This is a genomic window from Streptomyces sp. NPDC047000 (genome assembly GCF_040644295.1).
Taxonomy (GTDB): Bacteria; Actinomycetota; Actinomycetes; order Streptomycetales; family Streptomycetaceae; genus Streptomyces.
Genome location: NZ_JBEYWE010000009.1, coordinates 115,344 through 171,948 on the forward strand (window position 1 = coordinate 115,344; position 56,605 = coordinate 171,948).

Annotated in this window: 51 protein-coding genes (1 of these 51 running past the window's edge); 9 read left to right on the forward strand and 42 right to left on the reverse strand. The window is 72.6% G+C overall.

What is annotated here, in order from left to right:
* Window positions 1-38: 38 nt before the first annotated feature.
* The 6 genes from ABZ862_RS16935 to rpsB form a co-directional block, all read right to left on the reverse strand.
* Window positions 39-488 (reverse strand): SRPBCC family protein, encoded by a 450-nt coding sequence (locus ABZ862_RS16935; RefSeq protein ID WP_360958430.1) that lies wholly within the window; start codon window positions 486-488, stop codon window positions 39-41.
* A gap of 113 nt (window positions 489-601) precedes the next feature.
* Window positions 602-1,726 carry a phosphatidate cytidylyltransferase gene (locus tag ABZ862_RS16940; protein WP_360958434.1) on the reverse strand — a complete coding sequence of 375 codons (1,125 nt, stop codon included), beginning with the start codon at window positions 1,724-1,726 and terminating at the stop codon, window positions 602-604.
* On the reverse strand, window positions 1,726-2,283 hold the full coding sequence (gene frr / locus ABZ862_RS16945; RefSeq protein ID WP_360958437.1) for a ribosome recycling factor: 558 nt from the start codon (window positions 2,281-2,283) through the stop codon (window positions 1,726-1,728). Before frr ends, ABZ862_RS16940 begins: the two co-directional genes overlap by 1 nt.
* Window positions 2,284-2,425: 142 nt before the next feature.
* A complete protein-coding gene (gene pyrH / locus ABZ862_RS16950) occupies window positions 2,426-3,187 on the reverse strand; it encodes a UMP kinase (RefSeq protein ID WP_360958440.1) in 762 nt (253 codons plus the stop codon).
* A 185-nt stretch (window positions 3,188-3,372) separates the two neighbouring features.
* Window positions 3,373-4,209, reverse strand: coding sequence for a translation elongation factor Ts (tsf, locus tag ABZ862_RS16955; protein WP_360958443.1), 837 nt, complete (start codon window positions 4,207-4,209; stop codon window positions 3,373-3,375).
* A 147-nt stretch (window positions 4,210-4,356) separates the two neighbouring features.
* Window positions 4,357-5,283: a 30S ribosomal protein S2 gene (gene rpsB / locus ABZ862_RS16960; RefSeq protein WP_360958446.1), complete on the reverse strand. Its 927-nt coding sequence runs from the start codon at window positions 5,281-5,283 to the stop codon at window positions 4,357-4,359.
* A 284-nt stretch (window positions 5,284-5,567) separates the two neighbouring features.
* Between rpsB and ABZ862_RS16965 the strand changes: the two genes are divergently transcribed.
* A complete protein-coding gene (locus ABZ862_RS16965) occupies window positions 5,568-6,116 on the forward strand; it encodes a M23 family metallopeptidase (RefSeq protein WP_360958449.1) in 549 nt (182 codons plus the stop codon).
* A 329-nt stretch (window positions 6,117-6,445) separates the two neighbouring features.
* Here the strand turns inward: ABZ862_RS16965 and ABZ862_RS16970 are convergent, their stop codons facing one another.
* The 16 genes from ABZ862_RS16970 to ABZ862_RS17045 all read right to left on the reverse strand — a co-directional run bounded on the left by ABZ862_RS16970 (window position 6,446) and on the right by ABZ862_RS17045 (window position 19,426).
* Window positions 6,446-7,000, reverse strand: a complete 555-nt coding sequence (locus ABZ862_RS16970) for a helix-turn-helix domain-containing protein (RefSeq protein ID WP_360958802.1) — start codon at window positions 6,998-7,000, stop codon at window positions 6,446-6,448.
* Window positions 7,001-7,074: 74 nt separating this feature from the next.
* Window positions 7,075-7,917, reverse strand: coding sequence for an RNA polymerase sigma factor WhiG (gene whiG, locus ABZ862_RS16975; protein WP_360958452.1), 843 nt, complete (start codon window positions 7,915-7,917; stop codon window positions 7,075-7,077).
* Between the two features lie 246 nt (window positions 7,918-8,163).
* Window positions 8,164-9,408: a DNA-processing protein DprA gene (dprA, locus tag ABZ862_RS16980; protein WP_360958455.1), complete on the reverse strand. Its 1,245-nt coding sequence runs from the start codon at window positions 9,406-9,408 to the stop codon at window positions 8,164-8,166.
* Entirely contained in the window at window positions 9,405-11,027 is a 1,623-nt protein-coding gene (locus ABZ862_RS16985) for a YifB family Mg chelatase-like AAA ATPase (RefSeq protein WP_360958458.1), read from the reverse strand. The genes dprA and ABZ862_RS16985 overlap by 4 nt, the downstream gene beginning before the upstream one ends.
* A 1-nt stretch (window position 11,028) precedes the next feature.
* Window positions 11,029-11,418: a YraN family protein gene (locus ABZ862_RS16990; RefSeq protein WP_360958461.1), complete on the reverse strand. Its 390-nt coding sequence runs from the start codon at window positions 11,416-11,418 to the stop codon at window positions 11,029-11,031.
* 118 nt (window positions 11,419-11,536) lie between these two features.
* Entirely contained in the window at window positions 11,537-11,845 is a 309-nt protein-coding gene (locus tag ABZ862_RS16995) for a DUF2469 domain-containing protein (protein ID WP_005311352.1), read from the reverse strand.
* Between the two features lie 179 nt (window positions 11,846-12,024).
* Window positions 12,025-12,804: a signal peptidase I gene (lepB, locus tag ABZ862_RS17000; protein ID WP_360958464.1), complete on the reverse strand. Its 780-nt coding sequence runs from the start codon at window positions 12,802-12,804 to the stop codon at window positions 12,025-12,027.
* 113 nt (window positions 12,805-12,917) lie between these two features.
* Window positions 12,918-13,997 (reverse strand): signal peptidase I, encoded by a 1,080-nt coding sequence (lepB, locus tag ABZ862_RS17005; RefSeq protein ID WP_360958467.1) that lies wholly within the window; start codon window positions 13,995-13,997, stop codon window positions 12,918-12,920.
* On the reverse strand, window positions 13,888-14,997 hold the full coding sequence (lepB, locus tag ABZ862_RS17010; RefSeq protein ID WP_360958470.1) for a signal peptidase I: 1,110 nt from the start codon (window positions 14,995-14,997) through the stop codon (window positions 13,888-13,890). Before lepB (ABZ862_RS17010) ends, lepB (ABZ862_RS17005) begins: the two co-directional genes overlap by 110 nt.
* Window positions 14,990-15,727, reverse strand: coding sequence for a signal peptidase I (gene lepB, locus ABZ862_RS17015; protein ID WP_360958473.1), 738 nt, complete (start codon window positions 15,725-15,727; stop codon window positions 14,990-14,992). Before lepB (ABZ862_RS17015) ends, lepB (ABZ862_RS17010) begins: the two co-directional genes overlap by 8 nt.
* Window positions 15,728-15,772: 45 nt before the next feature.
* A complete protein-coding gene (rplS, locus tag ABZ862_RS17020; protein WP_360958476.1) occupies window positions 15,773-16,123 on the reverse strand; it encodes a 50S ribosomal protein L19 in 351 nt (116 codons plus the stop codon).
* A 133-nt stretch (window positions 16,124-16,256) separates the two neighbouring features.
* Window positions 16,257-17,090, reverse strand: a complete 834-nt coding sequence (gene trmD / locus ABZ862_RS17025; RefSeq protein WP_360958479.1) for a tRNA (guanosine(37)-N1)-methyltransferase TrmD — start codon at window positions 17,088-17,090, stop codon at window positions 16,257-16,259.
* Complete coding sequence (gene rimM / locus ABZ862_RS17030) at window positions 17,090-17,635, reverse strand: ribosome maturation factor RimM (RefSeq protein ID WP_360958482.1); 546 nt, start codon at window positions 17,633-17,635, stop codon at window positions 17,090-17,092. Before rimM ends, trmD begins: the two co-directional genes overlap by 1 nt.
* Window positions 17,636-17,734: 99 nt before the next feature.
* The gene (locus tag ABZ862_RS17035; protein WP_360958485.1) at window positions 17,735-17,974 is read right to left on the reverse strand and encodes an RNA-binding protein; all 240 of its coding nucleotides are present in this window, start codon (window positions 17,972-17,974) and stop codon (window positions 17,735-17,737) included.
* Between the two features lie 2 nt (window positions 17,975-17,976).
* The gene (gene rpsP, locus ABZ862_RS17040; RefSeq protein WP_360958488.1) at window positions 17,977-18,399 is read right to left on the reverse strand and encodes a 30S ribosomal protein S16; all 423 of its coding nucleotides are present in this window, start codon (window positions 18,397-18,399) and stop codon (window positions 17,977-17,979) included.
* A 430-nt stretch (window positions 18,400-18,829) separates the two neighbouring features.
* Entirely contained in the window at window positions 18,830-19,426 is a 597-nt protein-coding gene (locus ABZ862_RS17045; RefSeq protein WP_360958491.1) for a hypothetical protein, read from the reverse strand.
* A gap of 492 nt (window positions 19,427-19,918) precedes the next feature.
* Here ABZ862_RS17045 and ABZ862_RS17050 point away from each other — a divergent pair, with 492 nt between their 5' ends.
* Entirely contained in the window at window positions 19,919-20,773 is an 855-nt protein-coding gene (locus ABZ862_RS17050) for a methyltransferase domain-containing protein (protein WP_360958494.1), read from the forward strand.
* 186 nt (window positions 20,774-20,959) lie between these two features.
* Here the strand turns inward: ABZ862_RS17050 and ffh are convergent, their stop codons facing one another.
* The 5 genes from ffh to ABZ862_RS17075 form a co-directional block, all read right to left on the reverse strand.
* Window positions 20,960-22,510: a signal recognition particle protein gene (gene ffh, locus ABZ862_RS17055; RefSeq protein WP_360958497.1), complete on the reverse strand. Its 1,551-nt coding sequence runs from the start codon at window positions 22,508-22,510 to the stop codon at window positions 20,960-20,962.
* Window positions 22,511-22,666: 156 nt separating this feature from the next.
* A complete protein-coding gene (locus ABZ862_RS17060) occupies window positions 22,667-25,126 on the reverse strand; it encodes a [protein-PII] uridylyltransferase (protein WP_360958500.1) in 2,460 nt (819 codons plus the stop codon).
* A 25-nt stretch (window positions 25,127-25,151) separates the two neighbouring features.
* Window positions 25,152-25,490 carry a P-II family nitrogen regulator gene (locus ABZ862_RS17065; protein WP_360958503.1) on the reverse strand — a complete coding sequence of 113 codons (339 nt, stop codon included), beginning with the start codon at window positions 25,488-25,490 and terminating at the stop codon, window positions 25,152-25,154.
* Window positions 25,487-26,827 carry an ammonium transporter gene (locus ABZ862_RS17070; protein ID WP_360958506.1) on the reverse strand — a complete coding sequence of 447 codons (1,341 nt, stop codon included), beginning with the start codon at window positions 26,825-26,827 and terminating at the stop codon, window positions 25,487-25,489. The genes ABZ862_RS17065 and ABZ862_RS17070 overlap by 4 nt, the downstream gene beginning before the upstream one ends.
* A gap of 461 nt (window positions 26,828-27,288) precedes the next feature.
* Window positions 27,289-28,764: a hypothetical protein gene (locus tag ABZ862_RS17075; RefSeq protein WP_360958509.1), complete on the reverse strand. Its 1,476-nt coding sequence runs from the start codon at window positions 28,762-28,764 to the stop codon at window positions 27,289-27,291.
* Between the two features lie 458 nt (window positions 28,765-29,222).
* Here ABZ862_RS17075 and ABZ862_RS17080 point away from each other — a divergent pair, with 458 nt between their 5' ends.
* Entirely contained in the window at window positions 29,223-29,897 is a 675-nt protein-coding gene (locus ABZ862_RS17080; RefSeq protein ID WP_360958512.1) for a bifunctional DNA primase/polymerase, read from the forward strand.
* A gap of 345 nt (window positions 29,898-30,242) precedes the next feature.
* Here the strand turns inward: ABZ862_RS17080 and ftsY are convergent, their stop codons facing one another.
* Entirely contained in the window at window positions 30,243-31,454 is a 1,212-nt protein-coding gene (gene ftsY / locus ABZ862_RS17085; RefSeq protein ID WP_360958515.1) for a signal recognition particle-docking protein FtsY, read from the reverse strand.
* Between the two features lie 671 nt (window positions 31,455-32,125).
* On the opposite strand from ftsY, the gene ABZ862_RS17090 reads away from it, so the two are divergent.
* Window positions 32,126-33,097 (forward strand): LLM class flavin-dependent oxidoreductase, encoded by a 972-nt coding sequence (locus ABZ862_RS17090; protein ID WP_360958518.1) that lies wholly within the window; start codon window positions 32,126-32,128, stop codon window positions 33,095-33,097.
* Window positions 33,098-33,364: 267 nt separating this feature from the next.
* Here ABZ862_RS17090 and smc read toward each other — a convergent pair whose 3' ends face one another.
* From smc to ABZ862_RS17105, 3 genes are all read right to left on the reverse strand, one after another.
* Window positions 33,365-36,922, reverse strand: a complete 3,558-nt coding sequence (gene smc, locus ABZ862_RS17095; protein ID WP_360958521.1) for a chromosome segregation protein SMC — start codon at window positions 36,920-36,922, stop codon at window positions 33,365-33,367.
* Between the two features lie 332 nt (window positions 36,923-37,254).
* Window positions 37,255-37,458, reverse strand: a complete 204-nt coding sequence (locus ABZ862_RS17100; RefSeq protein WP_360958524.1) for a hypothetical protein — start codon at window positions 37,456-37,458, stop codon at window positions 37,255-37,257.
* 389 nt (window positions 37,459-37,847) lie between these two features.
* Complete coding sequence (locus tag ABZ862_RS17105) at window positions 37,848-38,129, reverse strand: acylphosphatase (RefSeq protein ID WP_360958527.1); 282 nt, start codon at window positions 38,127-38,129, stop codon at window positions 37,848-37,850.
* Window positions 38,130-38,303: 174 nt separating this feature from the next.
* On the opposite strand from ABZ862_RS17105, the gene ABZ862_RS17110 reads away from it, so the two are divergent.
* Both ABZ862_RS17110 and ABZ862_RS17115 read left to right on the forward strand, forming a co-directional pair.
* Window positions 38,304-39,434, forward strand: a complete 1,131-nt coding sequence (locus ABZ862_RS17110) for a CAP domain-containing protein (protein ID WP_360958530.1) — start codon at window positions 38,304-38,306, stop codon at window positions 39,432-39,434.
* Window positions 39,435-39,512: 78 nt separating this feature from the next.
* Window positions 39,513-39,941, forward strand: coding sequence for a helix-turn-helix domain-containing protein (locus tag ABZ862_RS17115; RefSeq protein WP_360958533.1), 429 nt, complete (start codon window positions 39,513-39,515; stop codon window positions 39,939-39,941).
* Here ABZ862_RS17115 and mutM read toward each other — a convergent pair.
* The 8 genes from mutM to recG all read right to left on the reverse strand — a co-directional run bounded on the left by mutM (window position 39,914) and on the right by recG (window position 47,652).
* On the reverse strand, window positions 39,914-40,774 hold the full coding sequence (gene mutM / locus ABZ862_RS17120) for a bifunctional DNA-formamidopyrimidine glycosylase/DNA-(apurinic or apyrimidinic site) lyase (RefSeq protein WP_360958536.1): 861 nt from the start codon (window positions 40,772-40,774) through the stop codon (window positions 39,914-39,916). The two genes, ABZ862_RS17115 and mutM, sit on opposite strands and share 28 nt — an antisense overlap.
* Before the next feature lie 89 nt (window positions 40,775-40,863).
* The gene (gene rnc, locus ABZ862_RS17125; protein ID WP_360958805.1) at window positions 40,864-41,676 is read right to left on the reverse strand and encodes a ribonuclease III; all 813 of its coding nucleotides are present in this window, start codon (window positions 41,674-41,676) and stop codon (window positions 40,864-40,866) included.
* 19 nt (window positions 41,677-41,695) lie between these two features.
* Entirely contained in the window at window positions 41,696-41,869 is a 174-nt protein-coding gene (gene rpmF, locus ABZ862_RS17130; protein WP_007493396.1) for a 50S ribosomal protein L32, read from the reverse strand.
* Between the two features lie 2 nt (window positions 41,870-41,871).
* Window positions 41,872-42,516, reverse strand: a complete 645-nt coding sequence (locus ABZ862_RS17135; protein ID WP_360958539.1) for a YceD family protein — start codon at window positions 42,514-42,516, stop codon at window positions 41,872-41,874.
* 148 nt (window positions 42,517-42,664) lie between these two features.
* Complete coding sequence (locus ABZ862_RS17140; protein WP_360958542.1) at window positions 42,665-43,762, reverse strand: ATP synthase F0 subunit B; 1,098 nt, start codon at window positions 43,760-43,762, stop codon at window positions 42,665-42,667.
* 155 nt (window positions 43,763-43,917) lie between these two features.
* The gene (gene coaD / locus ABZ862_RS17145; protein WP_360958545.1) at window positions 43,918-44,397 is read right to left on the reverse strand and encodes a pantetheine-phosphate adenylyltransferase; all 480 of its coding nucleotides are present in this window, start codon (window positions 44,395-44,397) and stop codon (window positions 43,918-43,920) included.
* A gap of 25 nt (window positions 44,398-44,422) precedes the next feature.
* Window positions 44,423-45,010, reverse strand: a complete 588-nt coding sequence (rsmD, locus tag ABZ862_RS17150) for a 16S rRNA (guanine(966)-N(2))-methyltransferase RsmD (RefSeq protein ID WP_360958548.1) — start codon at window positions 45,008-45,010, stop codon at window positions 44,423-44,425.
* 407 nt (window positions 45,011-45,417) lie between these two features.
* Window positions 45,418-47,652, reverse strand: coding sequence for an ATP-dependent DNA helicase RecG (recG, locus tag ABZ862_RS17155; RefSeq protein ID WP_360958551.1), 2,235 nt, complete (start codon window positions 47,650-47,652; stop codon window positions 45,418-45,420).
* 165 nt (window positions 47,653-47,817) lie between these two features.
* Here recG and ABZ862_RS17160 point away from each other — a divergent pair, with 165 nt between their 5' ends.
* The gene (locus ABZ862_RS17160; protein WP_360958554.1) at window positions 47,818-49,653 is read left to right on the forward strand and encodes an HSP90 family protein; all 1,836 of its coding nucleotides are present in this window, start codon (window positions 47,818-47,820) and stop codon (window positions 49,651-49,653) included.
* Complete coding sequence (locus ABZ862_RS17165) at window positions 49,653-52,613, forward strand: tetratricopeptide repeat protein (protein WP_360958557.1); 2,961 nt, start codon at window positions 49,653-49,655, stop codon at window positions 52,611-52,613. Before ABZ862_RS17160 ends, ABZ862_RS17165 begins: the two co-directional genes overlap by 1 nt.
* Before the next feature lie 80 nt (window positions 52,614-52,693).
* Here ABZ862_RS17165 and ABZ862_RS17170 read toward each other — a convergent pair whose 3' ends face one another.
* Both ABZ862_RS17170 and ABZ862_RS17175 read right to left on the reverse strand, forming a co-directional pair.
* Window positions 52,694-53,554 carry a calcium-binding protein gene (locus ABZ862_RS17170; RefSeq protein ID WP_360958560.1) on the reverse strand — a complete coding sequence of 287 codons (861 nt, stop codon included), beginning with the start codon at window positions 53,552-53,554 and terminating at the stop codon, window positions 52,694-52,696.
* Between the two features lie 151 nt (window positions 53,555-53,705).
* The gene (locus ABZ862_RS17175) at window positions 53,706-55,442 is read right to left on the reverse strand and encodes a DAK2 domain-containing protein (RefSeq protein ID WP_360958563.1); all 1,737 of its coding nucleotides are present in this window, start codon (window positions 55,440-55,442) and stop codon (window positions 53,706-53,708) included.
* Window positions 55,443-55,715: 273 nt separating this feature from the next.
* Between ABZ862_RS17175 and rpmB the strand changes: the two genes are divergently transcribed.
* On the forward strand, window positions 55,716-55,901 hold the full coding sequence (rpmB, locus tag ABZ862_RS17180; RefSeq protein ID WP_004924906.1) for a 50S ribosomal protein L28: 186 nt from the start codon (window positions 55,716-55,718) through the stop codon (window positions 55,899-55,901).
* Between the two features lie 114 nt (window positions 55,902-56,015).
* On the opposite strand, the gene thiD is transcribed toward rpmB, so the two are convergent.
* Window positions 56,016-56,605: the 3' portion of a bifunctional hydroxymethylpyrimidine kinase/phosphomethylpyrimidine kinase gene (gene thiD / locus ABZ862_RS17185; protein ID WP_360958566.1), read on the reverse strand. 220 nt of this gene lie beyond the right edge of the window; only the last 590 of its 810 coding nucleotides appear in the window; its start codon lies beyond the right edge, outside the window; the stop codon is at window positions 56,016-56,018.

A 56,605-nucleotide genomic window follows, 5' to 3' on the forward strand; every position in this document is an offset into this window, starting at 1 on the left:
CAGGGTCCGGGGGTCCACGTGCCGGACAGCGCCGGCGGCTATGCCGTGGTGTGTTCCAGGTGGTCCCTGAGGAGTTGTTCGTTGCGGGGCATCTCCCGGCGGACCTGGGAGCGGACCAGCAGCGGGACGAGGACCCTGCCGATGCCGTGGGCCTCGAAGTCGAGGTCCATCGTCATGTGCGTACGGCGGCCGTCGTCGAGCGGTGCGACCTCGCCGTGGAACACGCCCCGGACCGGGCCGTCGACACCGCGCATCGTCCAGGCGTGGCCCGGCTCGTACTCGATGCACTCCATGGTCATCGGGATCTCGCGGCGGCCCACGTACCGGACGACCCGGACCCTGGAGCCCACGCCGAAGGGTCGGTCGTCGAGCTTCTTCGCCGAGACGGCGCTGGCCTGCCACTCCGGCAGCCGGCCGGGGTCGATGACGTAGGACCAGACGTCCTCGGGACGGCGGTCCAGGTCGAGCTCGTCGTGGAAGGCGGACATGACGCCCTCCTCTCGGAATGCTCCCTTTTGAGGGCTTACTCCCGCATCGTCCCACTCGCCCGCCCCTCGGGCCATCCCCCGGGGCGGGCAAGCGCGTGACGGCGGCGGGAACCTCAGGAGGAACCGACGAAGGCCACCAGCAGCAGCCACACCACCGGCGCGGTCGGCAGCAGCGAGTCCAGCCGGTCCATGATGCCGCCGTGGCCCGGCAGCAGGGTGCCCATGTCCTTGATGCCCAGGTCCCGCTTGATCATCGACTCGCCGAGGTCACCCAGCGTGGCGCTGACCGCGACCGCGAGCCCCAGCAGCAGTCCCTGCCACCAGGCGCCGTCGTCGATGAGGAACTGCATGCACAGCGCGCCCACCGCCATCGAGAACGCCACGGCGCCGAACAGGCCCTCACGGGTCTTGCCGGGACTGATCCGCGGGGCGAGCTTGTGCGTGCCGAAGCGCCAGCCGACGGCGTACGCACCGGTGTCGCTGACCACGGTCAGCAGCAGGAAAACCAGCACCCGCCACGCGCCGTCGTCCGCCTTGAGCATCATCGCGACGAACGTGGCCAGGAAGGGGACGTAGAACGCCGCGAAGACGCCCGCCGTCACATCCTTGAGATAGCCCTCCGGCGGCTGCGCCATCCGCCAGACCAGGACCGCGAGCGCGGTGAACGCCATCGCCACCCAGGCGCCCTGCGCCCCGCGCACATAGCCGGCGACGACCATCGCGGCGCCGCCCGCCGCGAGGGGTATCAGGGGCGCCCTGATCTCCTTGCGCTCCCGCAGCCGGCTGGTCAGCTCCCACAGGCCCACCACGACGGCGACGGCGACCACGCCGACGAAGACGGCCTTCACCACGAACAGGGACGCCACGATCACGACACCGAGGCCGACACCGACGCCTATGGCCGCGCCGAGGTTGCGGCCCGCGCTCTTCTTCTGCGGTGCGGGCGCCGGCTGCGGGGCGTCGTGCATGGGCTCCGGATTCTGCTCGGCTCGGAACGGGCGGCCGCTCGGCCGAGCGGCCGCCCGTCCGTCGTCCTGGCCCCCGCCGAACGCGGGTACGCCGGACACGCTGGGTACGACGGGCATGGGGCGGGTCTGCTGCGCCTCAGGCGCATCGTACGCGGGAGCCGCCGGGACGGCCCCCGGGACCGGCCCGTGCGCGGTGCCCGGGACCGGTCCTTGCGCGGACGGCCCCCAGTATCCGGCCTGTGGCGCCGCCCGCCAGGAAGAGTCGCTCATCAGACTTCGAGGAGTTCCGATTCCTTGTGCTTGAGGAGCTCGTCCACCTGGGCGACGTACTTCGCCGTGAGGTCGTCGAGCTCCTTCTCCGCGCGGCGGCCCTCGTCCTCGCCGACCTCGCCGTCCTTGATCAGCTTGTCGATCGCGTCCTTGGCCTTGCGGCGCACCGAGCGGATGGAGACGCGGGCGTCCTCCGCCTTGTGCTTGGCGACCTTGATGTAGTCGCGGCGGCGCTCCTCGGTGAGCTCGGGGAACACCACCCGGATGATATTGCCGTCGTTGCTCGGGTTGACGCCCAGGTCGGAGTCGCGGATCGCCTGTTCGATGTTGCGCAGCGCGGTCTTGTCGAACGGGGTCACCACGGCCATGCGCGGCTCGGGCACGGAGAACGAGGCCAGCTGGTTGATCGGGGTCGGCGCGCCGTAGTAGTCGGCCACGATCTTGTTGAACATCGCCGGGTGCGCACGGCCGGTGCGGATCGCGGCGAAGTCCTCCTTGGCGACCACGACGGCCTTCTCCATCTTCTCCTCGGCCTCGAGGAGGGTCTCTTCGATCACCACTTGCTCCTGCGTGTCTTGAGTGAGGCCCGGCTGCGTTCCCCGGTGGGGGCGGCGGCCGGCTGCGTCGCGTCTGCTTCCTGCACGGTTCCCGACCGCCAGGACATTGTCCATCCCACGGCCACGGTCCGTGGCCGACCGGTCAGTCCCGGCTGCCCTGGTCACCCACGAGCGTGCCGATCTTCTCACCCTTGACGGCCCGTGCGATATTCCCGGCCGTCAGCATCTCGAACACGACGATCGGCAGCCTGTTGTCGCGGCACAGCGTGATGGCCGTGGCGTCGGCGACCTTGAGGTCGCGCGTGATGACCTCGCCATAGCCGAGGGCGTCGAACTTGACGGCGTCCGGGTTGGTCTTGGGGTCGGAGTCGTAGACCCCGTCCACGCCGTTCTTGCCCATCAGCAGCGCCTCGGCGTCGATCTCCAGGGCACGCTGGGCGGCCGTGGTGTCGGTGGAGAAGTACGGCATGCCCATACCGGCGCCGAAGATCACCACACGGCCCTTCTCCATGTGACGCACGGCACGCAGCGGGATGTACGGCTCGGCCACCTGGCCCATGGTGATGGCGGTCTGCACCCGGGACTGGATGCCCTCCTTCTCCAGGAAGTCCTGGAGGGCGAGGCAGTTCATGACCGTGCCGAGCATGCCCATGTAGTCCGAACGGGCCCGGTCCATGCCGCGCTGCTGGAGCTCGGCACCGCGGAAGAAGTTGCCGCCGCCGATGACGACCGAGATCTGCGCGCCGTCACGGACGACCGCCGCGATCTCGCGGGCGATGGCGTGCACCACGTCGGGATCGACACCCAGACCCCCGCCGCCGGAGAAGGCCTCGCCGGACAGCTTCAGCAGAAACCGGCCGCGTACTTTGCCGTCGTCACTCTTCTGGGCCTTGGTGGTGGTCATCGGGATCCCGCCTCTGCTACGTCGTGCACATACAAAGAAGGCCATTGCCGGTGGGTCGCTTCTCGCTGCCCGTGCTCGGCAATGGCCTCCTCGTCAGATCTGCTGTCGTCCGTCACGCATGTGACGGCGTACCCGGACGGCTGCTTCCGACCCTATCGGGACGGCGCGCCGCTCGCGGTACGGACTCAGATGCCGACCTTGATGCGCGAGAAGCGCTTCAGGGTGACACCGGCCTCGTCCAGGACCTTCTGGACGGACTTCTTGTTGTCGAGCGCGTACGGCTGACCGAGCAGCGTCGCGTCCTTGAAGAACCCGTTGAGACGGCCTTCGACGATCTTGGGGAGCGCGGCCTCGGGCTTGCCCTCGGCGCGGGTGGTCTCCTCGGCGATACGGCGCTCGGACTCGACGACGTCGGCCGGCACGTCCTCCTTGGAGAGGTACTTCGGCGCGAAGGCGGCGATGTGCTGGGCGATGCCCTTGGCGACGTCGGCGTTCGGCTTGTCGAGCTCCACGAGGACACCGATCTGCGGGGGCAGGTCGGGCATCGTGCGGTGCATGTACGCGGTCACGAAACCGTCGGCGAAGGCCGCGAAGCGGTCCAGGACGATCTTCTCGCCGAGGTTGGCGTTGGCCTCGTCGACGTACGCCTGCACGGTCTTGCCGGACTCGATCTCGGAGGCGAGCAGCGCCTCGATGTCGGCCGGGGCGGTCTTGGCGACGTGCTCGGCGATGGCGCGGGCCACGGCCTGGAACTTGTCGCCCTTGGCGACGAAGTCCGTCTCGCACTTCAGCTCGACCAGGACACCGGAGGAGTTGTCGTCGGCGATGATGGAGACCACGGCGCCGTTCTCGGCGGAGCGGCCCTCACGCTTGGCGACGCCCTTCTGGCCCTTGATGCGCAGCGCCTCTACGGCCTTCTCGACGTTGCCCTCGGCCTCGTCGAGCGCCTTCTTGCAGTCCATCATGCCGGCGCCGGTGAGCTCGCGGAGCTTCTTGACGTCGGCGGCGGTGTAGTTCGCCATGAGTCTTGAGTCTTTCTCGAGGTCTGGAAGATCGAAGATCAGGGGATCCGCGCTCCGGGGTGTCCGGTGCCGCCGACCCGTCGCTGACCTACGGGTGGACGGCGGGGGCGGAGTTCATGTCACCGCCCCCGCCGTCACCCGGACGGATCAGGCCTGCTCGCCCTCGGCGGCCGGAGCGTCCTCGGCGGGAGCCTCGGCGGCCGGGGCCTCCGCGGCGGGCGTCTCGGCGGCCGGAGCGTCCTCGGCCGGAGCCTCGGCAGCGGCGGCCTCGGCGACCGGGGCCTCGTCCTTCTTCTCGGCCTTCTCGCCCTCGAGCAGGTCGCGCTCCCACTCGGCGAGCGGCTCGCCCGCGGCCTTCTCGCCCTTGTCACCGGTGGCGACGCCGGAACGGGAGATGAGGCCCTCGGCGACGGCGTCGGCGATCACACGGGTGAGCAGGGTGACGGAGCGGATCGCGTCGTCGTTGCCCGGGATCTTGTAGTCGACCTCGTCGGGGTCGCAGTTGGTGTCGAGGATGGCGACGACCGGGATGTTGAGCTTCCGGGCCTCACCGACCGCGATGTGCTCCTTCTTGGTGTCCACGATCCAGACGGCGCTGGGCACCTTCTGCATCTCGCGGATACCGCCGAGGGTCTTCTCCAGCTTGGCCTTCTCGCGGGAGAGGACCAGCAGCTCCTTCTTGGTCAGACCGGAGGCCGCGACGTCCTCGAAGTCGATCTGCTCCAGCTCCTTGAGGCGCTGCAGACGCTTGTAGACGGTCGAGAAGTTGGTGAGCATGCCGCCCAGCCAGCGCTGGTTGACGTAGGGCATGCCGACGCGGGTGGCCTGCTCGGCGATGGCCTCCTGCGCCTGCTTCTTCGTGCCGACGAACATGACCGTGCCGCCGTGGGCGACGGTCTCCTTGACGAACTCGTAGGCGCGGTCGATGTACGACAGCGACTGGAGCAGGTCGATGATGTAGATGCCGTTGCGCTCCGTGAAGATGAAGCGCTTCATCTTCGGGTTCCAGCGACGGGTCTGGTGACCGAAGTGGACGCCGCTCTCCAGCAGCTCCCGCATCGTGACGACGGCCATGGCCGTATCTCCTAGGGTTTCTCGGTTGTACCGCGGAATCCGGACGGCTCCCGCGCCTGACGCCCGCGTGCGCCGTTGCCACAGAGGACCGAGGGGCGCTGGCACGGAGGATCGGACCACTGCCGACCGCTTCGTACCGGGGCGTGCGAAGTCGACCCGATCGCCCGGGTCGCCATAAGAAGTGTACGGGAACGGCGGGGCACCGGCTGACGGCACCGTCCACAACCGGCCGGTGGTCCACAGTTCCGGCCATGATCGACCGGGGCCGCGGGACGCTGTCCGTCATGCGAACGACGCTCCTCCTGCCCCCGGCCCTGCTCCTCCTCACGGCGGCGCTCCCGGCGGCCTCGGCGGCGGCCCCGGCCGCCCCCGCACCCCCGCCGCCACGGGCCTCCCGCGCCGTCTGGCCCCTGGCGGGCCGGCCCGTCGTCCTGCGCGGCTGGCAGCCCCCGGCGACCCCCTACGGCCCCGGCCACCGCGGCGTCGACCTCGCGGCCCCGCCCGGCACACCGGTCCGCGCCGTGGCACCCGCCCGGGTGACCTTCGCCGGCCGCGTGGCCGGAACCGGCGTGGTGACCCTGACCCTCACGGGCACCGGGAGCCCGCCCCTGCGCACGACGTACGAACCGGTACGGCCTTCCGTACGGCAGGGCGAGCAGGTCACGACGGGCCGGCCGGTGGGCACCCTGGAGCCCCCTTCCGAGCCGCCGCACTGCCCCACGTCCTGCCTCCACTGGGGCCTCCTGCGCGCGAGCACCTATCTGAACCCGCTGCCCCTGCTGCGCCCCGGCCCGCCGAGACTCCTGCCGGTCCCGGGCGTCCCCCTGCCGTGACCCGGCCGGGCGAGGCAGGAACAGGACCGGCGGCGGTCCCGCCCGACGACGGGCGAGAGCCACGGCGCCGGGGCGGGAGGGACCGGGGCAGCGTCCGGCCCGGGCCGGACGGAAGCGGGCCCCGGACCGGGAGCAGGCCGGGGTCCGGACCGGGCCTGCCCGGACAGCGCCGAGACCGAATCCAGGTCACCGCCCCGGACAGGACCGGAAGGGGACGGGACGGGACGGAACAGAGCACGACCCTGTCCCGGGCCGGGACCCGCGCCGGAGACAGGCCAGGACCCCGGACCGCACCGGGCCAGGGCCCGGCAGTCACAGCGGGCAGCGGGTCAGTCTCTGACGCCTCGCAGGGCCATCGCGACCGCCGCGTCCCGGATGGCCGCGGAGTCCTCCGTCGCGGCCAGCTCCAGGCGGGCCGCCGCGTCGACCACGCCCTGGAGGAGCATCGCCCCCGTCCGCGGGCTCCCGTGCCCCAGGTCGGCGAGCGCCTGCACGATCATCGTGACGAGGTCGTGATGCGCGGTACGGATCTTCTCGCGCGCGGCGTCGTCCAGTTCGCTCTGGGAGATCGCCACGACCGCGCGGTGCCGCTGGTCGCCGACCAGTTCCAGCTGCTTGCGGACGTACGCCTCGACCTTGGTCTCCGGCCCGTCCGCCGACTCCATGGCGGACTCGACCTCCGCCGCCCACACCGGGAAGTCGACCTCGCACAGCTCCTGGACCACCGCGGCCCGGGACCGGAAATACTCGTAGACGGACGAGCGCGCCAGGCCCGTCCGCTCGGCGAGAGCGGGGAAGGTCAGCGCCTCCGTCCCGCCCTCGGACAGCAGGGAACGGGCCGCGTCCAGCAGGGCGGCTCGCTGCATCGACCGGTGCTCGGCCACGGAGGCCGCTCTAATCCTTGGCACGTCAACACTGTACGGACCCCACCGCCCCCGACGGGACCCTCAGCGCCCGCTCACCTGCCGAAGCCCGCCAGCTTGGCCCGCAGCTGGAGCACCGACTTGGTGTGGATCTGACTGACCCGGCTCTCGGTCACACCCAGCACATTGCCGATCTCGGCGAGGGTGAGGCCCTCGTAGTAGTACAGCGTGACGACGGTCTTCTCCCGGTCCGGCAGCGCGTTGATCGCCCGGGCCAGGAAGCGGCGCAGCTCCCGGTCCTCGGCCACCTCCACCGGGTTGTCGGCGGCGGTGTCCTCCAGGGTGTCCATGAGACTGAGCCGGTCGCCGCCGTCACCGCCCACATGCAGCAGTTCCTCCAGCGCCACCACGTTGGCCAGCGACAGCTGACTGAAGACGGCGTGCAGCTCGTCGATCCCGATACCCAGCTCACCGGCCACCTCGGCCTCGCTCGGCGTGCGCCGCAGCCGTGCCTCCAGCGTCGCGTACGCCCGCTCCACGTTCCGCGCCTTCTGCCGCACCGAACGCGGGATCCAGTCCAGGGCACGCAGCTCGTCGATCATCGCACCGCGGATCCGGGTGATCGCGTACGTCTCGAACTTGATCTCCCGGTCGATGTCGAACTTCTCGATCGCGTCGATCAGCCCGAACACCCCGGAGGACACGAAGTCGGCCTGCTCCACGTTCGGCGGCAGACCCACGCTCACCCGGCCCGCCACGTACTTCACCAGCGGCGAGTAGTGGAGGATCAGCTGCTCCCGCAGCCGCTCGTCCCCCGTCGCCTTGTACGACCGCCACAGCTCGTCGAGCGTGGAGGGGGCGGGCGGCCGCACGCCGCCACCGTCACGGGCGGCTGGGGGGAGAGCCGCCCGGTCGGATCCGGAGGTGTGCTGGGGCATTCGTCGCCTTGCGCCGTCGGGTGTCGAAATCTGCCGGTCTCTGCCGGAACCTCGTGAGCGTAGCGTGACTGGAGTGTCGCGGTACGCGAAGACCGGCCCCGGGTCAGCGCGCGGACCGGTGCCGCGCGCCGCCCCACCGGACCCTGGCGATCACTCTGCGTCATTCAGCCTCCGGCTCCGGGGCGGGAAAACCGCACGCCGCCGGGGTCGGCACCCCGGGGCGAACACGTTCGGTGAACGCACGTCTCACCACGCGTCCCGGCCCGGCCGTACCGAGTTCACCGCACGGCGTGTCAACTTCCAGCCACTGCCGTGTCGTTCGACGTAGCCAAGTGATCGGAGTTCATACAGGCGTGCGAGCGCGTCGTCGTCCGTGGTCTGCGCGCCCCGGGCGATCTCGTCCGGCTCCGCGGCCCGGTCGCCGGGCAGCGCGTCCAGGACCTGCCGGGCGGCCGGCTCCAGCAGGTCGCGCGGGAGGACCGGACCGCGCCGGTCGGGAGCCAGGTCGCCCATGTCGCCGACCAGTTCGACGATCTCGGCGGCATCGGTGACCAGGACGGCGTCCGCGCGCAGCAGTTCGTGCACTCCGGCCGACAGCCCGCTGGTGACCGGACCCGGCACCCCTATGGTGTGCCGTCCCAGCCGGCGCGCGGCCCGTACGGTGACCAGCGACCCGCTCCTGCGGGCGGCCTCCACCACCACCGTGCCGCGCGTCAGCGCGGCGATCACCCGGTTGCGCATGATGAACCGGCTCGGCGTGGGATGGTCGCCGGGCGGCAGCTCCCCCACCACCAGTCCCTGCTGCCCGATCCGGTCGATCAGCGCACGGTGCCCGCGCGGGTAGGGCCGGTCGATGCCGCAGGCCAGCACCGCGACGGTGGCACCGCCCGCGCCGAGGGCGCCCCGGTGCGCGGCGCCGTCGACCCCGTAGGCGCCGCCGGACACCACGACCCACCCGCGCTCGGCGAGCCCCGCGGCGAGACCGGCGGCGACATGGGCGCCGTACTCGGTACAGGCGCGGGCGCCGACGACGGCGACCGAGCGCAGCGCCCACAGCCGCAGGCTGGGCCGCCCGCGCACCCACAGCCCCAGCGGGCGCGCGTCGCCGAGGTCGTCGAGCTGCCGCGGCCATTCGGGGGTGCCGGGCGGCACGAACCGTACGTCCGCCTCCCGGGCCACGGCGAGGTCGTCCTCCGGACGGGCCCGCTCGGCCCTGGCCAGCATCCCGGCCCACCGCTTGCCGCTCGCCCCGGGCAGCGGCGGCCCGCCCTCCCGCAGCCGCCGGACCACCTCACCGGCCCCGCGCTCCCGCACCCACCGCCCGGCGGCCTCGTCCCCGGGCTCGACGACCCGGGTGAGGAACACCCGGTCGAGCACCTCGGCGCTCTCACCGCTCTCGGCGCTCTCACCGCTCCCGCCCGCCCGGGCCGCGTCCGCCGGCCCGCCGGTCTTCCGTGCCCCGGCGTCGTCCGCCGCTCCGGCCGCGCTCATGTCAGCGCCCCGATGGCCGTCGGCACGCCGCGGGGCACGCCGGTGCGGAGCTGGAGGGCCAGGGCGACGTCGGTGGCGCCGGGGCGGGGGTGAGCGACCAGGTCGGCGATCGTCCAGGCCACGCGCAGGACGCGGTCGATGCCGCGCGCGGTGAGCACACCCCGTTCCAGGCTGCGCTCGGCGTCGTCCATGGCGCCCGGTTCGGCGTGCCATCGGGTGCGCAGCTCACGGCCGGGGACCTCGCTGTTGGTGCGCCACGGGGTGTCCGCGAGCCGGGCGGCGGCCCGCTCCCTGGCCGCCCGGACCCGGTCGGCGACCGTCACGGTGGACTCGCCCCGGGTCCCGGACGCGGTCAGCTGGGCCCGGGTGACGGGGTCGGCCTCGACCCGCAGGTCCACCCGGTCCAGGAGGGGCCCGGAGAGCCGCGCCTGGTAGCGGCGGATCGCGGCGGGCGGGCACTCGCACAGGGAGTCCCGCTGCGAGAACCGTCCGCAGGGGCACGGGTTGGCCGCGAGGACCATCAGGAACCGCGCCGGGAACCGGACCACGCCCGCGCTGCGCGCGATCACCACGTGCCCCGACTCCAGCGGCTGGCGCAGCGCGTCCAGGGTGCGGCTGTGGAACTCCGGAGCCTCGTCCAGGAAGAGCACTCCCCGATGGGCGAGGGCCACCGCGCCGGGCCGGGCGATGCCGGGGCCGCCGCCGACGAGGGACTGCATGGTGGCCGAGTGGTGCGGGGCGCAGTAGGGCGGTGTGTCGATCATCGGTTTGCCGGGTGGCAGCAGCCCGGCGACCGAGTGGACCGCGGTGACCTCCAGGGACTCCTGGCGGGTGAGCCGGGGCAGTACGGCGGGCAGCCGTTCGGCGAGCATCGTCTTGCCCGCGCCGGGCGGTCCTTCGAGGAACAGATGGTGCCCGCCGGCCGCGGCCACCTCCACTCCGGTGCGCGCCGTGACCTGGCCGACGACGTCCGCGAGATCGAGCCCCCGGTCCGGCCAGGCGGCGCCGGACGCCGCCGTGTCCGCGCCGCTGCCGGGCACCCGCAGCCCGGCGAGCAGCGGATCGGGGCGTCCCTGCCGGTCATGCGGCTCCTCCTCCGGCACCGGTTCGTCGGTCAGGACGGCGATCAGCTGCCGCAGGCTGCGCACGCCGAGCACCGACACGCCCGGCACCAGCGTGGCCTCGGCGGCGGCGCACTCGGGCACCACGACCTGCTCGTACCCGGCGTCGGCGGCGGCCAGCACCGCGGGCAGGATGCCGCGCACCGGCCGTACCCGGCCGTCGAGGCCGAGTTCCCCGATCATCACCAGGTCGGCGAGGACCCGGGGATCGATCCGTTCGGCGGCGCCCAGGACGGAACAGGCGATGGCCATGTCGAAGCCGGAGCCGGCCTTCGGCACCGACGCCGGGCTGAGCCCCACCGTGAGTTTCTTCTGGGGCCACTCGCCGCCGGAGTTGGTGACGGCGGCCCGGACCCGGTCCCGGCTCTCGGTCAGGCTCTTGTCGGGCAGCCCGACGAGGGTGAACGCCGCGACTCCGGGTTCCAGGTCGGCCTGGACCTCGACGACGACTCCCTCGACGCCCACCAGCGCCACCGCGCACGTCCGTGCGAACCCCATGTCAGGCCACCCCTCGGGCGTGCTCGACCACGGGTGCGCCGCGAGCGGGCAGCACGACGCCGACGAGGTCGATGCGGACGCCGCCGGGCGGGGCGCCGCCGTGGGCCTCGATCCAGCGGGCGGCGAGGGTGCGCAGCCGGTCGGCCTTGCGCGGGGTGACCGCGGCCATCGGGTGTTCGTAGGCGCCGCCGCGGCGGGTCTTGACCTCGCAGACGACGAGGACGTCGCCGTCGCGGGCGACGATGTCGATCTCTCCGGTCCTGCCAGAGCGCCAGTTGCGCTCCAGGACGGTCATCCCGGCCTCGGCCAGCCGCCTCGCGGCCAGCGCCTCGCCGTACCTGCCGAGTGCGCTGCGCGCGTGCTGTGCATGCTGCGTGTGCTGTGCGTCCATGTCGGCACCACCTCCGGCACCGACCGTCCCGCAGTCCGCCACCGGAAGTGGATCTTGGTGTACTACCCGCCGGTTGTGGACAACGTGACCACTCGAACGAGTGATGCCGCCGACGGCATCAGCTGCCCGGCAGTTCGAGATCGCTCTTGTTCAGCTCCTCGATGTTCACATCCTTGAATGTCAGGACACGTACCTGCTTGACGAACCGGGCCGGCCGGTACATGTCCCACACCCAGGCGTCCGCCATGGACACCTCGAAGAACACCTCGCCCTGCACCGAGTGCACCTGCATCTCGTAGTCGTTGGTGAGGTAGAAGCGCCGTTCCGTCTCGATCACGTATTTGAACAGACCGACGACGTCTCGGTACTCCCGGTAGAGCTTCAGCTCCATCTCGGTCTCGTACTTCTCGAGGTCCTCGGCGCTCATGGCATGTTCCCCTTCAGCCGTGCGATCCCACCATTGTGCGCCAGTACCCTGCGCCCACAGACGATTTCCGCGTCACCACCCTATGCGGGGACCGTCCGGGACGGGTTTCCAGGCGATTTCCGGGTCCAGGGTCACGGACACACCGTCTCATGCGCCCGGTCCGGTGCACGGCACGTCCGTCAGCGTGCTCCCCCGGCCGGACGGGCGCCGCGGGACCTGGCGCGGCCCACCCGCTTGGCGACCGGGCCGTAGGCGGCGCCGCCGAGGACCAGGACCGCTCCCACGGCGATCAGCAGCATGATCGTGCGCAGCGGGCCCGGCCGGGACAGGCTGCCGAGGACCTCGAAGCCGGTGGGCCGCTGGAGCATGCCCTTGGCGGGCCACACCACCGCGTCCACCCTGGCCGTCACGGCACCGCGCGCCACGGTGCCCTGGGCGGCGTCCGTGAGATGGGCGGTGGAGTCCAGCGAGCCCTGGCGTTCGTCGCCGAGCAGGAACAGCCGTCCTTCGGGGACGGTGACCGTCGGGAAGCCGGTGATCTCGGCGAGGCTGCCCTTGGGCAGGTACGGCTCGGTTATCTTCCTGCCGTTGACGGTCAGCTTGCCGTCGGTGCAGCAGGCCACGGTGTCCCCGCCGACCGCGACGACCCGCTTGACGACCGCCGCGTTCTTGACCCAGCTCGCGTCGGTGAAGACGACCACGTCTCCGCGCCGTACCTCGGAGCCGTCGATGTGCTGGGCGAGCACCCGGTCGCCGACGCCGATCGTGGGCGACATGGAGCTGGTGGGCACGGTGTACGGCCGGTAGACCACGGCGCCCCAGACGAAGCCGCCGAGGAACAGCACCAGCCCCAGCGCGATGACCAGACCGGAGACCCGGTCACCGGTCCGGCGGCCCGCCGGGGCCGCAGCGGTGCCGCCGCCGTGCGGGGCCGTACGTGTCGTGCTCTCGCCACCCATGGACCCGCACCCTACCGGGCGGTACGGACACGGTCAGCCCCTCTCCGGCGACCGGGACCCCAGGTCTTGTGAAGGCTTTACGAAGGGTGAGGGCCGCACGAAGGGTGGGTGCTTCACAAAGACCGGGACGACGCCCGGGACGAGGACCGGTCCGGCCGCCGGCGACGCCGGACCGCCAGCGGGACGACCCCGGCCAGGACCAGGCCTTCCGGGGCGGCCGTCAGGGCGGCCGGGGCCGCGGCGGCCGAGGTCTGGTCGCCGATGCCGTTCTGGTCGAAGGTGTCCGGGATCGGCAGGGTGCCCCAGCGGTTGATCGGCCACGCCTTGACGACGGCGCGCCCCACGACCTTGCTGACCGGGACCATGCCGTGGTGCTTGTCGGTCTGGTTGTAGCGGGAGTCGCGGGAGTTCTGGCGGTGGTCGCCCATCACCCAGATGTAGCCCTTGGGCACCTTCACCTTGAACTGGCCGCCCTGGTCGTCCTGGCTGCACGGGGTGTTGCCCGCGTACACGTAAGACGACTCGTTGAGCGCGTGCCCGTTGACCGTCAGCGGGCCCGTGCCCTTGCACTCCACGGTGTCGCCGCCGACGCCGATGACCCGTTTGATCAGGTCCTTCTCCTCCGCGGACGGCATCAGCCCGATCCAGCTGAGGACCTTCTGCACGGCGTTCGGATTGGCCGTGGGCTCACCGGCCAGCCAGTCGCTCGGGTCGTGGAAGACGACGACCTCGCCGCGCTCGGGCTTGGAGCCGAACCACGGCGTGAGCTTGTCCACGAGCACCCGGTCGCCCTGCTGCAGCGTGTTCTGCATCGAGTCGGACGGGATGGAGAACGCCTGCACCAGGAACGTCTTGATCAGCAGGGCCAGCACCAGCGCGATGACGATCAGCAGGGGCAGCTCCTTCCAGAACGACCGCGGCCGCGCGGCCCGCGTCCCGGGGCCGCCCGGTCCCTGCTCCGGGCCGAAGTTCTGCCCCGGGCTCCTGTCAGGGGTCTGATCGTCCGTCACAACGCCGTCCTCGGTGTCCCGGGCATGGGTCCCGGAAGTGTCCCGGGCATGGGCCCCGGAGGTGTCCCGGGTGTCATTCCCGGAGGTCATGGCGCCGTCCGAGACGGGGACGGCGTCCGCGGACCGGCCCCGGTCCTCCTCGCCGTCGTGCCCGGACCGTGCGCCAAGCGCCACATCCCCCACGCCAACTCCTCACTCTCTGCCGCCGCCTGCACCGGATGCGGTGCAGGCCCACCACTCCCGTAACGAGCGGGAGTTCCGCAGGAGTCGGGAGTTGGACCGTCGCGTTCAGAACGCCGCTGGCAACCCTATGCGACAGCCGGTCGGACGCGGTCACTCCGGCCCCGGAGTCGGTGACGCTTGCAAAGGTTTTAGGTTCCTTCAGGCTGGTCCAGTGACCCATGGGCCAGCCGATCCACATGGCGCGGCCCACCACCGCGCTCAGGGAGACCGTCCCCTTGCCCGGCTTGTCCTGGTGGTACCGGGAGTCCGCGGAGTTGCCGCGGTGATCGCCCATGACCCACAGCCGGCCCTCGGGCACGGTGATGTCGAACGGCTGCGACGACGGCGCGTCACCCGGATTGATGTAGTCCGCCTCCGTCAACGGCACGCCGTTGACGGTCACCCGGCCCTGGGTGTCGCAGCACTTGACGTGGTCGCCGCCGACGCCGATGACCCGTTTGATGAGGTCCTTCTCGTTGTCGGAGGGCAGCAGACCGATGAAGGTGAGTCCCTCCTTCACCTGTTTGACGACAATGGGGTCGTTCTTCTTGGCGGTCGGTTCGCCGTCGAGCCAGCCCAGCTGGTCGTGGAAGACCACGACGTCGCCCCGCTTCGGCTCGGAGCCGAACCAGGGCGTGAACTTGTCGACCAGGACGCGGTCACCGATCTGGATCGTCTGCTCCATCGACCCGGAGGGGATGACGAACGCCTGGACCAGGAACGTCTTCAGCACCAGGGCGATCAGCACGGCGACACCCACCAGCAGGGGTATCTCACGGACCGCGCCGCGCCTGCGTTTGCGTTTGACCTTGCGCTGCAGCCTGCGCCGCTCGGCGCGCGAACGCCCGGTGGGACCGTCGGCGGCCGAGGAGCGCCGAGCCCCGGTGGGCAGCAGGTTCTCCGTCCCGAAGACGTTCGCCGCCGGCTGGTCCGGGCGGCGCGGTTTGCCCCGGTTACCCACGGGCACCGTCCGCGGCGGGCACGCGCGCGTAGGCGCCGGGGCGCTTCAGCCGGGTGGCGTGACCGGGTGGCCAGACGATCCAGTCGGCACGCCCGATCACCGTACGGACCGGGATCATGCCGCCGCCCGGCGAGCCCAGGTGGTCGCGTGAGTCGGCGGAGTCGCCGCGGTGGTCACCGAGGACGAAGAGGGTGCCGTCGGGCACGACGACGTCGAAGTCCACCGCGGACGGAACGTCCCCGGGATAGAGGAACGCCGTCTCGTCGACCGGCCGGCCGTTCACCGCGATCCTGCCCTCCTTGTCGCAGCAGACCACATGGTCTCCCCCCACCCCTACAACGCGCTTCACGTAGTCCGCGTGCCCGAAGTAGCCGGTCCCGTCGAAAACGATCACATCGCCGCGCTGCGGCCGGGCACCGAAACCGTACGCCAACTTATTTACGAGAACGCGGTCCCCGATCCTCAATCCCGGCTCCATGGATCCGCTGGGGATCTGGAACGGCTGCGCCACGAACGCGTTCAGGAGCAGCACCGACAGCAGGCAGACGAGGAGGGTGAGGGTGATCCGGCCGCCCGGCAGCCAGTCGGTGAGGCGGAACGGCCGGGGGAACCGCGCGGGCAACGCGGAACGCGACCGCCCCTCCGGCCCCGAGCCGCCGTCCGGGACGGACCCGGTGGCGGAAGGGCGGGGGGAGCGGTCGCGCTCCGTGTGCTCTGCTTCGGTGTCCATCGGAGCCAGATGCTATCCGGCTCCGCCGAGGACTCCGGGAGGCGCTCAGTTGTCGCGCTTCTCCTTGATCTTCGCGGCCTTGCCGCGCAGCTCGCGCAGGTAGTACAGCTTGGCGCGGCGCACGTCACCGCGGGTGACGAGCTCGATCTTCTCGACGATCGGGGTGTGCACCGGGAAGGTGCGCTCGACGCCGACGGAGAACGAGACCTTGCGGACCGTGAAGGTCTCGCGGACACCGGAGCCCTGGCGGCGGATCACGACGCCCTTGAACTGCTGGACACGGGAGCGGTTGCCCTCGATGACGCGCACGTGGACGTTGACGGTGTCACCCGGGCGGAAGGCCGGGATGTCGCTGCGCAGCGAGGCGGAGTCGACGGTGTCGAGCAGGTGGGACATGTCGTCTGCTTTCTTCGCCGATGCCACAGGTCATCAGCGGAACTAGGTTCGTCACGAAGGCCGCGCGCGGGTCGGGGCGGGCGTCGTGTCCCCCTGTGGCAGGGGCGCACGCCGGACGGCGCACAACAGCGGCCTATTCTTCCACGTCGTCGGGCCTGCGCCAAAATCGGCCGTACGGCGCTCCCTCCGGGTCCGGTGCCCAGCCCAGGATCGAGAGCATCTCGCGGTCCTTCTTGTCGAAGGCGGCGGGGTCGCCGTGCTCGATCAGATCGGGGCGGTGGGCGGCCGTGCGGCGCAGTGCCTCGTCGCGGCGCCAGCGGGCGATCTTCCCGTGGTGGCCGCTGAGCAGTACCTCGGGGATGTCACGGCCGCGCCAGACGGGGGGCTTGGTGTAGACGGGGCCCTCCAGGAGGCTCGCCATGGCGCCGGGCGCGAAGGAGTCGTCGCGGTGCGACTCGGCGTTGCCGAGGACGCCGGGCAGCAGCCGGGCCACCGCCTCGGTGACGACCAGGACGGCGGCCTCGCCGCCGGCCAGCACGTAGTCGCCGATGGACACCTCGTGGACGGGCAGCCGGGTGGCGTACTCGTCCATGACACGCCGGTCGATGCCTTCGTAGCGCGCGGGTGTGAAGATCAGCCAGGGGCGCCGGGAGAGTTCCACGGCGAGTTCCTGGGTGAAGGGGCGGCCGCTGGGGGTGGGCACGATCAGCACGGGCCCGGACGAGCCGGCCTCGTAGCCGTCGGCGAGGACGGTGTCCAGGGCGTCGCCCCAGGGCTCGGTCTTCATCACCATGCCGGGGCCGCCGCCGTACGGCGTGTCGTCGACCGTGTTGTGCCGGTCGTACGTCCACGCGCGCAGGTCGTGCACCCGTACGTCGAGCTGTCCGCGCGCGCGGGCCTTGCCGACCAGGGAGACGTTCAGGGGTTCCAGGTACTCGGGGAAGATCGTGACGACGTCGAGCCTCATCACGCCTCGTCCTCCCGGGAGGAGACGATCTCCGCGCGGTCGTCGATCAGGCCGGGCGGCGGGTCGATGACGGCCCTCTGCTCCTCCAGGTCGATCTCCGTGACGATCTCCTCGACGAAGGGGATCATCACCTCGCTGCCGTCGGCCCGCTCGACGATGAAGAGGTCCTGGGAGGGCAGGTGGGAGATCTCGGTGATCCGGCCGACCTCGGTCCCGTCCTTGGTCACCACGTCGAGGTCGATGAGCTGATGGTCGTAGTACTCGTCCTCTTCCTCGGGCAGCTCGTCGGGGTCGATCTCCGCGATCAGCAGGAGGTTGCGCAGCGCCTCGGCGGCGGTGCGGTCGGCGACGCCCTCGAAACGCAGGAGGAGCCGGCCGCTGTGCACCCGGCCGGTCTCGATGGTGAGCGGACCGGCGGGGGCGGGGTCCGTCAGCAGTACGGCGCCGGGCGCGAGCCGCAGTTCCGGCTCGTCGGTACGGACCTCGACGGTGACCTCACCCTTGATCCCATGAGCACGGCCGATCCGCGCGACTACGAGCTGCACTGTGCCTGGTTCTCCTCACTCACGGCCACGGCGGCCATCACGACCACGGGCCGGGGACGGCCCGAGGGCCCTCCCCGGCCCGGGCCGGTTGCGAAAAATTCAGCGGACGTGGTCCACGTCGACGAGGTCGACACGGACACCGCGGCCGCCGATGGCGCCCACGACGGTGCGCAGGGCGCGCGCGGTACGGCCGTTACGGCCGATCACCTTGCCGAGGTCCTCGGGGTGCACCCGGACCTCGAGCACCCGGCCACGGCGCAGATTGCGCGAGGCGACCTGTACGTCGTCGGGGTAGTCGACGATGCCCTTCACGAGGTGCTCGAGAGCCTCCTCGAGCATGATCAGGCCTCGGTCGACTCAGAGGACTCGGCCGGGGCCTCGTCCTTCTTCTCGGCCTTCTTCTTCTGGGTGATGGCCTCACCCTTGCCCTCGTCGTCGCCGCCGAGAGCCTCGAAGGACGGACGCGTGGCCTTGTCGGCCGGCTGCAGCAGCGGCGCCGGGGCGGGCTCGCCCTTGAACTTCTGCCAGTCGCCGGTCTTCTTCAGGATGGCGAGCACGGGCTCGGTCGGCTGGGCGCCGACACCGAGCCAGTACGCCACGCGCTCGGCGTCGACCTCCATGCGGCTCGGGTTCTGCACCGGGTGGTACAGACCGATCTCCTCGATGGCCCGGCCGTCACGGCGGGTACGGGAGTCGGCGACGACGATGCGGTAGTGAGGCGAACGGATCTTGCCCAGACGCTTCAGCTTGATCTTGACTGCCACGGGAGTGGATTCTCCTGGATTGACGAGGTGGGCACAGCGCGAAGACCGCGTGGGGTTGCGGTACCCGAGTGGCCCGATGGACACGTCAGCCGGAGGAGAGAGGGGTCCTGTTCGACTGTCGAGTACAGCTGGCCATTCTGCCACACCCGGCGGGTCGCTGTCGGCCGGGGCCCTGCCGCGGCCGGGCGTGCGTGACCGGCTCCCCGGGTCGCGGCTGCCGGGAGCGGGTGCGTGGGAGCGGGTGCGCGGCCCGGCGCGTGCGGGTCGTGTCCCCCGGCTGCCGCGGGCAGGGGGGACCGCCACGGCGGCACGACCGCCCGCCGGGAGCGGGTCGGCGGGCCGCCGCCGTCCGCGCCGGGGAGCGGTGGCGGCACCCCTCACAGGTGACCGGCGTCCACGAGATGCCGGTGGTCGGTGGGGCGGGACGGGGTCAGGCCGCGCCCGCCACCTCGGGGATGCGGAAGGGTTTGCCGCAGCCGCCGCAGACGATGGGCGCCTGGGCGAGGACCGAGGGGACCACGCGGACGTTGCGGCCGCAGTCGCAGACCGCTTTGACCCGCACCCCGCCGCCCGAGGAACCGTGCCGGGCGGCCGGACCGCGGAAGGCACGGGTGGTCTCCTCGGAGGTGGCGGCCGTGTGGGCCCTCAGGGCGCGCTGCAACCGCTCGCTGGTCGGGCGGTAGCGGCGCTTCGCCTCGGCGTTGAGCGTGACCAGGGAGAAACCGCTGCTCGGGTGCGGCTCCTCGGGGTGGTCCAGGCCCAGCTCCTCGGCGATCGCGAGAAATCGGCGGTTGTGGTAGCGGCCGGCGCGGGAGGTGTCACGCACGCCGCGGGCGGCGGCGATGCCGTGGACTGCCTCATGGAGCAGGCGCTCGAAGGAGAGCTCGTGACCGCAGGCGGACGACGACTCTCCGATCAGGGACTCTGGCGCGGCGAGATCCGGCAGCTCGGGGTGGTACCGCTGAATGTCGGCCCACGCCTGTGCCAGCTCTGCGGCGAGAACAGGTGGTGTCTGTGTCGTGCTCACGTAATGACAACGAGCCTGAGTGCCCCAGTGTTCCGATTCCGGGGCATCCCAAATAATTTGCACGTACCCGTCAGTCGTAACTGATGCGTCCCGACGAGGGCGGGTGCGCTGATCTGCGGAGAAGCCGCACAGCTCGTACCAAGCCGGTACGTAGTCTGACGTAGTCCCGGCGCCGGCGTGCCGGTGGCCGTCCGGGGGTGTCACCGCTCGCGGCCGCACCGGGCGGAACCGGCCCGTCACCGGGGTTCCCGCGGCCCTGCCGGAACGGGTGCCCCCGCCATGGCGCGATGCTACGGCCCCAGGTAACCGGAATGTGAAATCTCGCCACCTCCCGTGTCCGGCGGCATCCCGGGCTCCACAACCCCTGGACGACGGGTCGGACGGGGAGTTACCTGGCATACGGGAACCACGCACGGGGGAATCGCAAGCGCACGGCACGGGGTCCGGACACCGGCACACCCGTCGACCTTCGGCAGATTGGGGCGCTTACTGATGACACCTACGCTCGTGCGGCACCAGCTGCCTCACGCGGGGCCCGCGCCCCGGGTGGACCTGTGTGCACGCGCGCGTGACTGGTCGGAGATCCAGGAGCGGATGCTCGTACCGCTCTACGAAGCCGTCCACGAACGGCTGGAAGTGGGCCCCGGCACCCGGCTGCTGGGCCTCGGCTGCGGTTCCGGACTCGCCCTGCTGATGGCGGCGTCCAGAGGCGCCGCCGTCACCGGCGTCGACTCCTCCCCCGAGCGGCTCGCCCTCGCGCGGGCCCGCCTTCAGCCCGGCGCCCGCGGTCCGCGCCCACGGGTGGCGGCCCGGATCGTCGAGGGCTCCCCGCGGGACGCGGCCGGCACCGGGACGCCCCCGTACACGCTGGTGACCGCCTTCGAACCCCTCGGCTGCCGGGCGGGCGACGCGGAGCGGCTCGACGCGCAGCTCTCGGCCGCGCTGCCGCTCGCCGGGCGCGGGGCGGCCGTGGTGCTGGTCGGCTGGGGGCCTCCGGAGCGCTGCGCCACGTCCGGTGTGCTGCGGGCGGCCGGCGGACCGGTGGACGCGGCGTGCGGCGCGGGCCGCCCGCGGTTCCCGCTGCGCGACGACCTGGAGGAGACCGCCGAGCGGAACGGCCTGCGGCCGGACGGCTCGGGGCGGGTGGCCTGCCCGTTCGGGTACGCCGACACCGACAGCGCGGTACGCGGTCTGATGTCGACCGGCCTGTTCGACCGGGCGGTGGCCGCGGCGGACCGGACGCAGGTGGGCAAGGAGCTGGCGGAGGCGCTTACGCCGTTCGTGCGGCGGGGCGGGACGGTGTGGATGCCGAACGTCTTTCGGTACCTGGTCGCCCGTGTGCGCTAGCGCTGCGCCGCGCCGGGCTGTGCGGTCGGGCGGGCCGTAGGGGTGGGCCGGGGCCGGGGGGTCTCGCCCCCGCCGCCCCTTCCCGTCCCGTCCCTGGGGGCTGCGCCCCCAGACCCCCTGTCGGCCCTTCGGGCCTCGTCCTCAAACGCCGGACAGGCTGAACCGGGCGGGCTGAGAGGGTGGGGGTCAGCCCATGAATTTTTTGAATTCTTCCGGGAGTTCGAAGTCCTGGCCGGTCTGCTGGGGGAGGCCGAACGCGCCGGCGCCCTCGGCGGCGGCCGCTCGGCGGGCGGCGGCCTCCTGCTCCTGCTGCTTGCGCTTCATCGGGTTGCCGGAACGCTGCTTGCCCTTGGCCTGCTTGGGCTGCTTCTTGCTGCGGCCGGGGCCGCCGCCCATGCCCGGGATGCCCGGCATACCGGGCATCCCGCCGCCCTGTGCCATCCGGGACATCATCTTGCGCGCCTCGAAGAACCGCTCGACCAGGTTCTTCACCGCGCTGACCTCGACGCCGGAGCCCTTGGCGATACGGGCCCGGCGGGAGCCGTTGATGATCGTCGGTTCCTGGCGCTCGGCCGGGGTCATCGACTTGATGATCGCGGCGGTGCGGTCGACGTCACGCTCGTCGATGTTGTTGATCTGGTCCTTGATCTGACCCATGCCCGGGAGCATGCCGAGGAGCTTGGAGATCGACCCCATCTTCCTGACCTGCTCCATCTGGGCCAGGAAGTCGTCCAGGGTGAAGTCCTGGCCCTTCTTCGACGCCAGCTTGGAGGCCATCTTGGCGGCCTCTTCCTGGCTGAACGTCTTCTCCGCCTGCTCGATCAGGGTGAGCAGGTCACCCATGTCGAGGATGCGGGAGGCCATGCGGTCCGGGTGGAACGCGTCGAAGTCGTCGAGCTTCTCACCGTTCGACGCGAACATGATCGGCTTGCCGGTGATCTGCCGGATCGACAGGGCCGCACCGCCGCGGGCGTCGCCGTCGAGCTTGGAGAGCACCACGCCGTCGAAGCCGACGCCGTCGCGGAACGCCTCGGCCGTGTTGACGGCGTCCTGGCCGATCATGGCGTCGACGACGAAGAGGATCTCGTCGGGGCTGACGGCGTCCCTGATGTCCGCGGCCTGCCGCATCATGTCCTGGTCGATGCCCAGGCGGCCGGCGGTGTCCACGATCACGATGTCGTGGACCTTGGCGCGGGCGTGCTCGATGGAGTCCTTGGCGACCTTGACCGGGTCACCGACACCGTTGCCCGGCTCGGGGGCGTAGACCGCGACGCCGGCGCGCTCGGCGACGACGCTGAGCTGGTTGACGGCGTTGGGGCGCTGGAGGTCGGCGGCGACCAGCAGCGGCGAGTGGCCCTGCCCCTTCAGCCAGTGGCCCAGCTTGCCCGCGAGGGTGGTCTTACCGGCGCCCTGAAGACCGGCCAGCATGATGACGGTCGGGGGCTGCTTGGCGAACCGCAGCCGCCGGGTCTCTCCGCCGAGGATGGTGACCAGCTCGGAGTTGACGATCTTCAAGACCTGCTGGGCCGGATTGAGGGCCTTGGAGACCTCGCTTCCGAGGGCCCGTTCCTTGACGTTCTTGATGAAGGAACGCACCACGGGCAGGGCCACGTCGGCTTCGAGGAGCGCGATGCGGATCTCGCGGGCCGTGGCGTCGATGTCCGCCTCGGAGAGCCGTCCTTTGCCGCGCAGGTTCTTGAAAGTCGCTGAGAGGCGATCGGAGAGAGTATCGAACACGGCGGCGTCGGTCCTCGGGGTCGGGGTCTTTTCGGGCTGCCCTCCAGAGTATCCGGCCCGGCGGGCAATTCGTCCGCTCCGGCTGGACAGGGTGGGCTCGGCCCGTGGCTCGTCCGCGGGACGCCGCTCCCGGTCGGCGCCCCGCACCGGCCGGCGTCACCCGCGCAGCATCTCCTCCAGCTTCCGCGCCACCGCCTCCGCCTCCTGCACCGGCAGGGGTGAGCCCGTGGGCGTCGTCACGTAGAAGGCGTCGACCGCGTTGGCGCCGAGGGTCGAGACGTGGGCGCTGCGCACCCGTACTCCCGCGTCCTCCAGTGCCCGCCCGATGCGGAACAGCAGGCCGGGGGCGTCCTGGGCGCGGACCTCGATCACCGTGGCGTGCCGGGAGGCCGCCGGGGCCACCGTCACCCGCGCCGGAGGCGCCACCCAGCCCCGCTTCCTCGGGTAGGCCGCGTCCCGCTCCGCGAGGCGGGCGGCGATGTCGAGGGAGCCGTCGAGGGCCCGTACCAGGTCGGCGCGGAGCCGGGCGGCCTGCGGCAGGGAGCCGTACTCGGCGGCGACCCGCCAGTCGAGCAGCAGCACGGAGCCGCCGTCGAAGTCGGCGGGCAGGTCGAGGGCGCGCAGTTCGGCGGTGCGGACGGTCAGCCGGTGCACGGCGAGGACGCCGGAGACGGCGGGCAGCACGCCCGGCTGGTCGGGTACGGCGATGAGGAGTTCCACACCGAGCGGTTCGGGGTCACCGGTGGGTTCGTCGTCGGTGGGCGGTTCGGTCTGGGCGCGCAGCGCGAGGACGGGGCTGCCGGTGCGGAAGGCCTCTATGGCGAGTCGTTCCTGCTCGGCGGTGGGCGCGCCGGGCTCGGGCTCGTCCAGCGAGTCGCCGGCGAGTACCGCGGAGACGCGGCGGACGAGTTCGGTGACGAGCCAGCCGCGCCAGGAGGACCAGGCGGCGGGGCCGGTGGCGAGGGCGTCGGCCTCGGTGAGGGCGTGCAGGAGTTCCAGGGTGCTCTGCGTGCCGACGGCCTCGGCGACCGCGCGGACGGTGGCGGGGTCCTCCAGGTCGCGGCGGGTGGCGGTCTCGATGAGCAGCAGGTGGTGGCGTACGAGGGTGGCGAGGACGGCGACGTCGGCGCCGTCGAAGCCGATGCGGGCCGCGACGTCCCTGGCGATGATCTCGCCGGCCACCGAGTGGTCGCCCGGCCAGCCTTTGCCGATGTCGTGCAGGAGCGCGGCGACGAGGAGGAGGTCGGGGCGGCTGACGCGGCGGGTGAACTCGGAGGCGCGGACGGCGGTCTCGATGAGGTGGCGGTCGACGGTCCAGACGTGGACGGCGTTGCGCTGGGGGCGGCAGCGGACCCGTTCCCAGTCGGGCAGCAGCTTGGTGATCAGGCCCTCGGCCTCCAGGGCTTCCCAGACCTCGACGGTGGGGTGGCCGGAGCCGAGCAGGGTGACCAGTTGTTCGCGGGCCTCGGCGGGCCAGGGGGTGGGCAGCGGGCGGACGGTGCCGGCGAGACGCCGCACGGCGTGCAGGGAGAGCGGGAGTCCGGCCTGGGCGGCGGCCGCGGCGGCGCGCAGCGGGAGGACGGGGTCGCGGTCGGGGCGGGCGGCGCGGGCGAGGACGACCTCGCCCTCCTGTTCCACGACGCCCTCGGCGAGCGGGGAGCGGTCCGGTACGGGTTTCCCGCCGCCGAGCATGGCGCGCAGCCGGGGCCGTACGGCGCGGGAGCGCAGCACGCGGCCGACCTCGCGCCAGGTGACGTCGCTGGCGTAGGAGATGACGCGGGCGGCCTCGTAGACCTGGCGGAGCAGAGTGTCGGCGTCGAGGAGGCCCAGTTCGGCGGCGACCTGGTCCTGTTCCTGGAGGGCGAGGCGGTCGGTGGCGCGGCCGGTGGTGAGGTGGAGGGCGTCGCGTACGTCGAGGAGGCGGCGGCGGGCGTCGTCGAGGCCCTCGCGGGGGGCGTCGGCGAGCCAGGAGGCGGCGACGGCACGCAGGGTGGTGGCGTCGCGCAGTCCGCCGCGGGCCTCTTTGAGGTCGGGTTCCAGGAGGTACTGGAGTTCGCCCTGGCGGTCGGCGCGTCCGGCGCAGAGTTCCTGGAGTTCGGGGAGACGTTTCGGCGCCTGGTTGCGCCAGTCGGCGAGGACGGTGGTGCGCAGGGCGGCGGTGAGGCCGAGGTCGCCGGCGAGGTGGCGGGCGTCGAGGAGGCCGAGCTGGACCTTGAGGTCCTCGCCCGCGGTGCGGCGGGCCTCGGCGGGGGTGCGGACGGAGTGGTCGAGGGCGATGCCGAGGTCCCAGACGGGGTACCAGAGGCGGTCGGCGAGGGCGGCGACGGCCGCGGGGTCGGCGCCGTCGTGCAGCAGGAGGAGGTCGAGGTCGCTGCGCGGGGAGAGCTCGCCGCGTCCGTAGCCGCCGACGGCGACGAGGGAGACGCCCTTGAGTGCCTGGGCGTGCCGGGCGGCGGTCGCGAAGAGCCCGGCCAGCCAGTCGTCGGTCAGCTTGCTGAGGGCGCTGCGGCGCGGCGGCCCGGACCGCGCCCCCTCCTGGAGGAGGCGCAGCCGGGCCGCCGCGTAGCCGCCGGGTCCCGAGTCCTCTGCTTCGTCGTGCACGTCCGTACCCGTCACCCGGCGACTCCTGTTCTTCTGCTGATCAGAGCGCGTCGGGGCCGCGCTCGCCGGTGCGGACCCGGACGGCCGTCTCGACCGGGAGGCACCACACCTTGCCGTCACCGATCTTGCCGGTGCGGGCGGCCTTGACGATGACGTCGATCAGCTGTTCGGCGTCGTCGTCCTCGGCCAGGACCTCGATACGGATCTTGGGGACCAGGTCGACGGTGTACTCGGCGCCCCGGTAGACCTCGGTGTGTCCGCGCTGACGACCGTACCCGCTGGCCTCGGTGACCGTGAGGCCGTGCACTCCGAAGGCCTGGAGGGCCTCCTTGATCTCGTCGAGCCGGTGGGGCTTCACGACGGCGGTGATGAGCTTCATGCGTCCACCTTCTTGCTCTGCGTCGCGGCCGGGACGGGACCGGCGGAGGAGCCGACGACGCCGCCGCCCGTGCCGCTGAAGTCGTATGCGGTCTCGGCGTGCTCGGCCTGGTCGATGCCGGACATCTCCTCGTCCTCGGTGACCCGCATGCCGATGGTCTTGTCGAGGAGGAAGGCGAGGACGGCGGAGACGACGAGGGAGTAGGCGAGGACTCCGAAGACACCGGCGCACTGGATCCAGAACTGGTGCATCCCGCCGCCGTAGAACAGGCCCTTGACGTCCGACTGGCCCTTGCCGCTGGCGAAGAGGCCGATCAGGAGGGAGCCGGCGATACCGCCGACCATGTGGACGCCGACGACGTCGAGGGAGTCGTCGTAGTTGAACCGGTACTTCAGGCCGACGGCCGCGGCGCAGGCGACACCGGCGATGGCGCCGACGGCGATCGCGCCGAGCGGGGAGACCGCGCCGCCGGACGGGGTGATGGCGACGAGGCCGGCGACGGCGCCGGAGGCGGCACCGAGGGTGGTGAACGCGCCGTGGCGGATCTTCTCGTAGGCGAGCCAGGCGAGCATGGCGGCGCCGGTGGCGATCTGGGTGTTGACGAACATCAGCGGGCCGACGCCGTCGTCGTTGCCAAGCCAGGAGCCGGCGTTGAAGCCGAACCAGCCGAACCACAGGAGGCCCGCGCCGAGCATGACCAGCGGGAGGCTGTGCGGGCGCATCGGGTCCCTCTTGAAGCCGACGCGCTTGCCGATGACGAGGATCACACCGAGTGCCGCGGCACCCGCGTTGATGTGGACGGCCGTACCGCCGGCGAAGTCGATCACGCCGAGTTCGAAGGCCCAGCCGCCGGTGCCCCAGACCCAGTGGGCGACCGGGAAGTACACGATCGTGGCCCACAGCAGCAGGAACAGCGTCCAGGCGCTGAACTTGACGCGGTCCGCGAGGGCGCCGCTTATCAGGGCGGGCGTGATGATCGCGAACATCATCTGGAAGACGGCGAAGACGAACACCGGGATGGTGTAGCCCGGCCACAGGTCCATCTTGTCGATACCGGACCAGCCGACGTAGTCACCGGTCCAGCCGATGAGGGAGCCGTGGTCGGTGCCGAAGCTCATGGAGAAGCCGTAGAGCACCCAGAGGATGGTCACGAGGCCCATGCTGATGAAGCTCATCATCAGCATGTTCAGGGTGGACTTGACCCGGACCATGCCTCCGTAGAAGAAGGCCAGTCCGGGAGTCATGATCAACACCAGGGCGGATGCGATGAGCATGAAGCCGGTGTTCGCGGAGGAAAGCTTGGGTGCTTCCGCGGCAAGCGTGATGGCTGGTGCCATCGGCGTCTCCTCGTCGGTTGGTACGGCCCCGTGCGGGCGAAGCCTGAGCGGTCCGGTCAGTGAGGGGTGGGCCGGTTATGCGCCATGAGATTGACGCAGCGCCGTTTCGGTGGGCGCCCCTCGCTGTTTCGCCGGAGTGACGAAGGCACCTCGTGTGTTACGCGTCGATGAACTGCCGGAATCGCGCCGTGTCGATCGTTATCGTGGCGCAACCTTCGGAGGGCGGTGTGAACCGTCCCCTGCCGGACGTGGGGAATCGGGGCGGTGACGACCACCGCGGCCCTCGGTCGAGCAACCCCGGCGGCGGGCAGGCCCGTTCACGGGAGCGGCGCCGGTGCGGGTGCGGGCGCGGAGCGCCGGTTCCGGCCGCGGTGGTCCTCCTGGTGACCTGGCATGGGGGAGCCGAGTCGGGCTGTTCGGGAGGACCGGCCGCGGCCGGGGTCCTGGGGGGTGCGGCCGGTTCAGACCGCTTCGGCGGCCTCCGGGAGGTCCACGGCGAGCTGCTCGCCGAGCTCGGCGACCTCGGCGAGATCACCGTGGTCGCGCGCGGCCGTGTCGACGGTCTTTCGAATACGAGTGTTGACACGCTCGGAGCGGACCTTTCCGGCGAGGCGCATGGCCTGCCGGACGTACCGGACGCCCTGCTCGGGTTCACGGCGCAGCAGATGCACGGTGGCCATGCCGACCAGGTTGAGTGCGTACGACCGCTGGTGCTCGGTGTCCTCGGCGAACAGCTCGACGGCCTTCTGCATGAGGGGTTCGGCGAGCGAGGCGTAGGCGGGGCTGCGGCCGGCGACATAGGCGAGGTCGCGGAAGGAGTGGCTGTTCTCGGCGTACAGCTCGGCCTCGGAGAAGAAGCGGATCCAGTCGGGGTCCGGCTCGTCCCAGTCGGCGGCGTCCGAGAAGGTGTCCTCGGCCATGCGGACGGCGCGCTTGCAGCGGCCGGGCTGGCCCATGTTGGCGAAGGCGCGGGCCTCCATCGCATACAGCATGGCCTGGGTGCGCGGGCTCGCGCAGTCGCGGCTGCCGTACTGGGCGAGGTGGATGAGTTCCAGCGCGTCGTCGGGGCGGCCGAGATGGATCATCTGGCGGCTCATGCTGGACAGGATGTACGAGCCGAGGGGGCGGTCGCCGGCCTCCTTGGCGGCGTGCAGGGCGAGGACGAAGTACTTCTGGGCGCTGGGCTGGAGGCCGACGTCGTAGCTCATCCAGCCCGCGAGCTGGGCGAGTTCGGCGGCGACCTTGAAGAGGGTGCGGCCGGTGGCGCCGGGATGGGGTTCCTGGAGGAGGTCGGTCACCTCGTGCAGCTGGCCCACGACGGCCTTGCGGCGCAGTCCGCCGCCGCACTGGGCGTCCCACTGGCGGAACATCACCGTGGTCGACTCCAGCAGGTCGAGCTCGGGCCGGGAGAGCCGGCCGCGGGCCCGGCCGGAGGGCGGGGTGACGGCGTCCTCGCGCGGGGCGGCGGGGCCGGGGACGAGCCAGCGCTGCATGGGCTCGATCAGGGACGGGCCCGCCGACAGCACCAGTGAGCTGCCGAGGAAGCCGCGCCGCGCCAGCATCAGGTCGCTGCGGGAGAACTCGCTGAGCAGGGCGATGGCCTGCGGGCCCGTCCAGGGCAGGTCGATCCCGGAGACGGAGGGCGACTGGCGGGCGGCGCGCAGTCCGAGGTCCTCGACGGAGACGACGCAGCCGAACCGTTCGGAGAACAGCTCCGAGAGGATCCGGGGGATCGGCTCGCGCGGGTTCTCGCCGTCCAGCCAGCGGCGCACCCGGGAGGTGTCGGTGGAGATGTGGCCGGCGCCCAGTTGGCGTGCTCTGCGGTTGACCTGGCGGGCGAGTTCGCCCTTGGACCAGCCGCTGCGCACGAACCACGAGGCGAGCAGCTCGTTGGGGCGCCTGTCGGCGTTCGTGCCGCCTACGCCGTTGTCGCCCACTGGAACTCCCCCATCCCCGAGACCGCTTGCCGTCGATCGCGCCAAGCCCTACCAGAATGCCGGTACATACGACCGCCCGTCCGCCGGTTGTCACCCGCCGAACGAATACCTCCATGCCTCCGGCATACCCACGGGTGCATGAGTCCTCAGGACTCGTGCACACAGCGTAATCCCACGATCACCGCTCCAGCCACGGCGATCCCGGAAACGCCACCATTCGCCACCCCTTCGAATGAACTCACGGTTGCCACTTACCGCTTGACTTGACACCAGACGGCCGGGAGCGGGCGGAACGGTGCACGCAGGGGCGTGCGGAGCCGCGCGTACCACCCCCGGCGCTTCCGGACGCCGCCCGCGCCGCCGTGCACCGCACCGCGGCGCGCGGGAAACCGGGAACAGAGGGTGACTTTCCGGTTCCGTCTCGTAACCACCGGTGCGCCGGACCCGTTGGAGGGGGCATGGGCTTCACGATCGGCGGCATGCGTGAGATGCGTCCCGGCGCGCGTCGGCGCGGCCGCACAGACCGTCCGTTCCGTCCGTCGGAGTGCACCACCGTCGCGGAGTACACCGGGCTCTGGGGCTGGGACGTGATGCCCGGCGCGCGGGCCGCGGCGGGCGTGTGCTCGTGCGGACGCGCCGGCTGCCGGGCACCCGGCGCGCACCCCCTGGAGTTCGCGCCCCGGGTGCCGGCCGGGGCCACCCTGGACGAGGTGTGCCGGGCGTGGGCCGAGGTACCGGGCGCGGCGGTGATGCTGGCGGTGGGGAGGACGTTCGACGTGCTCGAGGTCGCCGAACCGGCGGGGCGCTGCGCGCTGGTCCGGCTGGAGCGGATGGGCCTGCCGCTGGGGCCGGTCGCGGCGACCCCGGACGGCCGCGCCCAGTTCTTCGTCGCCCCGGGTGCCGCCGCCGGACTGCCGGCGCTGCTCTACCGCATGGGCTGGGACGACCCGGCCGCCCTCGGCCTGCGCGGCCTCGGCCCCGGTACGTGGATCACCGCGCCGCCCTCCGACCGGGGCGGCCTGGGACCGGTGCGGTGGCTGCGCTCCCCCGCCCTGGACACGGCGACCAGGCCGCCGGAGGCCCGGCTGCTGCTGGGCACGCTGGCGTACATGGCGCACCGCGCGCGAACGTAGCGCCTGTCCGGCGGATCACCCCGCGAACCCGCGGGCCGGTACCCGCGCCCAGGCTCCCGGCGTCGGCCCCGCCCCTCCCGCAGCGCCACCGCCGACCGACCACCTCTGGTCGACCGAGCCCCGCCCGGCTGCCTCCGGCGGGCACGGCGGGGCCGGGGCCGCCCCGGCACGCAGGGCCACCGGAGGGCACCGCCCGTCGCGCTCGTGCCGGAGGAAGCAGCGGCGTGCCGCCCCCTCCGGACCGGCCCCGGGACCGTAGCGGATGCGAAAGCGCCCGTCCCCGGGGTGTCGGTCTGCCGGGGACGGGCGCTGCGGGTGTCGCTTGGAGGGGGGGTAAAGGAGGTGTCATTCGCCGATGAGGGCGTCAACGAACGCCTCCGGCTCGAACGGGGCGAGGTCGTCGGCGCCCTCGCCGAGACCGACCAGCTTGACCGGCACGCCCAGCTCGCGCTGCACGGCGACCACGATGCCGCCCTTGGCCGTGCCGTCCAGCTTCGTCAGGACGATGCCGGTGACGTCGACGACCTCGGAGAACACCCTGGCCTGGACGAGGCCGTTCTGTCCGGTCGTGGCGTCGAGGACCAGCAGCACCTCGTCGAGCGGCGCCTGCTTCTCGACGACCCGCTTGACCTTGCCGAGCTCGTCCATCAGGCCGGTCTTGGTGTGCAGCCGGCCGGCGGTGTCGATGAGCACCACGTCGGCACCCATCTCCTTGCCCTCCTTGACCGCGTCGAACGCGACGGAGGCCGGGTCGCCGCCCTCGGGTCCGCGCACGGTGTGCGCCCCGACCCGCTCGCCCCAGGTCTGCAGCTGGTCCGCGGCGGCGGCCCGGAAGGTGTCGGCGGCGCCCAGCACGACGGAGCGGCCGTCGGCCACCAGGACGCGGGCCAGCTTGCCGGTGGTGGTGGTCTTGCCGGTGCCGTTGACACCGACGACCATCACGATGCCGGGCCTGCTGGTGGCGGGCTCGGTCTTCACCTCACGGTCGAAGTCCGTGCCGACGAGGGTGAGCAGCTCCTCACGGAGCAGGCCGCGCAGCTCGGCGGGGGTGCGGGTGCCCAGCACCTTGACGCGCTCGCGGAGCCGTTCGACCAGCTCCTGGGTGGGGGTGACGCCGACGTCGGCGGTGAGGAGGGTGTCCTCGATCTCCTCCCAGGTGTCGTCGTCCAGGTGCTCGCGGGAGAGCAGGGTGAGCAGGCCCTGGCCCAGCGCGTTCTGGGAGCGGGCCAGGCGGGCGCGGAGCCGTACGAGGCGGCCCGCGGTGGGCTCCGGGATCTCGATCGGGACGAGCGGGAGCTCTTCGACGAGGGGCGGTTCCTCGACGGTGGCCGGGCCGGCGGCTCCGGGGAGGTCCACCTCCTCTATGGTCCGGCGCGGTTCTTCGCGGGGGGCCTCGGCCTCTTCGCCGACGTGCGGCTCGGCCGGGGGGGCGGTGATGTCCGGTGCGGCGGGGGGCGGTGGGGGCAGCGGCTTCCTGCGGCGGGTGCCGACGACCAGCCCACCGAGCACGCCGAGCACCACCACGGCGATGACTACAGCAAGGATGACGGTTTCCATAACGCGTCCAGTATCCATCCCTGCCCTGCCGGACCCGGGGGCCGACGCGGTCGACTCCGTCGGGGTGGGGCGGGACGGGACGGCCGCGGGCCGAGCGCAGGCCGGACACGGGCAACCCCGGGCCGTACACGGAGCGGCCTCGGGCCGGACGCAGACCGGACACAGGCCGAGCGCAGACCGGACGCGGAGCGGCCGCAAGCGGGACGCGGATCGGGCGCAGGCCGGTCGCGGGTCGACTGCGGGCTGAGCGCAGACCGGACACGGGGCAGCCCCGGGCCGGATGCGGATCGACCGCAGACCGGACGCGGGCCGGGCGCAGACCGGACGCGGGCCGGGCGCAGACCGGACGCGGGCCGGACGCGGGCCAGACGCGGGGCGGCCCCGGGCCGGCCGCAGGCCGGACGCGGATCGGACGCGGGGCGGCACCGGGTCGGACGCAGGGCGTGCGTGCCCCCGGGGCTGGGCGGCATGTCGGCGCAGCCTCGTGCCCCCCGGGGGTACGTCTGCCTGCCCGGGGGCTCTCGCGGTTCCGGGGGCTGTGGGGTCGGCGCGGGTCGGCCGGGGGGCCGGTCGCGGCGTGGCCGTGGTCGTCGGTCCGGGCCGAGGTTCTGGATATCTGACTGACCGTCAGCTATTGTCCGGCCCACCCACCCCCGGCGAAGGGGAACGCCATGCCCGTCAGCGTCGTGCGCTTCAACCTCGTGGACCCCCGCTCCACCCCCCGCGGACTCCGCGACCGCTATCAGGCCGCCCTGGAGATGGCGCGGTACGCGGACACGCACGGGATCACCACCGTGCAGACCGAGGAGCACCACGGCGTGGCCGACAACTGGCTGCCCTCCCCCTTCGTCTTCGCCGCCGCCGTGTTCGGCGCGACGCGCCACATCGCCGTCACGGTGTCCGCGGCGATCGGCCCGCTGCACGACCCGCTGAGGCTCGCGGAGGACATCGCGGTACTGGATCTGCTCAGCGGGGGACGGCTGGTGACCGTGGCCGGTATCGGGTACCGGCCCGAGGAGTACGCCCAGTTCGGCGTGGACTGGCACCGGCGCGGCCGGCTGCAGGACGAACTGCTGGAGACGGTGCTGAAGGCGTGGAGCGGGGAGCCGTTCGAGTACCGGGGGCGGACCGTGCGGGTGACCCCCCGGCCGTTCAGCGACCCGCATCCGCTGCTGCTCGTCGGAGGTTCCTCCGAAGCCGCCGCCCGCCGTGCCGCCCGGCTCGGGCTGCCGTTCTTCCCCAGCGCCCATCTCCCCGGGCTGGAGTCGTACTACAAGGAGCGGCTCGTGGAGTACGGCACGGAGGGCTGGACGATGATGCCGGCCGCCGAGACCCCGCTGCTGCACATCGCCGAGGACCCGGACCGGGCGTGGGCCGAGCACGGCGGGCACTTCCTGCACGAGGCCCGGACCTACGCCTCCTGGCAGTCCGGGGACATCCGCTCGGCGGTGCGGTCGGCGGCCACGACGGTCGCGGAGCTGCGCGCCGAGGGCGTGTACCGCGTCCTCACGCCGGAGGCCTGCGTGGCCCTGGGCCTGGACAACTACGTGCTGCATCCGCTGGCGGGCGGGATGCCCGTGGAGGAGGGGTGGCGCAGTCTGCGGCTGTTCGCCGAGCAGGTGCTGCCCGCCCTGGCGGACTGAACGGCCCGGCGGACCGAGGGGCCGGGGCACCACGACCCCGGCTCGGAGGGTGGTCGAGCCGGGGTCGCGGTCACGAGGTCGAGGAGAAGGGCGGCGGGGACTGTGCCCGTCTCCTCACGTCCAGAGACTATGCATTTAAGTTCCTAAGTCAAGACCTGGGCGAGACTTCGGCATATAGGGCAGCAGACGACAGAGCCCGCGACCATCGTTCAACAAGTGAAGTGACAAAGGGAATGCAGGTGAACGGGGCCACAGACCGTGTACCCGTCAGCGGAGCCGCTGGGAGATGACCTTCGACACACCGTCGCCCTGCATGGAGACCCCGTACAGCGCGTCGGCGACCTCCATCGTGCGCTTCTGGTGCGTGATCACGATGAGCTGGGAGCTCTCCTGGAGCTCCTGCATGATGCGGATCAGCCGCTGGAGGTTGGTGTCGTCGAGGGCGGCCTCCACCTCGTCCATGACGTAGAACGGGCTGGGCCGCGCCTTGAAGATCGACACCAGCAGCGCGACCGCCGTCAGCGACCGCTCCCCGCCGGACAGCAGCGACAGCCGCTTGACCTTCTTGCCCGGCGGACGCGCCTCGACGTCCACGCCGGTGGTGAGCATGTTGCCGGGATCGGTCAGCACGAGACGGCCCTCGCCGCCGGGGAAGAGGCGGCTGAAGACGCCCTCGAACTCCCGGGCGGTGTCCCGGTAGGCCTCGGTGAAGACCTGCTCGACACGTTCGTCGACCTCCCTCACCACCTGGAGGAGGTCGGCACGGGTCTTCTTCAGGTCCTCCAGCTGCTCGCTGAGGAACTTGTGGCGTTCCTCCAGCGCCGCGAACTCCTCCAGGGCGAGCGGATTGACCTTGCCGAGCTGCTGGTAGGCGCGCTCGGCGGCCCTGAGCCGCTTCTCCTGCTCGGCCCGCACGAACGGCCTGGGCCGGTTGCGGGGATGCCCGGGGTCCTCCGGGAGTTCCTCGCCCTCGGCGGGCAAGGAGGGCGGCACCGGTGTGTGCGGACCGTACTCGTCGACGAGCCCGGCGGGCTCCACACCCAGCTCCTCCAGCGCCTTCGTCTCCAGCTGCTCGATCCGCATCCGCTTCTCGGCACCGAGCACCTCGCCCCGGTGCACCGAGTCGGTGAGCTTGTCGAGCTCGGCCTTGAGGTCCCGTCCGGTGCCCCGGGCGGCGGCCAGTTCCTGCTCGCGCCGCGCCTTGGCGGCCTCGGCGGCGGCCCGCTCCCGCCCGGCCCTACCGAGCGACACCTCGACGTGCGCCAGCAGCTGCCGGGCGCCGGAGGCGACCGCCGTCGCCACGGCCGCCTCGTGCCGCAGCCGGGCCCGCCGCTGCTCGGCACGCGCGCGTGCCTCGCGTTCCGCGCGGGCGGCCCGGTCGAGGGAGTCGGCGCGTCCGGCCAGCGCCCTGACCCGTTCCTCATGGGTACGGGTCTGGAGGCGGGCCTCCATCTCGGTCTGGCGGGCGTTGGCACCGTCGGCGGCGAGCCGGTCCCGTACGGAGGTGTCGGGCTCCTCCTCGTGGGGCAGCTCCTCGGCCACCGCGAGCCGTTCGGCCAGCTCCTCGGCATCGAGTACGGCCTTGTCGAGCGCCTCCTGGGCCCGCGCCGCCGCCGCGGTGGACCGCTCGGCCTCACCGGCGGCGCCGCGCGCCTGGCCCGCGAGCCGTCCCAGCCGCTGCGCCACGGCCGACTTCTCCCGCTCGGCGGCCCTCCGCCGCTCCCCCAGCTCCTCGACCAGCGCGGCGCATTCCGTGCGCCGCTCCCCGGCCGCCCGCTGGACCCCGGCCAGTTCCTCGCACCGTACGGCCAGTCCGGCGAGCTCGGCGGCGGCCTCGTCCACGGCCGCCTGGACCTCCAGCAGGCTCGGCGCGCCCGCGGAGCCGCCGTGCGCGAAGTGGGAGCCCAGCAGATCGCCCTCGGCGGTGACGGCGGTGAGGTGCGGGTGGGTGCGGACGAGGTGCTCGGCGTCGTCGAGGGTGCCGACGACGACGATCCCGCGCAGCAGCCGCCGTACCGCGGGCAGCAGCTCACCGGGGCCGCGCACCAGGTCGGCGGCGTACGGCAGCCCGTCCGGGCCGGGGGGTGCGGCGGCCGGTTCCTCGGGGGTGCCGGCGAGCAGGAGGGCGGCGCGCCCGGCGTCCTGTTTGCGCAGCAGGCGGACGGCCTCGGCGGCGGCCGCCGGGCCGGTCACCGCGAGCGCGTCGGCGGCGGCGCCGAAGGCGGCGGCCAGTGCCGTCTCGTGGCCCGGGGTGACGGTGAGCAGCGCGGCCGCGGGGCCGAGCAGCCCGGAGAGACGGTCCTGTGCCCCGAGCAGCGCGCCCGTGCCGTCCTTGCGGCGCAGTCCCAGGGCGAGTGCCTCGTGGCGGGCCCGGGTCGCGGCACGCCGGCGTTCGGCGACGGTGACGGCCTCGCGGGCCGCGTTCAGCCCGGTCTCGGCCTCGCGCAGGGCGGCCCTGGCGCTGTCGTGCCGTCCGGCGAGTTCGGCGTCCCCGGCGTCGAGCCCGTCGACCTCGGCCCGGAGCGCCTCGTACTCCTCCTGGGCTGCGACGGCCCGGTCCTGGGCCTCGTCACGGGCGGCGGCCAGGCGGTCGATCTCGGCCTGGGCGGCGGCCGCGCGGGAGCGGGCGGCGCCGGCCTGGCCGCTGAGCCGGGCGAGGCCCTCGCGCCGGTCGGCGAGGGCGCGGGCGGCGTCCTTGAGGCGGCGTTCCTCCACGGCGAGTTCGCGCTCCAGCTCGGCGCGGTGCTCGACGGTGTCCTCCAGGGCCCGCCGGGCCGCCTCCAGGGCCGCCTCCAGCTCGGCCTCCTGTTCACGGATGCGCGCGGCCTCGCGCTCCATGTCGCCGGGGTCGCGGCCGCGGCGTTCCTCGGGGGGCGCGGAGGTGGCGCTCTTCACCCGGGCGTCAGCCAGCGACACGGTGCCGCGCACCCGTTCGGCGAGCTGGGAGAGCTCGTACCAGGTCTGCTGGGCGCTCGTCAGACGTGGCGTGAGGCGCCGTACCTCGTCCTCCAGCAGGGTCTCGCGGCGGAGGGCGTCCCGCAGTTCCCGCTCGGCCGTCTCCTTGCGTTCCTTGAGCGCGGCCTCGTCGGCGACCTCGGCCCGGAGCGCCTCGCGGAGCCGTACGAGGTCGTCGGCGAGCAGGCGCAGCCGGGCGTCGCGCAGATCGGCCTGGACGACGGCGGCGCGGCGGGCCACGGCGGCCTGGCGGCCCAGCGGCTTGAGCTGGCGGCGCAGTTCGTCGGTGAGGTCCTGGACGCGCGCGAGGTTGGCCTGCATGGCGTCGAGTTTTCGGAGCGCCTTCTCCTTGCGCCTGCGGTGCTTGAGGACGCCCGCCGCCTCCTCGATGAAGGCCCGGCGGCCGGTGGGATCGGCGTGCAGGACGGAATCGAGCTGGCCCTGGCCGACGATGACGTGCATCTCGCGGCCGATACCGGAGTCGGAGAGGAGTTCCTGGATGTCCAGGAGACGGCAGGTGTTCCCGTTGATCTGATATTCGCTGCCGCCGTTGCGGAACATGATCCGCGTAATGGTGACCTCGGTGTATTCGATCGGGAGAGCGCCGTCGGTGTTGTCGATGGTCAGGGACACCTCGGCGCGGCCGAGCGGCGGGCGGCCGGTGGTGCCGGCGAAGATCACGTCCTCCATTTTTCCGCCGCGCAGCGATTTGGCGCCCTGTTCCCCCATCACCCAGCTCAGCGCGTCCACCACATTGGATTTGCCGGAGCCGTTCGGGCCGACGACACAGGTGATCCCCGGCTCGAACCGGAGCGTGGTCGCCGAGGCGAACGACTTGAAGCCGCGGAGGGTCAGGGCCTTGAGGTGCACGCCGTCGGACTCTACCTTTCGTCCGCTATCCCACCGCTATCTGACCACTGTCCGGCCGGTGCCCGACCGGTGCCCGACCGGTGTCCGACGGCTGTCTCACACCATGAACCGTCGCGACCCGGCGGTTTCGCGGTTGAACGCGCAGGGCAGACCACACGTTAAAGACGGTGAAGGATCCGGGGGAAAGAAAAAGGGACGCCGGGGCAGGCGTCCCTTGCAACTCTGATGATGCAGCTCTGACGGTGCAGATCTGACGGTGCGACTCTGACAACTGAAGCGGTTGATACGGGCGGCCCGAACACCGCGTATGCCGTTGTGCGGCACTACGGTGATCAGGTGAGCGCAGGCTCCGCCTGGCGTGCGTCGATGCTCTCCAGAAGCGCGTCGTGAGAAGCGGCAGCCTGCAGTGCGTCGTTCTCCGTCTGGATCCGTACGAGCTCGGATTCCAGATCTTGTACGCGCTGCTGGAGCCGTCGCATCTCGGCGAGGAGTCGCGGATCGGAGCCGCCGACGTAACCGAGAAGCGCCTTTGCCATGATGGATGGTCCTCCACACTGAGTGACCGACCGAATCGGTGTGGGTCGTGAGGGATTCGCACCCGGAGTGCCTGGCACACTCGAGTGTTGCTCTGCTGTTCTGCATGCCAAACAGTTAAGGTGCGCGGGGCTTTCAGCGTCTCACCAAAAAGTTTGACGGTCAACACGATCACGCGCGGTACGGCGGGCAGCCCGGTGACGCGCGGCCGGGAAACGGCGGCGCTCCTGCTCCTCCGGGGCCCTCATCGGGCGACGATCATTCGTGGCTGCGCAGCCTGCCACGGAGCACCCTTCTTGACAACCACCAGGCCGTTTCCACCGGGGCAGTTGCCACCGGCAGACCCGCCCGGCGCTTCCCCCTCCGCCGTCACCCATCGGGCCCCATCGGCTCAGCGGATGGCGAAGCCGTCGTAACCGCCGCGAGGTGTGTCCCAGATCTCGGTGACACCGTCCACCAGTCCGGGCGTGTCGCCGTTCCGGAGCCATTCGAGGAGAGCGTCGCACCGCGCCCGGGGCCCCTCGGCGACGACCTGGACGCGTCCGTCGGCCAAATTGAGAGCAAAGCCACTCAGCCCGCCGAGCTCCAGAGCCTTGGCACGCGTAAACCACCGGAAACCCACACCTTGGACGCTCCCCCTTACCCAGGCGACCAGCCTTACATGCTCGCTCATGTCTGCAACTTAGCGGGCGGAAGTCTCCCCGGGCACATCCGCCCCGCCTGTCATGCGGTACCGTCCCCACCCAATGAATCTCATATGAAACTCACTCGATCGTGTGATGCGGCTTACACCGCACAGCCGATCGGATGAGGTGGGGTTGACCGCAAGGACGAGGAAGGCCAGGACATGGGACGCCACCGACGCTCCGACGCCGGCCGCGCCGCCACGGGCCGCGCCACGGGGGTCACTGAGACGCACGGCTCGTACACGGGCAGCCACGACCCGCACGACTTCGCGTACGAGGGCGACCCGCCACCCCTGGGGATCGCTCCCTATCTCCAGCCCGGGGCGCAGGGCGGAACGTACGAAGAGAGCCACGACTACCTCTACGCGACCGACGACGAGTACGCGCGGGCCACCGGCACCGCCCTCGTCACGGATCCGCGGTTCCTGCCCGGCGAGGGCGACGAGGGCAGCGCGCACCGGCGCCGCAAGAAGAAGGCGGGCACCCCGGTCCGCACCGGACTGCTCGGCGTGTCCGCCGCCGTCGCCATCGGCACCGCCGCGGTGGCCACCGGCGCGGTGCCCGGACTCCAGAACTACCGCATCGGCGGCGGCAGCAGCAGTTCCGGCGACAACGTGCAGGCGGCGAACCTGCCCACCAACTCGGCTACCCAGCAGGGCGGCACGTCCGGCAACGCCGCCACCGGCACCGGCACCGGCACCGGCAGCGGGGGCGGCGGCACCGCCGGCCGCGCGGCGTCGCCCGCGGCGAGCCCGTCCGCCTCGGCGTCGGCGTCGGCCTCGCCCAGCGAGACGGCCACGAAGAAGCCCTCGGCCACGCCGACGAAGAAGGCCGTCCAGCAGACCAAGGCGCCCACCTCGCAGAAGACGTCGAGCCCCGCCAAGAAGACCGCCGCCCCGGTGACGGTCTCCGCGGAGGCCGCCGCCGAGGCGGAGGTGCTGAGGCTGGTCAACGTCGAGCGGGCCAAGGTCGGCTGCAGCCCGGTCGCCGCGAACAGCTCGCTGACGACGCTCGCCGAGAACTTCAGCGTCGCCATGGACGAGCAGAACTTCTTCGACCACACCGATCCGAGCGGGGCCACTCCGTGGGACCGGGCGGCGAAGCTCGGGATAACCAACCTGGGCGGCGAGAACATAGCCCGGGGTCAGGCGGACGCCGCCGCGGTCATGGACGCCTGGATGAACAGCGAGGGACACCGGGCGAACATCCTGAACTGCGACTTCAAGACCCTGGGCGTCGGTGTGCACTTCGGGTCCGGCGGCCCCTGGTGGACGCAGGACTTCGGTTACTAGACCGGCGGCGGACAGGTTGCGCTAACTCCCGGTTAGTGCAACCTGTCGGTTTGCGCTGTGCTCACGTACGCTTGGGTCATGAACCGCACGCCGGAGGAGCAGGAGCAGCGGGAGCCGCTGGCGGAGCAGGAGCCGCGGGACCTCCCGTACAACGTGTTCGCGAAGACCTGTCCGTCGCGCGGCACGCTGGAGCATGTCACCGGACGCTGGGGCGCGCTCACGCTCGGCGCGCTGTCCGAGGGGTCGCTGCGCTTCAACGAGCTGCGCCGCCGCGTCGACGGCGTGAGCGAGAAGATGCTGTCCCAGACCTTGCACGCCCTGGAGCGCGACGGCCTGGTGCACCGCGAGGCCCAGCCGGTCAATCCGCCCCGGGTGGACTACGAGCTGACCCCGCTCGGCCATGAGGTGGCCCGGCGGCTGCTGGGTCTCATCCGCTTCGTGGAGGGCCGTATGGACGACGTCCTGACGGCGCGGGAACGTTACGACGGGACGCGCGGCGGCCTCTGACACGCCGGGCAGAAGTAGCTCGACCGGTTCATCCACGGGCGGCGCCGCATCGGTGTGCCGCAGCGCCGGCAGGGCAGACCCTCCCGGCCGTAGGCGTCCAGCGAGCGGTCGAAGTAGCCCGACTCGCCGTTGACGTTGACGTAGAGGCTGTCGAAGCTGGTGCCGCCGACGGCCAGGGCCGCGTTCATCACGTCCCGCACATGGCCGAGGAGCCGGGTGGTGAGGGGGCGGGTGAGGGTCGCCGTCGGGCGCTCGTAGTGCAGCCCGGCACGCCACAGCGCCTCGTCCGCGTAGATGTTGCCGACCCCGCTGATCAGCGACTGGTCCAGCAGGGCGCGTTTGACCGTGGAGCGGCGGCGGCGCAGCGCCTGGTGGAACGCCTCGTCGTCGAACAGCGGGTCGAGGGGGTCACGGGCGATGTGCGCGATGACGTCGGGCAGCCCGTCCGGGGTGGTGTCGTGCAGGGAGAGCCCGCCGAAGGTGCGCTGGTCGACGAAGCGGAGCTCGGTGCCGAGCGTGTCGGCGAACCGGACGCGGACGCGCAGGTGTCTCTCGTCGGCCGCGGTGACCGGCTGGACGAGCAGCTGGCCGCTCATGCCGAGGTGGGCGAGGACGGCCTGGCCGGTACCGGCGAGGGGCAGCCACAGGTACTTGCCGCGGCGGCGGGGCACGCCGACGCGCTGGTCCTTCAGCCGGTGCGCGAAGTCGTCGGCACCGGCGAGGTGACGGCGTACGGCGCGCGGGTGCAGCACCTCGGCGTCGGTGACCGTACGGCCGGCGACCCAGCGTTCCAGACCGCGCCGCACCACCTCGACCTCGGGCAGTTCGGGCATCGGGACCCCCGTGAACAGATCGTGCGGTGCCTGAGCGCCCGCCCCGGTGGCCGGGGCGGGCGCTCAGGTGTCACCACTGCCGTGAACCGTCAGACAGAGGCGGGGGCCGAGGGGTCCGCGCCGTCGGAGGCGGCGTTGCCGGCCGCCTCGGCGCGCTCGTCCGCAGCGGTCCGGATGGCCCGCCAGGCGGACTCCGCGGCCTGCTGCTCCGCCTCCTTCTTGCTGCGGCCGGTGCCGGTGCCGTACGAGACGCCTCCGACGCGGGCGGCAGCAGTGAAGGTCTTCTCGTGGTCGGGACCGGTCTCCGTGACCAGGTACTCGGGCACACCGAGCCCCTCGGTCGCGGTGAGCTCCTGGAGACTGGTCTTCCAGTCCAGGCCGGCTCCGAGGTTGGAGGACTTCTCGATCAGCGGGTCGAAGAGCCGGTGCACCAGCTCGGACGCCGAGTCGAGGCCCTGGTCGAGATAGACCGCGCCGATCACCGCTTCCAGGGTGTCGGCGAGGATGGATGCCTTGTCCCTGCCACCCGTGCCCTCTTCACCGCGGCCGAGCCGGATGAAGGCGCCGAGATCGAGCCCGCGGCTCACCCCGGCCAGCGCACGCGAGTTGACCACCGCGGCCCGCAGTTTGGCCAGCTGGCCCTCGGGCAGGTCGGGGTGGGTGCGGTACAGCGTGTCCGTGACGACGAGACCGAGCACGGAGTCCCCGAGGAACTCCAGACGCTCGTTCGTCGGCAGACCGCCGTTCTCGTACGCGTAGGAACGGTGGGTCAGCGCACGCACCAGAAGGGCGGACTCGAGCTGATAGCCGAGCCGCCCTTCCAGAAGCGTGTGGGACGAGGCCGTATGGTCCGATGGGTCGCTTCCGCCGGGGCGGGAGGCGTTCTTCTTCGCCGTGGACACGGTGCCTCTCACCAGCCGCTCAGACCTCGAGGACCTGGCGCTTGTTGTAGGTGCCGCACGACGGGCACGCGATGTGCTGCAGCTTGGGCTCGTGGCAGCGCTCGCACGCAACCAGGGTGGGGACCGCAGCCTTCCACTGCGACCGGCGGTGGCGCGTGTTGCTGCGCGACATCTTCCGCTTCGGAACAGCCACGGCTACTTCTCCTGCTTCTCGTCGGCACCGGATCCGGCGCCGCTCATCTCGTCCTTCTCGCCGTCCGACGTGGTTCCGGCGAGTCCCTGCAGTGCCGCCCAACGGATGTCGACGGCGTCGTGGTGGTGGTCCGGGTCGTCCGCGAGCCGGGCTCCGCACTCGGAGCACAGTCCCGGGCAGTCTTCCTGGCACACCGGCTGCATCGGCAGTGCGAGCACCACCGCATCGCGCAGCAGAGGCTCGAGGTCGAAGAGTCCGTCCTCGAGGAAGTACCTGTCCTCGTCGGCCTCGGCGTCATCGCCCGGTTCCGTGATCACACGGCCCCGGTCGTCGGCGTCGGGGTACGCGAACAGTTCCTGGAATTCCGCTTCGACATCCAGCTCGAGCGGCTCCAGACACCTTACGCACTCCCCCTCGGCCCGTGCACGGGCGGTGCCCGTGACGAGCACCCCGTCCAGGACGGACTCGAGCCGGAGTCCGAGTTCCACCGGGGCGCCTTCCGGCACTCCGACGACTCCCAGCAGACCGAGGTCCCGGGGGGCGTCGACGGTACGGGTCAGGCGCTGCAGCGCACCCGGACGCCGGCCCAGCTCGTGTGTGTCGAACACGAGAGGGTTGCGGTGGTCGAGACGGGTGTGAGAGGCCATTCCTGTTTTCGATCTTCCGGGCTCCGAGGGACGCCGCCTCGGAGGTGCTCCGGGGCAGCGCTGATCGCGGGCGTACACGCGACCGAACAGTCAGGATACTGGACCTTTCCCTCACGGCCCAATCGGGTGGTCAGCCCGGTGGGCGGGGTCAGCCCTGGCCGCGGCCCTGTTCGTAGGCGCGCAGCTGTTCGGCACTGATCATGCTGGTGTCGAAGAGGCTGGTCTCGTCGAGGGTCTGCGCGGACGGCAGGGCCGGGGGCAGGGCGGGCTGGGCGTAGCCCTGCTGGGCCTGGGCGGGGTCGTAGCCGCCCTGCTGGGTGTCGTAGCCCTGGTAGGCGTACGGGTCGGCGGCCTGCTGGTAGCCGTAGGGGTCCTGTCCGCCGTACCCCTGCTGCGTGTAGTCGGCGTAGGTGTCCTGCTGGTAGCCGTAGGCGACCTGCTGCTGGTCGTACTGCGGCTGCGGGGGCGCCTGCTGCGGGATCACGGGCCGCGGTTCGGCGGAGGCGGCGGCGCGGGCCGGAGCGGGGTCCGACAGCGCGGCGAGGTCGGCGAGGTAGTCGGCGTCGCTGGAGTGCTGGAAGGTGGTGGTGTCGTCGGCGAGCGCGCCGAGGTCGTCCGAGGCGATCCGGCCGTGCAGCTTCTGCCGGCCGCGGCCGACCGCCTCCAGGGTCTTGGCGAGCACCGCCTCGAAGGCGCCGAGCTTGACGTCGACGTACTCGTCGGCGGTGCGGCGCAGGGTCTCCGGGTCGTGGCTGCGCTCGGGGGCGTCCTCGTCCTCGTAGCCCTCCTCGTCGAGACCGGGGCCGGTACCGAGGAGCTTCTCCCGGCCGCGGCCCACGGAGCCGAGGGTCTTGGTGAGGACGACCTCGAAGTTGGCGAGCTTGGAGTCGACGTAGTCGTCGGCCTCCGCGCGGACCTCCTCGGCCTCCTGGCGGGCCTCGGCGAGGATGCGGTCGGCCTCCGCCTGGGAGCGGCGGGCGATCTCGGTGTCGGAGACGATCGAGCCGCGCTCGGCGTGCGCCTGTCCGATGATCCGGTCGGCCTCCTGGCGGGCCTGCTCGACCATGTGGTCGCGGTCGCCGATCAGTTCCTGGGCCTGCGCGAGCGAGCCGGGCAGCGCCTGGCGCACCTCCTCGAGCAGGGCGAGCAGCTCGGCCCGGTTGACCACGCACGAGGCCGACATGGGCATGGACCGGGCGCCGGAGACCGTGGTGACGATCTCGTCGAGCTTCTTCTGCACGTCCACCGTGTGCTCGCCACTTCCTGCCGATGTGTTGAAGACGGACGGGACGACTGTACGACTCCGGGCTCACCGCCGGGCACCGGGTGACGGTTTGTCAGTTTCCGGGCGACCCCGGTGCGGCCCCTGGGCGGTCCTGGTGCGGAACCGGGGCCGGGGCCTCAGTCCTGGTGCAGGCGCTTGGCGAGCGCCTCGAACACCGCCGGCGGCACCAGGTGGGAGATGTCGCCGCCCCAGGTCGCGACCTCCTTGACCAGGGAGGACGACAGGAAGCTGTAGGTGGGGTTGGTGGGCACGAAGAGCGTCTCCACGCCCGACAGACCGATGTTCATCTGGGCCATCTGGAGTTCGTAGTCGAAGTCGCTGACGGCGCGCAGCCCCTTCACGATCGCGGGGATGTCGCGCTGCCGGCAGAAGTCGACGAGCAGGCCGTGGAACGCCTCGACGCGTACGTTGCCGCACTCGGCGGTGACCTGGCGGATCAGGTCGAGCCGTTCGTCGACCTCGAACAGGCCCTTCTTCGACTTGTTGATCATCACCGCGACATAGACCTCGTCGTACAGCTTGGAGGCCCTGGCGATGATGTCCAGGTGTCCATTGGTGATCGGGTCGAACGACCCGGGGCATACGGCGCGGCGCACTGGAGATCCCTCGCTCTCGGTCCGGTCATCGTGCGTCTTCGCACGGGGAGGCGGCGCGACCGTACCAAAACGTTCCCTCGCCGTAGCGACGGGACCGGATCGCCTCGAATCCGGCCGGCCATCGGAAATCGCCGCCTCTTGTGCTCCGCTCCACGGTGACGAGGGCGTCCGCCGTGAGCCACCCCCCGGCGCGGAGTGTGAGCAGGATCTCCCGGAGATCGTCGTCGGTGACGGCGTACGGGGGGTCGAGGAAGACCAGGTCGTACGGCTGTGCGGGCTCCGTGGTCCGGATGATCTGCTCGGCCTTGCCCGCCCGCACCTCGGCGCCGGGCAGACCCAGGCTGCGGACGTTGTCCCGCACGGTACGGACGGCTCTCGCGTCGCTCTCGACCAGCAGGGCGTGTCCCGCGCCCCGCGACAGTGCCTCCAGGCCCACGGCTCCGGAGCCGGCGTAGAGATCCAGCACGCGGTGCCCTTCCAGGGGGTGGCCGAGGAGGGACTGCCAGCTGGAGAACAGTCCCTCTCTGGCGCGGTCCGAGGTGGGGCGGGTGCCGTGTCCCTGCGGGACGGCCAGGCGGCGTCCTCCTGCTGTGCCGGCGATCACGCGGGTCATGTCTCTCGATCCTTTACGATCTCGCGAATACCCGCCCAGTCTCTCAGGCGGGCCGCCCACCGACGGTTCGCCTACCGGCGGGGGCGGGTCGCCTGGCGGCGGGGGCGGGTTCGCCGTCGGCGAGTGCGGGTCCGCCGTGGCTGGTCGCGCCCACGCGGCGGAGCCGCATATCGGCACAGCCCCGCGCCCCTGGGGGGTGGCTGGGGACGCGGTTCGGGTACGGGTGCGGAGCGGCTGGGCGCGCACACGCGGCGGAGCCGCATATCGGCACAGCCCCGCGCCCCTGGGGGCCGGGGACGCCCGGGTGCGCCGGGGCCGGGTGCGCGGCGGGGCCGCGTGTCGGCACAGCCTCGCGACGCGGAGCGGGCGGGTGCGGGTGGGCGGCGGAGTCGCGTGTCGGGGCGGGGTCAGCCTTTCTCCAGGTACTGTTCGCGGTCCTCGTCCAGGAGGGCGTCCAGGGCCGTCCGGAGGCCGGGGAGTTTCGAGAGGGCGGGGTCCGCGGCGACCAGCGCCACCGCCTCCGCTCTCGCCTCCGCGATGATCTCCTCGTCCTCGATCACCGCGAGGACCCGCAGGCTGGTCCGCGCCCCGGACTGGGCCTGGCCCAGCACGTCGCCCTCACGGCGCTGCTCCAGGTCGACGCGGGACAGCTCGAAGCCGTCCAGTGTCGCCGCGACAGCGGACAGGCGGGCGCGGGCCGGGCTCGCCTCCGGCATCTCGGAGACGAGGAGGCACAGGCCGGGGGCCGAGCCACGGCCCACCCGGCCGCGCAGCTGGTGCAGCTGCGAGACACCGAAGCGGTCCGCGTCCATGATCACCATGGCGGTCGCGTTGGGCACGTTCACCCCCACCTCGATCACCGTCGTCGCGACCAGCACATCCGTCTCGCCCGCCGAGAACCGCCGCATCACCGCGTCCTTGTCGTCCGGCGGCATACGCCCGTGGAGGATCTCGACGCGCAGCCCGGCGAGGGGCCCGCCAGACAGCTGCTCCGCGATGTCCAGCACCGCCAGCGGCGGACGCCGTTCCGCCTCGTCCTCCGCGGACTTCCGCTTCGCCGCCGCCTTCGCCCCGTCCTCCTCCTCGTCCCCGATCCGCGGGCAGACCACGTACGCCTGATGTCCCGCCGCCACCTCCTCCCGCACCCGCTCCCAGGCCCGGGCCAGGAAGTGGGGCTTGTCGGCGGCCGGGACGACATGGCTGGCGATGGGCGAGCGGCCGGCCGGCAACTGGTCGAGGACGGAGGTCTCCAGGTCGCCGAAGACGGTCATCGCGACGGTGCGCGGGATCGGTGTGGCCGTCATGACCAGCAGATGCGGCGGCTGCCTGCCCTTGCCGCGCAGCGCGTCACGCTGTTCGACCCCGAAGCGGTGCTGCTCGTCCACGACCACGAGGCCGAGGTCGTGGAACTGCACCTTGTCCTCGATCAGCGCGTGCGTGCCGATCACGAGGCCCGCCTCGCCGGTGACGAGGTCGAGCAGGGCCTGGCGGCGGGCGGCGGCGCCCATGGAGCCGGTGAGCAGCACGACCTTGGTGGCGTGCTCGGAGCCGCCCAGCATGCCGCCCTCGGCGAGCGAGCCCATCATCTCGGTGACCGACCGGTGATGCTGCTGGGCGAGGACCTCGGTGGGGGCCAGCATCGCGGCCTGGCCGCCCGCGTCGACCACGGCGAGCATGGCGCGCAGCGCGACGAGGGTCTTGCCGGAGCCGACCTCGCCCTGCAGGAGGCGGTGCATGGGGTGGTCGGTGGCGAGGTCGGCGAAGATCTCCTGCGTCACCTTGCGCTGGCCCTCGGTGAGGGTGAACGGCAGCCGGTCGTCGAAGGCGGCGAGGAGACCGTCGGGGGCGGGACGGCGCGGGACGGCCGGGAGCTGGGCGTCGGCGTGCCGGCGGCGGGCGAGGGCCACCTGGAGCACGAACGCCTCGTCCCACTTCAGGCGTTCACGGGCGGCGGCGATGTCGGCCTTGGTGCGCGGGCGGTGGATACGGTGCAGGGCTTCCGGGAGGGAGAGCAGTCCGCGGCCCTCGCGGAGGGACTCCGGCAGGGGGTCGACGGCCTCACCGGCCCGGGAGAGCACCGTGTCGACGGCCTTGCTGATCTTCCACGACTCCAGTTTGGCGGTGGCCGGGTAGAGCGGGATCAGGGCGCCGGCCCACGACTCCACCGCCTCCGCGGCCCCCGCCGTCTCCCCGGCGCCGCCGTCCCCGCGCAGCAGTTCGTAGGCGGGGTGGGCGAGCTGGAGGCGGTGGTTGAAGACGGAGACCTTGCCCGCGAACATCGCCCGGGTGCCCGGCAGGAGTTCCTTGTGCGGTTTGTGCACCCCGGAGCCGAAGAAGACCAGTTGGAGGCGGCCGCTGCCGTCGGTGATGACGACCTCCAGGCGCTGGCCCCGGCCGCGCGGCGCCTTGGCGGAGGCGAACGTGTGCAGCCGGGCGTCGGCGACCATGGCGACCACCGTGACGTGCTCGTCCATCGGCAGGTCGGCGAGGTGGGTGAGCTGGCCGCGCTCCTCGTACCGGCGGGGGTAGTGGTGCAGGAGGTCGCCCACGGTGTGCAGGCCGAGATGCTCGGCCATCACCTTCGCGGTGGCGGGGCCGACCTCGTTCTTCAGCGGTTGTTCCAGTGCGGGCACGGGATCCATTGCACACCACGCCGCTGACATCGCCGTATATGTCTCGGGAATCCCCTGGTCAGCCGCGCTTCCCGCGCCGTAGGATGACGCGCTCCGGCCCTCCACGCGGTCGCCGCCTCACACGGGACCGCCCGACCCCGCGCCGTCGTACGTCTCCCCACCGGCGCTGCCACGATGGACTCCCAGACATCTCAGTCATCCCAGGCATCCCCTTCCCCTCAGTCTCCTCACACCTTCCAGGTCGACCTGCGCGGTCTGGTGGACCTGCTCTCCCATCACCTCTACTCCAGTCCGCGGGTCTATCTGCGCGAGCTGCTGCAGAACGCCGTCGACGCCGTCACCGCCCGGCTGGCCGAGGAGCCCGGTGCCCCGGCCCGGGTGCGGCTGTACGCCGAGGGCGGCTCCCTGCGGGTGGAGGACAGCGGCATCGGGCTCACCGAGTCCGATGTGCACAGCCTGCTGGCGACCATCGGGCGCAGTTCCAAGCGGGCCGACGGGCTCCAGGAGGCCCGCTCGGGGTTCCTCGGGCAGTTCGGCATCGGCCTGCTGGCCTGTTTCGTGGTCGCCGAGCGGATCCGGGTCGTCAGCCGCAGCAGCCGTACGCCCGACGCGCCGCCGGTGGAGTGGACGGCGCGTGACGACGGCTCGTACACCGTGCGGACCCTGCCCTCCTCGGCCCGTACCGAACCGGGCACCACCGTGCATCTGGTGGCGCGCGCCGGGGCCGGTGAGTGGCTCGCGGAGGAGCGGGTGCTGGCGCTGGCGCGGGAGTTCGGCTCCCTGCTGCCGTACGACGTCCGGGTGGGCGAGGCGGCCGTCACCGAGCTGCCCGCCCCCTGGGACCGGCCCTACCCCTCCCCCGCCGCGCGCCGGGGGGCGCTGGCCCGGCACTGCCAGGAGCTGTTCGGGTTCACGCCGCTGGACTCGGTTCCGCTGGACGTGCCGGTCGCCGGGATCCGCGGCGTGGCGTACGTGCTGCCGTCGGCGGTCAGCCCGGCGCAGCGGGCCGGCCACCGGGTGCACCTGAAGGGCATGCTGCTCACCGAGCGGGCCGAACAGCTGCTGCCGGACTGGGCGTTCTTCGTGCGCTGCGTCCTGGACACGGACAGTCTGCGCCCCACGGCGTCGCGCGAGTCGCTGTACGAGGACGAGACGCTCGCCGCCGTACGGGAGGCGCTCGGGGAAAGGATCCGCTCCTGGCTCACCGGGCTCGCCGCCGGTGACCCGGAACGGCTGGCCGCGTTCCTCGCGGTCCACCACCTGGGGGTGAAGTCCCTGGCGCGGCACGACCGGGAGATGCTGCGCACGATGCTGCCGTGGCTGCCGTTCGAGACGACCGACGGGCGGCTGTCGCTGGAGGAGTTCGCGCAGCGCCACCCGGTGGTGCACTTCACCCGGACCGTCGAGGAGTACCGGCAGGTCGCCCCGATCGCCTCCGCGCAGGGCGTCGGCGTGATCAACGGCGGTTACACCTACGACGGCGAACTCGTCGAGGCGCTGCCGTCGGTGCGGCCGGGGACGGTGGTCGCGGAGCTGGACGCGGAGACGGTGACCGCGCATCTGGACCCGGTCGGCCCGGCGGAGGAACTGGCGCTCGCGGGTTTCCTCGCGGTGGCGCGGGCCCGGCTGGACACGCTGGGCTGCGACGTCGTGCTGCGCGCCTTCCACCCGCTGTCGGTGCCCGCGCTGCATCTGGACGACCGTTCGGCCCGGCACGAGCAGGCGCGCGCCGACGCCGAGGAGCAGGCCGGTGACCTGTGGGCGGGCATCCTCGGTTCGCTGCGCGGCAGCGCGCCGCGCGCGCGTCTGGTGCTCAACCACCTCAACCCGCTGATCCGCCGGATCGGCGCGCTGAAGGACCCGGAGCTGATCGGCACCGCCACCGAGTCGCTGTACGGGCAGGCGCTGCTGATGGCCCAGCGCCCGCTGCGGCCGGCCGACTCGGCGCTGCTGAACCGGGCGTTCATCGGGCTGCTGGAATGGGCCACCCACGGGGAGGACGGCCACTGATGGATGAGATCACCGATTTCGACGCGCTGCGCCGGGCGATGGCGGAGAACTCCGACCAGCCGGAGGGCCCGGCGCGCAACGCGCGCGCGGAGCGGCTGCTGGCCGCGGCCGAACGGCTGGACGTCCCGCTCGCCGTGATCGAGGCGCTCGGCCACCAGCTGAAGGTCTACAACTACAGCTCCGAGAAGGACAAGATGTTCGTCCCCTTCGCGCGGCTGCTGCGCCTGTGGGACGAACGGCCCGGGGATTTCGACGAGTACGAGACGCACTCGCTGCACTGGGTGTTCAAGTGGATGTCGGCCGGGATGCTGGACCAGCCGCATGTGCCGCTCGCCTCGATCGAGAAGTGGCTCGGTGAGATGGAGCACCGCTACCGGCTGGCCGGTCACTCCGAACGGGCGGTGCGCAGCGCGGAGTTCAGTGTCGCCGCGCATCTGGGGGACATCCCGCGCGCGGAGCGGGCGTACGCGGCGTGGTTGGCCGCCGAGCGGGACTCGATGGCCGACTGCCATGCCTGCGAGCTGCACGGGCAGGGCGGCTGGCAGGCGCGGCGGGGGCGGGACGCCGAGGCGCTGGAGCTGTGGGGGCCGGTGCTGGACGGCGAGTTCACCTGTGCGCACGAGCCGCACACCGTGCTGGCGTCGTCGCTGGCGCCGCTGCTCAGGCTGGGCCGGTTCGACGAGGCGCGCGCCCACCATCTGCGGGGTTTCCGGCTGGTGCGGCCGATGGAGAGCATGCGCGGCGCCTTCGCGGACCATGTCGAGTTCTGCGCGCTGACCGGCAACGAGGCGCGCGGGCTCGAACTGCTCGCGGAGCGGCCCGCGTACTTCACGGACACCGGGCAGCCGCGCAGCCGTCTGGACTTCATGGCGGTGGTGGCGCTGCTGATGGACCGGCTGACCGCCCTGGGGCTCGGCGACCGGCGGGTGCCGGGCGGCAGGGGCGAGGAGCGGACCGCGCGGGAACTCGCCGCCCACGCGCGCGCGGAGGCGCTGGCCCTCGCGGCGCGTTTCGACGCGCGCAACGGCACGTCGTACGTCGGTGACCGGACGCGCGCGCGGATGGCGCAGGAGCCGCTGGCGGACCGGCTGCCGCTGGGCGTGCGCGCGACACGCCCGGCCGGCGGCGTCCCGGGCGCGCCGCCGCCCGCGCCCGCCCCGGCTCCGGCGGCGGGCCGGGACCTGGCGGGGCTGCTGGCCGAGGCGCGCCGGCTGTCGGACACCCTCCAGCCGGACGCCATGGCGGCGTGGGAAGCGGTCGCGCGGGCCGCCGAGGACGCGGAACCGGACGCGCGCACGCGCGCGGAGCTCGCCGACCACGAGGCGATGGCGAGCGGTCCCGACGGCGTGGCGCTGTTCGAGCGGGCCGCACGGCTGTACGCCGAGGCGGGTGACACCGGCGAGTCGCTCGCCGCACGCGCGCGCGGGGCGTACGTGCGGGCGCTGGCGGGCGACACCGCCGGAGCGCTCACGGCGGTCGCGGAACCGTACGACGGGATCCTCGCGCTGTACGCCGAGGAGGGCACCGGGGTGCGGGAGACCGCGTCGGTGCTGATGAGCAGGGCGCGGATCCTGATGCGCCGGCTGCACGAGGAGCACGAGAACGGCACCGCGGGCCCGGGGGGCGCGGAGGCGGCGGAGGGTGCCGCCGAGGCCGCCGAGCGGGCGGTGCGGGAGCTGCAGGCGCTGGTCGGCGGGCACACCGGCAGCGATGTGCGGCTGGCGTCCCGGTCGGCCGAGGCGCAGGCGATGCTCGCGGAGCTCGCGGAGTTCCACGGGGACCCGGAGCGGGCGGCGGGGCTGTTCCGGCGGGCGGTGGGCGAGTTCACGGCGGCGGGGCTGCCGTGGTTCGCGGTGGAGTACGAGGTGCGGGTGGCCGCGCTCGCCCATCAGCTGGACGACATGGCGGAGGCCGAGCGGGCGGTGCGCGCGGCCCTGGAGCTCGGCGGACCGTACGTGGAGGCGACCGGGCGGGCCCAGCTGCACCTCCAGCTGGCCGAGCTGGTCGGTGAGCGGGGTGAGGCGCTGGAGGCCGCGGAACAGGCCCTCCAGGCCGCGCACTGGGCCGACGAGGCCGGTCAGGGGCCGACACTGGGCGCCTGGGCGCGGCACATGCTCGGCGGGTTCCTGCTGCGGCAGGGCCGGTACGCGGAGGCGGCGGAGGTGCTGGAGTCGGCACTGCCGGATCTGAACGCCGAGACGCACGGGGACGGCGCGGTCGTGCAGACGCTGTGGTGGCTGGGCGACTGTCTCGGCGCCCTCGGCGAGCACCGGGCGGCCGCCGAACGGCGCCTCCAGGCCGCCGGGATCGCCCGGCACTGGCCCGAGCAGCACGATCACGCCACGCTCGCCCATCTCGCCGCCGAGTCGCTCAGCCGCGCGGACCTCTCCCACGACGCGGACCGCGCCTACGCGCGCGCGGGCGAACTGTGGCGCGGGGTCGGCAATGTGCACGGTCTGGTCCGCTCGCTGCGGGCCCGCGCGTGGCTGGCGCTGAACACGGACGCGGGCGTCGGCGGGGCGCGGGAGCTGATGGCGGAGGCGCTCGACGAGTGCCAGGCCGGTGCGGACGCGGCGGACGACGAGGAGACGCGGCACCGGCTGGTCGCCGAGCTCGGGCACACCCACCGGCAGTTCGGGGACCTGCTGGCGCGGTCGGTGGCCGAGGACGCGGAGGACGGGGCGATCCGGGCGGCGTTCGAGGCGGGCCTGACCCAGATGGCGGAGGCGGCGGCGGTGTTCGCCTCCCTGGGCGCGGAGGGCCTGCACGCCAGGACCGGTGCGGAGCTCGCCGCGGGGTGGCTGGAGGCCGATCTGGGGCGGTCCGCGGCCGCGGTGGGGCGGGCACGGGCGGTGCTGGCGGCGTACGAGGGCTTCCAGGGGGACGGGGACGGGGCCGACGAGACGGTCCTGGCCCGTCGGGCGGAGGCGGAGCAGCTGCTGGAGCTGCGGGAGGAGTGAGGCGGGGGCGGGTGGGGATGTCGCCCCCGCCCGCCCCCTCCCGTCCCCCGGGGGCCGCGCCCCCGGGCCTCGGACCTCCCTCAGTTGCCGTAGATCCTGTCCTTGCCCGGGCCGCCCGAGAGGGTGTCCGTGCCGGGGCCGCCGTGCAGCGTGTCGTTGCCGCTGTTGCCGTAGATCCTGTCGTTGCCCTTGTCGCCGTACAGCCGGTCGTTGCCGGGGCCGCCGAGGATCAGGTCGGGACCGCTGCCGCCGTGGACGGTGTCGTTGCCCTCGTCGCCGGAGAGGACGTTGTCCGTGCCGGTGCCGTAGAGCGTGTCGTTGCCGGTGCCGCCGTGGCACTCGTAGGCGCAGTCGGTGAGGCGGTCGTTGCCGGAACCGCCGTAGGAGCCCTCGGAGTAGGCGCCGCCGCCGCCGTGCAGGGTGTCGTCGCCGGCCTGGCCGTACAGCACGTCCCGGCCGTGGCCGGTGAGGGTGTCGTCACCCGTGCCGCCGTAGACGCGGGTGTACGCGCCGGAGTCCGCGGCGACCGTCGCCGTGTCGTCGCGGTCGCCGAGGTCGACGATCAGGGAGTCCAGGTCGGACGCCTCGTAGCCCGGTTCGAGGAGGGTGCAGACCACCTTGGTGGTGTCGGAGGCCGAGGGGCGTACGCAGCCGGCGCCGGGGGTCACGGAGACCACGTCGTCCAGGGTGAAGATCATGTAGTACAGCGTGGAGTCCGGGTCCTGCGGGCCGAGCTTCCAGCTGACGGCCAGCTTGTTGGTCTGGCCCTTGGACGCCGTGTAGTACAGCTTGTTGTACTTCACCGCGGCCTGGGCGGGCGCCGGGGCGGCGGCGTGCGCCGCCGGGACGGACAGCGCGGACGGGACGAGCACCGCGGCGGCGACGGCCGCGAGGGCGGCCCCCGTACGGCGGCGGGAGCGGGCGGTTGTGTCGGTCGGCATGGTCGGTTCCCCCTGCGGGTGTGGCCGCGCCGCGCGGTCGGGCGGCGCGCTGGTACGGCGTACGACCCCGGGGAACCGGACGTGGTTGTAGGCGACTTCGGCTTGTTCAGGAGGAGTTCACCTGAGCGGCGGTACGGGCGCTCGCGCCCGGCTACTCCACGCCGATCAGCAGCGGCGCGCCCTGACGGCCGCCCCGGTACACCACCGTGTCGACGGCGAGGTAGCACTCGCGCACCCGGGCCTCCAGGCGTTCCGCGATGGACGCGGGCGCGTCGTCGCCCAGGACGAGGGTGACCAGTTCGCCGCCCGCCGACAGCATGCGGTCCAGGACGGTCTCGGCGGTGACCGCGACGTCCGTGCCGATCACGGCCACGTCGTCCTCGATGAGCCCGAGCACGTCCCCGGCCTGGCAGATGCCGGCCATGGTCCACGCCTCCCGTTCGGCGACGGTGACCTCCGCGTAGCGGGTCGCGCCCGCCGCCGAGGTCATCTGGACGACGTCCTCGTCGAAGCGCCGCCCCGGCTCGTGCACGGCGAGCGCCGCGATGCCCTGGACCGGCGAGCGGGTCGGGATGAGGGCGACCCGGATGCCCTCCGCGCGCGCCTGGTCGGCCGCGGCGGCCGCGGCCAGCCGCAGATCGGTGTCGTTGGGCAGCAGGACCACCTCGCGCGCGTGGGCCCGCCGTACCGCCTCCGCCAGGGCGCCGCTCGCGGGCGGCGCGCCGGGCGGCGCGAGCACGGTGGTGGCACCCGCCTCGGTGTACAGCCCGGCCAGCCCCTCCCCCGGTACGACGGCCACCACGGCCCGCTGGACGCGCTCGGGCAGCGGGCTCTCGGCCCGGTTGGTGTGCACCGCGCCCGCGCCGAAGTGGGTGATCCTGATCCGGTACGGCCGCCCGGCCTCGACGCCCGCCTCCACGGCCGCGCCCGCGTCGTCCACATGGACGTGCACGTTCCACAGGCCGTCGCCGCCGACCACGACCAGCGAGTCGCCGAGCCCGTCGAGCCGCTCCCGCAGGCGCGCCACGGCCTCGTCACCGGCCTCCAGGAGATAGATGACCTCGAAGGCGGGACCGTCCTCGTCCGCCACGGCGGGGTCGGAGCAGACGGCGCCCGTGAACGCGGTGCCGGTGACCGTGCCACCGGTGGCGGTACCGCCGCCGGCCGTGCCGCCCGCGGTCCGGCCGGCCGTGGCGCCCCCGGCCGCGTCCGCCGCCGTCCCCGGGACCTCGCCCGTGAACGTCTCGACCAGGGCCGCCAGCACCGTGACGAGACCCCGCCCGCCCGCGTCGACCACCCCGGCCCTGGCCAGGACCGCCAGCTGCCCCGGGGTCGCCGCGAGCGCGGTGCGCGCCCCCTCGTACGCCGCCCTGGCCACCGTCCCGCAGTCGCCCTCGGCCAGCGCGGCGGCCGCGGCCGCCGCCGAGGCGACCGACAGGACGGTGCCCTCGACGGGGTGGGCCACGGCCTCGCGGGCGGAGTCGGCGGCGTGCCGCAGGGCGAGCCCGAGGCCCGTCCCGTCCGTGTGCGGGGTCGCACCGTCGGCGGCGAGTATCTGGGCCATGCCGCGCAGCAGCTGCGCCAGGATGGTGCCGGAGTTCCCGCGCGCCCCTATCAGCGCGCCGTGCGCCATCGCGCGCACCGCGTCCGCCAGTGAAGGCCCTCCACCCGGCCCGGGACCGGCGACGTGACCCGCGAAGACGGCTTCCACCGCGGCCGCCGCCGACTCGAGGGTGAGGTACAGGTTCGTCCCGGTGTCGCCGTCGGCCACCGGGTACACGTTGATCGCGTCGATCTCCTCACGCACCCTGGCCAGCGCCCCGAGCGCGAGAGAGCACCAGCTGCGCACCGCCAGAGCATCGAAGAATGTCTGCGGCACCCGCGCCACCCGCGCCTCCTTGACCCGACCTGGACGCAGCGTAGTCCCCGGACAGCCGTCCGCCGGAACCGGGCCGGAACCGGGCCGGGCGCGGGCCGCTGATCAGCCATGGTAGTTTCGTTGTACGGCAGCAGCCGTTGTATGCTGCTCCGGTTGCCCGATCCCGATCGGGCCATTCCCCCGGCAAGCCACTCAGATCCTGATCGGTGACCGATCATGTGACCCTGATCCCGGCGTGCCGGGATCAACCGTAAGTGCATCTGAAGTCTTTGGAGTGACCCCGTGGCTGCCAACTGCGACGTCTGCGGCAAGGGCCCGGGCTTCGGCAACAACATCTCCCACTCGCACCGCCGTACGCCCCGTCGCTGGAACCCCAACATCCAGCGTGTGCGTACCGTGGTCGGCGGGACGCCGAAGCGCGTGAACGCCTGCACCTCGTGCATCAAGGCCGGCAAGGTCTCGCGCTGACGCTCGGCTGAGGCGCGGCCCTGCTGGTTCGCTGCAACGAGCCGGTCCACCGACAGGTGGGCCGGCTTTTTGCCGTGCGCTGATCCCGTGACGGCACGCCGGGCCCCCACCGGATCAGCGGCCGGTCCGCAGCGCCCACCCGTGGTCCACCGGACCGATCCCCGCGCCCAGCGGGAAGCCGCCCGCGATCGCCCCGGTGACGTACTCCTTCGCCGCCCGCACCGCCTCCGGCACCGTGCGCCCCTTCGCCAGCCCGGCGGCGATCGCCGAGGCGAGGGTGCAGCCGGTGCCGTGGGTGTGCCGGTTGGCGATCCGCGGCGCCCGCAGCCAGTGCTCCTCGCGGCCGTCGGTCAGCAGATCCACGGCGTCGGCGTCCCCCGGCAGATGGCCGCCCTTGATCAGCACCCAGCGCGGCCCGCACCCCAGCATCGCGGCCGCCGCCTCCCGCAGTCCGTGCTCCGACTCCACCCGCACGCCGGTCAGCCGGGCCACCTCGTCGAGGTTGGGCGTGGCCACGGCCGCCGCCGGGAGCAGCCGGGTGCGTACCGCCTCCAGCGCGGAGCCGGCCAGCAGGACGTCACCGTGCTTGGAGACGCCCACCGGGTCCACCACCGCCGGGGCGCCGGTGCCGGCGATCAGCTCCGCGACCGTCTCCACGGTCCGGGCCGGGCCGAGCATCCCGGTCTTCACGGCCCGTACGCCGA

What these genes read in the sequence shown, in the direction of transcription:
- ABZ862_RS16935 (WP_360958430.1), bottom strand. Translation starts at nt 488, where the DNA reads ATGTCCGCCTTCCACGACGAGCTCGACCTGGACCGCCGTCCCGAGGAC.
- ABZ862_RS16940 (WP_360958434.1), bottom strand. Translation starts at nt 1,726, where the DNA reads ATGAGCGACTCTTCCTGGCGGGCGGCGCCACAGGCCGGATACTGGGGG.
- pyrH (WP_360958440.1), bottom strand. Translation starts at nt 3,187, where the DNA reads ATGACCACCACCAAGGCCCAGAAGAGTGACGACGGCAAAGTACGCGGC.
- tsf (WP_360958443.1), bottom strand. Translation starts at nt 4,209, where the DNA reads ATGGCGAACTACACCGCCGCCGACGTCAAGAAGCTCCGCGAGCTCACC.
- rpsB (WP_360958446.1), bottom strand. Translation starts at nt 5,283, where the DNA reads ATGGCCGTCGTCACGATGCGGGAGCTGCTGGAGAGCGGCGTCCACTTC.
- ABZ862_RS16965 (WP_360958449.1), top strand. Translation starts at nt 5,568, where the DNA reads ATGCGAACGACGCTCCTCCTGCCCCCGGCCCTGCTCCTCCTCACGGCG.
- whiG (WP_360958452.1), bottom strand. Translation starts at nt 7,917, where the DNA reads ATGCCCCAGCACACCTCCGGATCCGACCGGGCGGCTCTCCCCCCAGCC.
- dprA (WP_360958455.1), bottom strand. Translation starts at nt 9,408, where the DNA reads ATGAGCGCGGCCGGAGCGGCGGACGACGCCGGGGCACGGAAGACCGGC.
- ABZ862_RS16985 (WP_360958458.1), bottom strand. Translation starts at nt 11,027, where the DNA reads ATGGGGTTCGCACGGACGTGCGCGGTGGCGCTGGTGGGCGTCGAGGGA.
- ABZ862_RS16990 (WP_360958461.1), bottom strand. Translation starts at nt 11,418, where the DNA reads ATGGACGCACAGCACACGCAGCATGCACAGCACGCGCGCAGCGCACTC.
- ABZ862_RS16995 (WP_005311352.1), bottom strand. Translation starts at nt 11,845, where the DNA reads ATGAGCGCCGAGGACCTCGAGAAGTACGAGACCGAGATGGAGCTGAAG.
- lepB (WP_360958464.1), bottom strand. Translation starts at nt 12,804, where the DNA reads ATGGGTGGCGAGAGCACGACACGTACGGCCCCGCACGGCGGCGGCACC.
- lepB (WP_360958473.1), bottom strand. Translation starts at nt 15,727, where the DNA reads ATGGACACCGAAGCAGAGCACACGGAGCGCGACCGCTCCCCCCGCCCT.
- rplS (WP_360958476.1), bottom strand. Translation starts at nt 16,123, where the DNA reads ATGTCCCACCTGCTCGACACCGTCGACTCCGCCTCGCTGCGCAGCGAC.
- trmD (WP_360958479.1), bottom strand. Translation starts at nt 17,090, where the DNA reads ATGAGGCTCGACGTCGTCACGATCTTCCCCGAGTACCTGGAACCCCTG.
- ABZ862_RS17035 (WP_360958485.1), bottom strand. Translation starts at nt 17,974, where the DNA reads ATGCTCGAGGAGGCTCTCGAGCACCTCGTGAAGGGCATCGTCGACTAC.
- ABZ862_RS17050 (WP_360958494.1), top strand. Translation starts at nt 19,919, where the DNA reads ATGACACCTACGCTCGTGCGGCACCAGCTGCCTCACGCGGGGCCCGCG.
- ABZ862_RS17065 (WP_360958503.1), bottom strand. Translation starts at nt 25,490, where the DNA reads ATGAAGCTCATCACCGCCGTCGTGAAGCCCCACCGGCTCGACGAGATC.
- ABZ862_RS17070 (WP_360958506.1), bottom strand. Translation starts at nt 26,827, where the DNA reads ATGGCACCAGCCATCACGCTTGCCGCGGAAGCACCCAAGCTTTCCTCC.
- ABZ862_RS17080 (WP_360958512.1), top strand. Translation starts at nt 29,223, where the DNA reads ATGGGCTTCACGATCGGCGGCATGCGTGAGATGCGTCCCGGCGCGCGT.
- ftsY (WP_360958515.1), bottom strand. Translation starts at nt 31,454, where the DNA reads ATGGAAACCGTCATCCTTGCTGTAGTCATCGCCGTGGTGGTGCTCGGC.
- ABZ862_RS17090 (WP_360958518.1), top strand. Translation starts at nt 32,126, where the DNA reads ATGCCCGTCAGCGTCGTGCGCTTCAACCTCGTGGACCCCCGCTCCACC.
- ABZ862_RS17100 (WP_360958524.1), bottom strand. Translation starts at nt 37,458, where the DNA reads ATGGCAAAGGCGCTTCTCGGTTACGTCGGCGGCTCCGATCCGCGACTC.
- ABZ862_RS17105 (WP_360958527.1), bottom strand. Translation starts at nt 38,129, where the DNA reads ATGAGCGAGCATGTAAGGCTGGTCGCCTGGGTAAGGGGGAGCGTCCAA.
- ABZ862_RS17110 (WP_360958530.1), top strand. Translation starts at nt 38,304, where the DNA reads ATGGGACGCCACCGACGCTCCGACGCCGGCCGCGCCGCCACGGGCCGC.
- ABZ862_RS17115 (WP_360958533.1), top strand. Translation starts at nt 39,513, where the DNA reads ATGAACCGCACGCCGGAGGAGCAGGAGCAGCGGGAGCCGCTGGCGGAG.
- mutM (WP_360958536.1), bottom strand. Translation starts at nt 40,774, where the DNA reads ATGCCCGAACTGCCCGAGGTCGAGGTGGTGCGGCGCGGTCTGGAACGC.
- ABZ862_RS17135 (WP_360958539.1), bottom strand. Translation starts at nt 42,516, where the DNA reads ATGGCCTCTCACACCCGTCTCGACCACCGCAACCCTCTCGTGTTCGAC.
- rsmD (WP_360958548.1), bottom strand. Translation starts at nt 45,010, where the DNA reads ATGACCCGCGTGATCGCCGGCACAGCAGGAGGACGCCGCCTGGCCGTC.
- recG (WP_360958551.1), bottom strand. Translation starts at nt 47,652, where the DNA reads ATGGATCCCGTGCCCGCACTGGAACAACCGCTGAAGAACGAGGTCGGC.
- ABZ862_RS17160 (WP_360958554.1), top strand. Translation starts at nt 47,818, where the DNA reads ATGGACTCCCAGACATCTCAGTCATCCCAGGCATCCCCTTCCCCTCAG.
- ABZ862_RS17165 (WP_360958557.1), top strand. Translation starts at nt 49,653, where the DNA reads ATGGATGAGATCACCGATTTCGACGCGCTGCGCCGGGCGATGGCGGAG.
- ABZ862_RS17170 (WP_360958560.1), bottom strand. Translation starts at nt 53,554, where the DNA reads ATGCCGACCGACACAACCGCCCGCTCCCGCCGCCGTACGGGGGCCGCC.